At 72.0% G+C, this 56,372-nt stretch carries 54 protein-coding genes (2 of these 54 only partly in view); 25 read left to right on the plus strand and 29 right to left on the minus strand.

All coding sequences use genetic code 11. From position 1 onward, the window contains the following. From QRN23_RS13625 to QRN23_RS13670, 10 genes are all read right to left on the minus strand, one after another. Positions 1-1,316, minus strand: the 5' portion of a protein-coding gene (locus tag QRN23_RS13625; protein WP_267658995.1) for a bifunctional copper resistance protein CopD/cytochrome c oxidase assembly protein. Its footprint begins 670 nt before the window's first position; 1,316 of the gene's 1,986 nt are visible here — the first part of the coding sequence; the start codon lies at positions 1,314-1,316; the stop codon falls past the left edge of the window. Positions 1,317-1,517: 201 nt separating this feature from the next. Continuing rightward, on the minus strand, positions 1,518-1,805 hold the full coding sequence (locus QRN23_RS13630; RefSeq protein ID WP_043595940.1) for an HU family DNA-binding protein: 288 nt from the start codon (positions 1,803-1,805) through the stop codon (positions 1,518-1,520). A 105-nt stretch (positions 1,806-1,910) separates the two neighbouring features. Then, on the minus strand, positions 1,911-2,216 hold the full coding sequence (gene rpsN / locus QRN23_RS13635; RefSeq protein ID WP_043595941.1) for a 30S ribosomal protein S14: 306 nt from the start codon (positions 2,214-2,216) through the stop codon (positions 1,911-1,913). Between the two features lie 2 nt (positions 2,217-2,218). Continuing rightward, the gene (gene rpmG / locus QRN23_RS13640) at positions 2,219-2,386 is read right to left on the minus strand and encodes a 50S ribosomal protein L33 (RefSeq protein WP_043595944.1); all 168 of its coding nucleotides are present in this window, start codon (positions 2,384-2,386) and stop codon (positions 2,219-2,221) included. Further along, the gene (rpmB, locus tag QRN23_RS13645; RefSeq protein WP_043595945.1) at positions 2,386-2,622 is read right to left on the minus strand and encodes a 50S ribosomal protein L28; all 237 of its coding nucleotides are present in this window, start codon (positions 2,620-2,622) and stop codon (positions 2,386-2,388) included. Before rpmB ends, rpmG begins: the two co-directional genes overlap by 1 nt. Positions 2,623-2,929: 307 nt before the next feature. After that, positions 2,930-3,343 carry a Fur family transcriptional regulator gene (locus tag QRN23_RS13650; protein WP_054145907.1) on the minus strand — a complete coding sequence of 138 codons (414 nt, stop codon included), beginning with the start codon at positions 3,341-3,343 and terminating at the stop codon, positions 2,930-2,932. Between the two features lie 99 nt (positions 3,344-3,442). Then, positions 3,443-4,333, minus strand: a complete 891-nt coding sequence (locus QRN23_RS13655) for a metal ABC transporter permease (RefSeq protein WP_056049779.1) — start codon at positions 4,331-4,333, stop codon at positions 3,443-3,445. After that, positions 4,330-5,211: a metal ABC transporter ATP-binding protein gene (locus QRN23_RS13660; RefSeq protein WP_369794407.1), complete on the minus strand. Its 882-nt coding sequence runs from the start codon at positions 5,209-5,211 to the stop codon at positions 4,330-4,332. The genes QRN23_RS13655 and QRN23_RS13660 overlap by 4 nt, the downstream gene beginning before the upstream one ends. Beyond that, positions 5,208-6,209: a metal ABC transporter solute-binding protein, Zn/Mn family gene (locus QRN23_RS13665; protein WP_285063832.1), complete on the minus strand. Its 1,002-nt coding sequence runs from the start codon at positions 6,207-6,209 to the stop codon at positions 5,208-5,210. Before QRN23_RS13665 ends, QRN23_RS13660 begins: the two co-directional genes overlap by 4 nt. Before the next feature lie 159 nt (positions 6,210-6,368). After that, positions 6,369-7,628: a PTS transporter subunit EIIC gene (locus tag QRN23_RS13670; protein ID WP_056049777.1), complete on the minus strand. Its 1,260-nt coding sequence runs from the start codon at positions 7,626-7,628 to the stop codon at positions 6,369-6,371. 217 nt (positions 7,629-7,845) lie between these two features. Here QRN23_RS13670 and QRN23_RS13675 point away from each other — a divergent pair, with 217 nt between their 5' ends. Both QRN23_RS13675 and QRN23_RS13680 read left to right on the plus strand, forming a co-directional pair. Continuing rightward, a complete protein-coding gene (locus QRN23_RS13675; protein WP_054145886.1) occupies positions 7,846-8,079 on the plus strand; it encodes a PTS sugar transporter subunit IIB in 234 nt (77 codons plus the stop codon). Next, positions 8,076-8,534: a PTS sugar transporter subunit IIA gene (locus tag QRN23_RS13680; protein WP_285063833.1), complete on the plus strand. Its 459-nt coding sequence runs from the start codon at positions 8,076-8,078 to the stop codon at positions 8,532-8,534. The genes QRN23_RS13675 and QRN23_RS13680 overlap by 4 nt, the downstream gene beginning before the upstream one ends. A gap of 23 nt (positions 8,535-8,557) precedes the next feature. On the opposite strand, the gene QRN23_RS13685 is transcribed toward QRN23_RS13680, so the two are convergent. The 5 genes from QRN23_RS13685 to QRN23_RS13705 all read right to left on the minus strand — a co-directional run bounded on the left by QRN23_RS13685 (position 8,558) and on the right by QRN23_RS13705 (position 14,247). Next, on the minus strand, positions 8,558-9,289 hold the full coding sequence (locus QRN23_RS13685; RefSeq protein WP_285063834.1) for a GntR family transcriptional regulator: 732 nt from the start codon (positions 9,287-9,289) through the stop codon (positions 8,558-8,560). Between the two features lie 149 nt (positions 9,290-9,438). Then, the gene (locus QRN23_RS13690; protein ID WP_285063835.1) at positions 9,439-10,950 is read right to left on the minus strand and encodes a dihydrolipoamide acetyltransferase family protein; all 1,512 of its coding nucleotides are present in this window, start codon (positions 10,948-10,950) and stop codon (positions 9,439-9,441) included. A gap of 10 nt (positions 10,951-10,960) precedes the next feature. Further along, a complete protein-coding gene (locus tag QRN23_RS13695) occupies positions 10,961-11,926 on the minus strand; it encodes an alpha-ketoacid dehydrogenase subunit beta (protein WP_370274458.1) in 966 nt (321 codons plus the stop codon). Positions 11,927-11,985: 59 nt separating this feature from the next. Next, entirely contained in the window at positions 11,986-13,146 is a 1,161-nt protein-coding gene (locus tag QRN23_RS13700; protein ID WP_285063837.1) for a thiamine pyrophosphate-dependent dehydrogenase E1 component subunit alpha, read from the minus strand. A 30-nt stretch (positions 13,147-13,176) separates the two neighbouring features. Further along, positions 13,177-14,247 (minus strand): histidinol-phosphate transaminase, encoded by a 1,071-nt coding sequence (locus QRN23_RS13705; RefSeq protein ID WP_123570916.1) that lies wholly within the window; start codon positions 14,245-14,247, stop codon positions 13,177-13,179. 108 nt (positions 14,248-14,355) lie between these two features. On the opposite strand from QRN23_RS13705, the gene QRN23_RS13710 reads away from it, so the two are divergent. The 3 genes from QRN23_RS13710 to purB are packed head-to-tail and all read left to right on the plus strand — an operon-like array spanning position 14,356 to position 16,645. Continuing rightward, a complete protein-coding gene (locus QRN23_RS13710; protein ID WP_056049758.1) occupies positions 14,356-14,763 on the plus strand; it encodes a phage holin family protein in 408 nt (135 codons plus the stop codon). Positions 14,764-14,813: 50 nt separating this feature from the next. Next, positions 14,814-15,266 (plus strand): low molecular weight protein-tyrosine-phosphatase, encoded by a 453-nt coding sequence (locus QRN23_RS13715; RefSeq protein WP_199736314.1) that lies wholly within the window; start codon positions 14,814-14,816, stop codon positions 15,264-15,266. Further along, positions 15,263-16,645 carry an adenylosuccinate lyase gene (gene purB / locus QRN23_RS13720; RefSeq protein WP_285063840.1) on the plus strand — a complete coding sequence of 461 codons (1,383 nt, stop codon included), beginning with the start codon at positions 15,263-15,265 and terminating at the stop codon, positions 16,643-16,645. Before QRN23_RS13715 ends, purB begins: the two co-directional genes overlap by 4 nt. Positions 16,646-16,814: 169 nt before the next feature. Here purB and QRN23_RS13725 read toward each other — a convergent pair whose 3' ends face one another. Genes QRN23_RS13725 through QRN23_RS13735 form a run of 3 tightly spaced genes read right to left on the minus strand, consistent with a single transcriptional unit; the run spans position 16,815 to position 18,473 of the window. Next, entirely contained in the window at positions 16,815-17,060 is a 246-nt protein-coding gene (locus QRN23_RS13725; protein ID WP_043594098.1) for a hypothetical protein, read from the minus strand. After that, positions 17,057-17,755, minus strand: a complete 699-nt coding sequence (locus QRN23_RS13730) for a DUF308 domain-containing protein (protein ID WP_236556892.1) — start codon at positions 17,753-17,755, stop codon at positions 17,057-17,059. The genes QRN23_RS13725 and QRN23_RS13730 overlap by 4 nt, the downstream gene beginning before the upstream one ends. Positions 17,756-17,789: 34 nt before the next feature. After that, on the minus strand, positions 17,790-18,473 hold the full coding sequence (locus QRN23_RS13735; protein WP_285063842.1) for a hypothetical protein: 684 nt from the start codon (positions 18,471-18,473) through the stop codon (positions 17,790-17,792). A gap of 155 nt (positions 18,474-18,628) precedes the next feature. Between QRN23_RS13735 and QRN23_RS13740 the strand changes: the two genes are divergently transcribed. Further along, entirely contained in the window at positions 18,629-19,771 is a 1,143-nt protein-coding gene (locus QRN23_RS13740; protein ID WP_159825601.1) for a fatty acid desaturase family protein, read from the plus strand. Positions 19,772-19,870: 99 nt separating this feature from the next. Here QRN23_RS13740 and idi read toward each other — a convergent pair whose 3' ends face one another. Then, the gene (gene idi, locus QRN23_RS13745) at positions 19,871-20,440 is read right to left on the minus strand and encodes an isopentenyl-diphosphate Delta-isomerase (protein WP_123570911.1); all 570 of its coding nucleotides are present in this window, start codon (positions 20,438-20,440) and stop codon (positions 19,871-19,873) included. An 18-nt stretch (positions 20,441-20,458) separates the two neighbouring features. On the opposite strand from idi, the gene QRN23_RS13750 reads away from it, so the two are divergent. Genes QRN23_RS13750 through QRN23_RS13775 form a run of 6 tightly spaced genes read left to right on the plus strand, consistent with a single transcriptional unit; the run spans position 20,459 to position 25,874 of the window. After that, positions 20,459-21,529, plus strand: coding sequence for a polyprenyl synthetase family protein (locus QRN23_RS13750; protein WP_233568416.1), 1,071 nt, complete (start codon positions 20,459-20,461; stop codon positions 21,527-21,529). Continuing rightward, the gene (locus tag QRN23_RS13755; protein WP_285063844.1) at positions 21,526-22,407 is read left to right on the plus strand and encodes a phytoene/squalene synthase family protein; all 882 of its coding nucleotides are present in this window, start codon (positions 21,526-21,528) and stop codon (positions 22,405-22,407) included. Before QRN23_RS13750 ends, QRN23_RS13755 begins: the two co-directional genes overlap by 4 nt. Continuing rightward, positions 22,404-24,107 carry a phytoene desaturase family protein gene (crtI, locus tag QRN23_RS13760; RefSeq protein WP_285063845.1) on the plus strand — a complete coding sequence of 568 codons (1,704 nt, stop codon included), beginning with the start codon at positions 22,404-22,406 and terminating at the stop codon, positions 24,105-24,107. Before QRN23_RS13755 ends, crtI begins: the two co-directional genes overlap by 4 nt. Beyond that, complete coding sequence (locus QRN23_RS13765; RefSeq protein WP_200412632.1) at positions 24,107-24,481, plus strand: lycopene cyclase domain-containing protein; 375 nt, start codon at positions 24,107-24,109, stop codon at positions 24,479-24,481. The genes crtI and QRN23_RS13765 overlap by 1 nt, the downstream gene beginning before the upstream one ends. Next, positions 24,478-24,894, plus strand: a complete 417-nt coding sequence (locus tag QRN23_RS13770) for a lycopene cyclase domain-containing protein (RefSeq protein WP_285063846.1) — start codon at positions 24,478-24,480, stop codon at positions 24,892-24,894. Before QRN23_RS13765 ends, QRN23_RS13770 begins: the two co-directional genes overlap by 4 nt. Beyond that, the gene (locus tag QRN23_RS13775) at positions 24,891-25,874 is read left to right on the plus strand and encodes a prenyltransferase (protein ID WP_285063847.1); all 984 of its coding nucleotides are present in this window, start codon (positions 24,891-24,893) and stop codon (positions 25,872-25,874) included. Before QRN23_RS13770 ends, QRN23_RS13775 begins: the two co-directional genes overlap by 4 nt. Before the next feature lie 93 nt (positions 25,875-25,967). On the opposite strand, the gene QRN23_RS13780 is transcribed toward QRN23_RS13775, so the two are convergent. Further along, positions 25,968-26,501, minus strand: coding sequence for a MarR family winged helix-turn-helix transcriptional regulator (locus QRN23_RS13780; RefSeq protein ID WP_123570910.1), 534 nt, complete (start codon positions 26,499-26,501; stop codon positions 25,968-25,970). A 103-nt stretch (positions 26,502-26,604) separates the two neighbouring features. Between QRN23_RS13780 and QRN23_RS13785 the strand changes: the two genes are divergently transcribed. The 5 genes from QRN23_RS13785 to QRN23_RS13805 all read left to right on the plus strand — a co-directional run bounded on the left by QRN23_RS13785 (position 26,605) and on the right by QRN23_RS13805 (position 30,550). Beyond that, positions 26,605-27,993 (plus strand): glycosyltransferase 87 family protein, encoded by a 1,389-nt coding sequence (locus QRN23_RS13785; protein WP_285063848.1) that lies wholly within the window; start codon positions 26,605-26,607, stop codon positions 27,991-27,993. A gap of 137 nt (positions 27,994-28,130) precedes the next feature. Then, entirely contained in the window at positions 28,131-28,541 is a 411-nt protein-coding gene (locus tag QRN23_RS13790) for a YtxH domain-containing protein (RefSeq protein WP_123570908.1), read from the plus strand. After that, positions 28,534-28,962 (plus strand): phage holin family protein, encoded by a 429-nt coding sequence (locus tag QRN23_RS13795; RefSeq protein WP_056049738.1) that lies wholly within the window; start codon positions 28,534-28,536, stop codon positions 28,960-28,962. Before QRN23_RS13790 ends, QRN23_RS13795 begins: the two co-directional genes overlap by 8 nt. Beyond that, positions 28,943-29,359 (plus strand): DUF3618 domain-containing protein, encoded by a 417-nt coding sequence (locus QRN23_RS13800; protein WP_159825593.1) that lies wholly within the window; start codon positions 28,943-28,945, stop codon positions 29,357-29,359. The genes QRN23_RS13795 and QRN23_RS13800 overlap by 20 nt, the downstream gene beginning before the upstream one ends. 3 nt (positions 29,360-29,362) lie before the next feature. Next, positions 29,363-30,550: a YihY/virulence factor BrkB family protein gene (locus QRN23_RS13805; RefSeq protein ID WP_199859768.1), complete on the plus strand. Its 1,188-nt coding sequence runs from the start codon at positions 29,363-29,365 to the stop codon at positions 30,548-30,550. A 112-nt stretch (positions 30,551-30,662) separates the two neighbouring features. On the opposite strand, the gene QRN23_RS13810 is transcribed toward QRN23_RS13805, so the two are convergent. The 3 genes from QRN23_RS13810 to acs all read right to left on the minus strand — a co-directional run bounded on the left by QRN23_RS13810 (position 30,663) and on the right by acs (position 34,279). Continuing rightward, complete coding sequence (locus tag QRN23_RS13810; RefSeq protein WP_056049731.1) at positions 30,663-31,460, minus strand: isocitrate lyase/PEP mutase family protein; 798 nt, start codon at positions 31,458-31,460, stop codon at positions 30,663-30,665. 59 nt (positions 31,461-31,519) lie between these two features. Continuing rightward, entirely contained in the window at positions 31,520-32,125 is a 606-nt protein-coding gene (locus QRN23_RS13815) for a nitroreductase family protein (RefSeq protein ID WP_123571164.1), read from the minus strand. A gap of 96 nt (positions 32,126-32,221) precedes the next feature. Beyond that, complete coding sequence (gene acs / locus QRN23_RS13820) at positions 32,222-34,279, minus strand: acetate--CoA ligase (RefSeq protein WP_285063851.1); 2,058 nt, start codon at positions 34,277-34,279, stop codon at positions 32,222-32,224. A 162-nt stretch (positions 34,280-34,441) separates the two neighbouring features. On the opposite strand from acs, the gene QRN23_RS13825 reads away from it, so the two are divergent. Then, positions 34,442-36,712 (plus strand): acyltransferase family protein, encoded by a 2,271-nt coding sequence (locus QRN23_RS13825; protein WP_285063852.1) that lies wholly within the window; start codon positions 34,442-34,444, stop codon positions 36,710-36,712. 192 nt (positions 36,713-36,904) lie between these two features. Then, complete coding sequence (locus QRN23_RS13830; protein ID WP_285063853.1) at positions 36,905-39,421, plus strand: S8 family serine peptidase; 2,517 nt, start codon at positions 36,905-36,907, stop codon at positions 39,419-39,421. Between the two features lie 18 nt (positions 39,422-39,439). On the opposite strand, the gene QRN23_RS13835 is transcribed toward QRN23_RS13830, so the two are convergent. Genes QRN23_RS13835 through QRN23_RS13845 form a run of 3 tightly spaced genes read right to left on the minus strand, consistent with a single transcriptional unit; the run spans position 39,440 to position 43,706 of the window. Next, positions 39,440-42,244, minus strand: a complete 2,805-nt coding sequence (locus QRN23_RS13835; protein ID WP_159825585.1) for an FtsX-like permease family protein — start codon at positions 42,242-42,244, stop codon at positions 39,440-39,442. Next, positions 42,241-42,969, minus strand: a complete 729-nt coding sequence (locus QRN23_RS13840) for an ABC transporter ATP-binding protein (RefSeq protein WP_056049874.1) — start codon at positions 42,967-42,969, stop codon at positions 42,241-42,243. The genes QRN23_RS13835 and QRN23_RS13840 overlap by 4 nt, the downstream gene beginning before the upstream one ends. Next, positions 42,966-43,706: a PadR family transcriptional regulator gene (locus tag QRN23_RS13845; protein WP_159825583.1), complete on the minus strand. Its 741-nt coding sequence runs from the start codon at positions 43,704-43,706 to the stop codon at positions 42,966-42,968. The genes QRN23_RS13840 and QRN23_RS13845 overlap by 4 nt, the downstream gene beginning before the upstream one ends. 289 nt (positions 43,707-43,995) lie before the next feature. On the opposite strand from QRN23_RS13845, the gene QRN23_RS13850 reads away from it, so the two are divergent. Further along, complete coding sequence (locus QRN23_RS13850; protein WP_200413473.1) at positions 43,996-45,165, plus strand: LacI family DNA-binding transcriptional regulator; 1,170 nt, start codon at positions 43,996-43,998, stop codon at positions 45,163-45,165. A gap of 101 nt (positions 45,166-45,266) precedes the next feature. On the opposite strand, the gene QRN23_RS13855 is transcribed toward QRN23_RS13850, so the two are convergent. Continuing rightward, positions 45,267-46,643, minus strand: a complete 1,377-nt coding sequence (locus QRN23_RS13855; RefSeq protein WP_056049708.1) for a globin domain-containing protein — start codon at positions 46,641-46,643, stop codon at positions 45,267-45,269. Between the two features lie 210 nt (positions 46,644-46,853). Between QRN23_RS13855 and QRN23_RS13860 the strand changes: the two genes are divergently transcribed. From QRN23_RS13860 to QRN23_RS13880, 5 genes are read left to right on the plus strand one after another with little or no spacing between them, the layout of a single operon-like run. After that, positions 46,854-48,542, plus strand: coding sequence for an ABC transporter substrate-binding protein (locus tag QRN23_RS13860; protein WP_285063855.1), 1,689 nt, complete (start codon positions 46,854-46,856; stop codon positions 48,540-48,542). Further along, positions 48,539-49,519, plus strand: coding sequence for an ABC transporter permease (locus tag QRN23_RS13865; RefSeq protein ID WP_056049705.1), 981 nt, complete (start codon positions 48,539-48,541; stop codon positions 49,517-49,519). Before QRN23_RS13860 ends, QRN23_RS13865 begins: the two co-directional genes overlap by 4 nt. Then, positions 49,516-50,469 (plus strand): ABC transporter permease, encoded by a 954-nt coding sequence (locus QRN23_RS13870; protein ID WP_123570899.1) that lies wholly within the window; start codon positions 49,516-49,518, stop codon positions 50,467-50,469. The genes QRN23_RS13865 and QRN23_RS13870 overlap by 4 nt, the downstream gene beginning before the upstream one ends. Next, complete coding sequence (locus tag QRN23_RS13875; RefSeq protein ID WP_200412428.1) at positions 50,466-52,214, plus strand: ABC transporter ATP-binding protein; 1,749 nt, start codon at positions 50,466-50,468, stop codon at positions 52,212-52,214. The genes QRN23_RS13870 and QRN23_RS13875 overlap by 4 nt, the downstream gene beginning before the upstream one ends. Positions 52,215-52,243: 29 nt before the next feature. Next, positions 52,244-53,425 carry a glycoside hydrolase family 1 protein gene (locus QRN23_RS13880; RefSeq protein ID WP_056049700.1) on the plus strand — a complete coding sequence of 394 codons (1,182 nt, stop codon included), beginning with the start codon at positions 52,244-52,246 and terminating at the stop codon, positions 53,423-53,425. Positions 53,426-53,535: 110 nt separating this feature from the next. On the opposite strand, the gene QRN23_RS13885 is transcribed toward QRN23_RS13880, so the two are convergent. After that, positions 53,536-54,864: a GNAT family N-acetyltransferase gene (locus QRN23_RS13885; protein WP_056049696.1), complete on the minus strand. Its 1,329-nt coding sequence runs from the start codon at positions 54,862-54,864 to the stop codon at positions 53,536-53,538. 163 nt (positions 54,865-55,027) lie between these two features. After that, a protein-coding gene (locus QRN23_RS13890) for a hypothetical protein (protein ID WP_285063856.1) crosses the window boundary here: on the minus strand, positions 55,028-56,372 show its 3' portion. 1,388 nt of this gene lie beyond the right edge of the window; only the last 1,345 of its 2,733 coding nucleotides appear in the window; the start codon falls outside the window, past its right edge; the stop codon is at positions 55,028-55,030.

The raw sequence follows: 56,372 nt of genomic DNA on the forward strand, positions 1-56,372 counted from the left end.
AGCATTCCCAGTGCCATGTGCGCGAGCATGTGGGTGCTGAAGAGGTACTCCTCGTACACGTTCGGGGCGCCGCACGTGATGTAGAACAACACGACCAGGCCCGCCACCCACGACACGGTGCGGCCGACCGGCCAGCGGTCGCCGCGGCGGTGCAGGCGGACGACGCCGGCCAGGTAGAAGAAGACGCCGAAGGCGCAGAGCAGCCCCCAGAGCAGGTCGACGTTCCATTCGGTGAGGTAGCGCAGCGGCGTCAACTCGGGTGGCAGCGCCTCTTCGGTGAGGATGACCGCGGGGGTCGGGTCGGCCAGGTCGGCCGCGGCGACCTGCTCGACCGGGGTGGCCGTCCGGGCGAGTGCGGCGGCGACGCCGGAGGCGAGCCCCATGAACGCGAGCTCGGCGGTGACGAACCACCAGAAGGCCTTCGTCGTCGCCTTGGGGTGGGTCGTGAGGCGGCCGACGAGCCAGCGGCGTTGCACGACGCCGAACAACCCCAGCGCGACGAGGGCGAACGTCTTGACGAGCACGAGCACGCCGTAGCCCGACGTCAGGGCCGACCAGTCGCCGATGCGGATGGCGGCGCTGCCGATGCCCGACACCGCGACGACCACGAAGCAGACGATCGCCACGCTCGAGTAGCGCGCGAGCACGATCGCCAGCCGCCCGCTCGAGAGGTGCCCGCGCAGCAGCACGATGGCGAGCAGGCCGCCCAGCCAGACCGACGCCCCGACCAGGTGCAGGGCGAGGTCGGTGACGGCGGCGTCGTGGCCACTCGTGCCGGCCGCGTGGCCCTGCTCGGCGATGGGGATGAGCCCGCCGGCGGCGAGCACCGTGACGGCGACGATCAACCAGATGTTGCGGACGATGAAGCAGAGCACCGTGACGGTCGCCGCGATCAGCGTCGTGATCAGCCAGGCGATGCCGAGCTCGGTGTTCGTCAGGAAGAACGCGAGCGTCCGCCCGAACTGGTCGTCGAAGGTGACCGGCACGTTGGCGACGCTGAGGAAGGTGAAGAAGGTGGTGATCGCCGAGGCGACGGCCCAGAACCCCGCCGCGGCGGCGGCGACGTCCATGGCGCGGTCGTACTCCGCTTCGCGTCGGGTGAGTGCGAAGCAGGTCAGGAAGAGCGTGCCGATGGTGAGGGCCGCGCCGACGTTGCCCAGCATCTTGGACATGGGCAACCCGTAGCGGACGACCTCGCCGGGGTCGACGACGAGGGGCGCGTCGGCCGCCCCGCCGAACTTCAGAGCGGCGAGGAGGGACGCGAACGCCACCAGCACGAGCAGTGCGGGCGCCGTGGTGCGGGCGAGTCTGGGCATCGTCTACCAGGGTAAGTCGGATCGCCTGGTGAACGGGTGCGGGTGGGGGGCGTCGCTCGACGTCGAGTGATCCGTCCGGGCGACCGGCGCACGGACGACCGAGCCTGTCGGCGGGGCGGGACGAGACGAGGGGGAACGAGAGAAGGGGCGTGACGACCGATGGTCGTCACGCCCCTTCTCGGGTGCTCGTGAGAGCGAGGACTACTTGACCGCAGCCTTGAGCTTGCTGCCGGCGCTGACCTTGACGCTGTCGCTGGCGGCGATCTCGAGGGCCTCACCCGTCTGCGGGTTGCGGCCGGTACGAGCGGCGCGGTGCGTCTTCTCGAAAGCGATCCACCCGGGGATGGTGACCTTCGTGCCGTCCGCGACCGACTTCGAGACGACGGAGAAGAACGCGTCGACGACGCCGCTGACGGCGGCCTGGCTCTGGCCGGACTCGGATGCGACAGCTGCGACGAGCTCGGTACGGTTCAGTGACTTGTCAGCCATGTAAATGTCCTCCTCGGACTTCATTCGGTGTGACGAGACACGGCGTTCACCATGCCTGTGCGGTCGAGACCAGAGAGCCGAGGGCCCTGTGGAACCGGTTGAAACCTACCAGGAAGACTTCGTGATGCCCGGCAACTCGCCACGGTGGGCCATGTCGCGGAAACGCACGCGGCTGATGCCGTAGGCCTTGAGGTGACCGCGGGGGCGGCCGTCGACCGAGTCGCGGTTGCGGAGGCGGACCGGCGACGCGTTGCGCGGCAGCTTCTGCAGACCGAGGCGAGCGGCCTCGCGGCTCTCGTCGGAACCGTTCGGGTCGATCAGGGCCTTCTTCAGCTCGAGACGCTTCTCGGCGTAGCGGGCCACGATCTCGGCGCGCTGGTTGTTCTTGGCGATCATGCTCTTCTTGGCCATTTTTAGCGCTCCTCGCGGAATTCGACGTGCTTGCGAATCACCGGGTCGTACTTCTTCAGCACGAGACGGTCGGGGTTGTTACGACGGTTCTTCTTGGTCACGTACGTGAAACCGGTGCCCGCCGTCGAGCGGAGCTTGATGATGGGACGGACGTCCTGCTGACGAGCCATTAGATCTTCTCCCCACGAGCGAGCAGGTCCTTGACGACCGACTCGATGCCACGAGCGTCGATGACCTTGATGCCCTTGGCGCTGAGCTGAAGGGTCACGTTACGACGAAGCGACGGCACGTAGTACGTCTTCTTCTGGATGTTCGGGTCGAAACGACGCTTGGTGCGTCGGTGCGAGTGCGAGATGTTGTGTCCGAAGCCGGGAACGGCTCCGGTCACCTGGCAGGTTGCTGCCATGGTTTTCCTCCGTAGATACCGTGAGGGCCGGAGCCCTCACCCAAGGTCACTTGTCGGCGCGCCGGTCCCCCTGCCCGATCGAGGGATCGGGCGGTGTAGCCGGGAGGCGGTGCACATGGGCGCAGAGAGCGCCCAACCAAAGGGAGAGCTTACGCGACACGCCCGGACCCACGCAACCCGCGCCTCCCCGACTCGGGGTCGGGGCTCGGGGCTCGGCGCTCGGAACCCGGGGCTGCGGCCACGCGATCGCCTCGGCGCGCGCCGACGGGACGAGGAGGCGCGGCTCAGCTGATCGAGGAGGCGCGGCTCAGCGGATCGCGGAGGCGTCGGCGGCCGCGCGGGCCTCGGCCGTGCACGCGGGGCACAGGCCGAACACGTCGACCACGTGCTGCGCCTCGGTGAACCCGTGCGTCGCGGCGACGTGCTGGGCCCAGGTCTCGACCTCGTCGGCCTCGATCTCGACGGTGGTGCCGCAGTTGCGGCAGATCAGGTGGTGGTGGTGCGTGCCCGGGGTGCAGGCGCGGTAGAGGCTCTCGCCTTCTTGCTGCAGCGAATCGGCCGAGCCGTCGGCCGCGAGGTCGGCGAGTGCCCGGTAGACCGTGGCCAGGCCGATGCCGGTCTCGCGCAGGTGGGCGTGCAGCGCCTGCGCGCTGACGAACCCCTCGCTCGTGCCGAGTGCTTCTCGCACGGCCTCGCGTTGCCACGTGTTGCGTCGGACCACCACGGCGTCCTGCCTCTCTGTGTCTCGGACCTGTGCGTCGGACCTCGGTGCGTCGGGTCCCGGTGCACCGGGACCAGGTGCGTCGGACCCCGGTCTGCCTCAGACGCCGGTCGGTGCCAAGGGTACCCGCGGGCCCCTGCGCGGCTTCACGGCGGCGGCCGTGCGACGCCAGCCGACCAGGCGGCAGACGAGCCAGATCGTGAACGAGATCGTGGTGACGTAGGGGCTGATCGGCAGGCCCCCGCCCAGGGCGAGCAGGATGCCGCCGACGACCGAGACGACGGCGAAGGTCACGCTCAGCACGGGCACGAGTCGCGGGTTCACGGTCAGCCTCAGCGCGGCCGCGGCGGGTGTGACGAGCAGCGAGAGGACGAGCAGCGCCCCGATGATCTGCACCGACACCGCGACCGACAGACCCAGCACGAGCATGAAGACGATGCCGAGCGTGCGCACGGGGACGCCGGCCGCCGCGGCGACGTCGGGGTCGACGCTGGCGAAGGTCAACGGACGCCAGATGACGATCAGCGTGACGATCACCACGGCCGAGATGGCGACGAGCCAGCCCAGCTGCGGATTGTCGACCGACACGATCTGGCCGGTCAGCAGCCCGAACTTGTTGGCCGACCGCCCTCGGTAGAGCGCCAGGAAGAGGATGCCGAGGCCCAGGCCGAACGGCATGAGCACCGCGATGATCGAGTTGCGCTCCCGCGCCCGGGTGCCCAGCAGCCCGATCAGCAGGGCGGCGATCAGGCTGCCGACGAGCGAGCCGCTGACGACGTTCACGCCGAGCAGCAGGGCGGCGGCGGCACCGGCGAACGAGAGCTCACTGATGCCGTGCACCGCGAAGGGCATGTTGCGCGTGATCACGAAGGGCCCGATCAGGCCGCCCACCAGGCCGAGCACGGCGCCCGCGACGACGCTGTTGCGCACCAGCACGAGCAGCTCGCCGAAGTCCTGGAAGCTGAACAGCTGCGACCACAGGTCGGTCATCGGACGAGTCCTTCGTCGTCGAGGTGTTCGTCGACGTGGTGGTCGTGCCCGTCGTGGCTGCCGACGATCACGATGCGCCCCATGGTGCGGATCACGTCGACCGGAGTGCCGTAGAGGTCGCTCAGCACGTCGGCGCGCAGCACCTCGTCGGGTGTTCCGATGCGGAACCGGCCTCCGGCGAGGTAGAGCACCCGGTCGACGACGTCGAGGATGGGGTTGACGTCGTGCGTGACGAACACGACCGCGGCGTTGCGGGCCCGCCGCTGCTCGTCGATCAGGCGGGTGACCTCGCGCTGGTGCCGCAGGTCGAGCGAGATGAGGGGCTCGTCGCAGAGCAGCAGGGCCGGTTCGGCGGCCAGCGCCTGGCCGACCCGGGTGCGCTGCTGCTCGCCGCCGCTGAGGCTCGCGACCGGAGAGGTCGCGAACGAGGTGGCGCCGACCTCGTCGACCAGGGCGTCGATGCGGGCCCGTTCGGTGGGGGTCTCGCGGCGCGGCCCCCAGCGGTGGCCCGTGACGCCGAGCGCGATCATGTCGCGGGCACGCAGCGGGGTGCCGGACTCCATCAGTCGTTGCTGCGGCACGTAGCCGATGCGGCGGTGGCCGCGCCCGACCGGCCGGCCGAGGAACTCGATGCTGCCCTCGGTCAGGTGCTGCTGCCCGAGGATCGTGCGCAGCATCGTCGTCTTGCCCGCACCGTTCGGCCCGAGCACCGCGATGAACTCGCCCGGCCGCACGTCGAGGTCGAGACCCGACCAGAGCGTGCGGGCGCCGAACGAGACCCCGGCGTCGCGGAGGCGCAGCACGGCGTCGCCGCCGCCACCGGCCGAGGAGGCGCGGGTGGCGGCGGCGACGGAGGTCGCGCCGGACGGGTCGGTCACTCGCCGAGGGCCGCCGAGATCGCGTCGATGTTGCTCTGTTGCCATGCCACGTAGTCTTCCCCCTCGGGCAGCAGCTCGGTGACCGGCACGATGGCGACGCCGGCGTCGGTCGCGGCCTTCTCGACCTGCTCGGTCTCGGGACTCGAGGTCTGCTCGTTGTAGGCGAGCAGGTCGACCTTCCCGTCGGTGAACAGCTTCAGGGTGTCGTTGAGCACGGCGGGCGACACGTCGTCGCCCTCCTCGATCGCCTCGGAGAAGGGCTCGGGCGTCACGTTGACCAGGCCCATCGCGTCGAAGAGGTAGCCGGGCACGGGTTCGGTGTAGGCGACCGGGTCGCCGTCGTGGGCCGTCTTGACCGACGCGGCCTGCGCCTCCAGGTCGGCGATCTTCGTGCCGAAGGCCTCGGCGTTCGCGGTGAAGGTGTCGGCGTTCGCCGTGTCGACCCGGCCGAACTCGTCGGCCAGGGCCGTGGCGAGCTTCGCCATGCTCGGCAGGCTGTAGAACACGTGCTCGTTGAACGCGGCGTGGTCGTGGTCGTCGTGCTCGTCGGCCTCTGCGGTGGCGTCGTCGCTCGCGGCGTCGGTGGCCTCGTCGGCGTGGTCGTCGTGCCCGGCCTCGGGGTCGAGGCCCGAGACGTCGACGGCGTTGACCACGGTGGCGTCGGTTCCGCTCGCGTCGACCATCGTGTCGACGAACGAGTCGTAGCCGCCGCCGTTCTCGACGACCACGTCGGCCTTCGAGACGGCCAGCTGCGTGCGGGCGTCGGCCTCGTACGAGTGCGGGTCCTGCGAGGGGTCGCTGATGATGCTGGTGACGTCGACGAGGTCCCCGCCGACGGTCTCGGCGATGTCGCCGTAGACGTTGGTCGACGTGACCACCGAGATCGCGCCTCCGTCGGTGGAGTCGGTCGAGCCCGAGGCGCCCGTGGCGCAACCGCTCAGCACGAGGGCCGCGGCGGCGGGCAGGACGAGCAGGGTCGGCAGCGAGCGCATCTTCATGGCCGTCACGCTATTGCTACTGATAATGATTGTCAAAACGAGGAGGCGCGGGTCGGCCGAGCGCGCCTCCCGCGTCCCGAGACAGCGCGACACCCCCTCCTCGGCACGACACCCCCTGTTCCGAGGGTGTGAGGCCGGACAGGGGGTGTCGCAGCGCGCCTAGGCCTTCGTGGCGGCCTCGACGGACTCGGCGCCGGCGGCGTCGTCGTCCTCGCGCCCGGGCGTCTTGAGGTTCCACTTCTTGATGACGAAGCTGAAGAGGACGTAGTAGACGACCGCGTAGCCGAGCCCGATCGGGATGAGCCAGATCGAGTTCTGCGAGATGTTGAAGTTCAGCACGTAGTCGATCAACCCCGCCGAGAAGGTGAACCCGGTGTGGATGTCGAGTGCGTTGACCAGCATCATCGACGTGCCGGTCAGCACCGCGTGGATCACGTACAGCGGCCAGGCGACGAACATGAACGAGAACTCGAGCGGCTCGGTGATGCCCGTGATGAACGCCGTCAGCGCGGTCGACAGCATGATGCCGCCGATCAGCTTCTTCTTCTCGGGGCGGGCGTGACGCCAGATCGCCAGGGCCGCGGCGGGCAGGGCGAACATGAAGATCGGGAAGAACCCGGTCATGAACACGCCGGCGCTCGGGTCGCCGGCGAAGAAGCGGTTCAGGTCGCCCCGGACGATCTCGCCGCTGGCGTTGGTGTAGTCGCCGACCAGGAACCAGACGACCGAGTTGAGGATGTGGTGCAGGCCGGTGGGGATCAGCAGGCGGTTGGCGACGCCGTAGATGCCGCTGCCGACCACGTCGTTCGACGCGACCGCCTGGCCGATGCCGGTGAGGGCGTTGTTGAACAGGGGGTAGATGAACGACATGACGACGCCGACGACCAGGCCCGTGACGGCGGTGAGGATCGGCACCATGCGACGGCCCGAGAAGAACCCGAGGAAGTCGGGCAGCTTCGTGCGGTAGAAGCGCTGCCAGATCATCGCCGAGAGGATGCCCATCACGATGCCGGCCAGCACGCCGTAGTTGATGACCTCGGGGTCGCCCGTCGGGGTCTCGCGGCCCGCGAGCACGACCGGCGACATGGCCTTGAAGACGCCGTCGATCACCATGTAGCCGACGACCGCGGCGAGGGCCGTCGAACCGTCCGACTTCTTCGCCCAGCCGATCGCGATGCCGACCGCGAAGATCAGCGGCAGCCAGGTGAAGACCGCCTGCCCGGCGGCGCCGATCACCGAGGCGCCCGTCTCGAAGCCGGGGATCGCGCCGAGCAGGTCGGCCTGCCCGAGTCGCAGCAGGATGCCCGCCGCCGGGAGCACCGCGATCGGCAGCATGAGGCTGCGCCCGAGGCGCTGCAGCACCGCGAAGGCGGCCGAGCCCCTCTTCTTGGTCGGGGCCGACTCGGTCGTCGTCGTCATCAGGTGGTCCTCTCGTCGGTGAGCAGCCGTGGTGCGGGGTGGGTCGGGTGTCGTGCGGGTGGGGCGGTTCCGGAGGCGCGGGTCGCGTCGAGCGCGGAGCCTCCGGTCCTGTCCGGTCATGACCAGTGAGTGGTAGTTTCCTCAGACCGACGGGTGGTGTCAACTAGGACGACACCCTCGTCGCCGCGAGCGACCGACCCACGGAGGAGAACAGCTCATGTCGAAAGCACAGGCCATGATCGACGGACTCGGCGGCGCCGACAACATCGAGGAGATCGAGGGCTGCATCACGCGCCTCCGCACCGACGTGCGGGACATCTCGCTCGTCGACGACGCCGCCCTCAAGGCGGCGGGAGCCACCGCCGTCGTCCACGCGGGGGGCAGCGTCCAGGTGATCGTCGGCACGATCGCCGACTCGCTCGCCGAAGACATCAACGACCTGCTGCCGTGACCACGGTCGTCTCGCCCGTCGCCGGCCGGGTGACGGCGCTCGCCGAGGTGCCCGACGCCGTCTTCGCCGGGCAGCTCGTGGGCGCGGGCGTCGCGGTCGAGCCGAGCGCGCCTCCTGGAGGGGGTGTGGTCTCCGTCGTCTCGCCGGTCGCCGGCGAGATCGTCAAGCTGCACCCGCACGCGTTCGTCGTCGTGGGCGGGTCGGGCACCGGCCTGCTCGTGCACGTCGGCATCGACACGGTCAAGCTCGGCGGCGAGGGCTTCGAGCTCGTCGTGGCCGAGGGGGCGACCGTCGCGGCGGGCGACGTCGTCGTCCGCTTCGACCCGGCCGTCGTGGCCGAGGCGGGCTACTCGGCCGTCATCCCGGTCGTCGTGCTCGACAGCGCCCCGGACAGCGTCCCGCAGCAGGCCGTCGGCACGACCGTCGCCTCGGGGGAGCCCCTCTTCGACCTCTGAGGCCGACACGGCGCGGCCAGGAGTCAGTCGGGCGTCGTGCCCGACTCGACCTGCATCTGCAGGCGGTAGCGGTCGGAGCGGTACCAGCTCTTGGCGTGTTCGAGCGGGACGTCGCCGGCGAACGAGATCCGGTCGAAGTACATCACCGGGGCGCCCTCGCTCGTGCCGAGCAGCGTGGCGACGTCGGCGTCGGCCCCCTCGGCGCTGACCGTCTGGGTCGCGCGGGTGATCGGCGTCGCGTAGTCGCCGTCGAGGGTCCGGTAGAGCGAACGGCTCAGGTCGTGGTCGAGCAGCCCGGGCAGCCGGTCCGCGGGGTACCAGCCGTCGTCGATGCTGACCGGCACGCCGTCGGCCAGGCGCAGGCGCTTGACGTGGAACGCCGAGGCGCCGTCCTCGAGTCCGAGGGCCGCGGCCGTCTCGGGCGGGGGAGCCGTCTCGGCCTTGACCAGCACGATCGTGCTCGGCACGTGGCCGAGCTTCGTCATCTCGTCGGTGAACGAGGCGAGGTGCAGCGTCGACTGGACCACGCGGTGGGCCACGAAGGTGCCCTTGCCCCGCACGCGGGTCAGCCAGCCCTCGTTCACGAGCTGCCCCACGGCCTCGCGGACCGTGATCCGGCTGACGCCGTACTCGAGCATCAGCTGGCGCTCGCTGGCGATCGCCGAGCCGGGCTGCTGACCGGCCGCGAGCCGCTGGACGATGGAGCGCAACTGCTCGTGCTTCGGCACGGCTCCGTCGGTGATGCGGTCGGTCATGGGCCCCCTCGTCCGTCGCGCCCGAGGGTGGTCCCATCTGGTCATGACCGGTCGTCCTGCCCTCGACGTTACTGCACGCCGTCCGTCCCCAGCCAGGTCGGGGCCCGGCCGCCCGCAGGGTTCCCAGGAACGGACGAGGAGGCGCGGGCTCAGTCGAGCAGGAGCGCGGGCTCCTCGAGGACGCTCGCCACGTCGGCCACGAACCGGCTGGCGACGTCGCCGTCGACCACGCGGTGGTCGAAGCTCGCCCCGATCGTCGTCACCATGCGCGAGCGGACCTCGCCGTCGACCACCCAGGCCTTGGGCTTGATCGTGCCGAGGGCCACGATCGCGACCTCGCCCGGGTTGAGGATCGGCGTGCCGGTGTCCATGCCGAAGACGCCGATGTTGGTGATCGTGATCGTGCCGTCCCGCATGTCGGCCGGCGTCGTCTTGCCGTCTCGGGCGGTCAGCGTCAGCTGTTCGAGGGCCTGGGCCAGCTCGAGCAGGCTCATCGACTGGGCCTCCTTGACGTTCGGCACGATGAGGCCACGCGGGGTGGCCGCGGCGATGCCGAGGTTGACGAAGTGCCGGACGAGGATCTCGCGGTCGGTCCAGGCCGAGTTGACCATCGGGTTGCGTCGCACGGCCCAGATGATCGCCTTGGCCATGATCAGCAACGGCGAGACCTTGACGCCGGCGAACTGCGGCGACGCCTTCAACCGCTTGACGAACTCCATCGTGCGGGTGGCGTCGACGTCGACGAACAGGCTGACGTGCGGGGCGGTGAACGCCGACGACGTCATGGCCGCGGCGATGGCCTTGCGGACGCCCTTGACGGGGATGCGCTCGACGCGTTCCTCGCCCCACTCGGGCGTCTCGATGTTGCGGAACACGCTGGCCTGCTGGGCGTGACGGATGACGTCGTCGCGGGTGACCTCTCCGGCCAGGCCGGTCGGCTGGACGACGGCGAGGTCGACCTCGAGGTCTTTGGCGAGCTTGCGGATGGGCGGCTTCGCGATGATCGGCAGGGCCTGGGCGGCGGGCACCGACGTGGTCGGGCGCCGCCGGGCCTGCTCGGCGACGCGCAGCTGCCGGGCGTCGACCTCGGTCTGCGACGGTCGGCGGCGACGGGTCGCTCCGTGACCCCCCGCGGCGCCGTAGCCCACGAGCACGGCACCCGACCCCGAGTCGGCCGGGGCCTCGGGGGCGTGCGCCACCGAGCCGGTGTCGCCGTCGGCGCTGACCGCGTCGGCCGAGCGGGCCGGAGCGGCGGGGGAGGATCTCTGCACCGGGGTGGCGGACGCCGCGGGCTCGGCCTGGCGGGCACGCTGCGCGGAGAGTGCTTGTTCGTTCTGCGACACGACCTGCGCCGTGCGGGCGAGTCCGCCCGACTCGAGGGACTCGGACTCGGCGGCCCGACCCGACGGGGTCGCGGGTGCCGTCGAGTCGCCGACCCGGATGATCGGGGTGCCGACGTCGACCGTGGTACCCGGTTCGACGAGGATGCTCTCGACCACGCCGGCGTAGGGCGAGGGGAGCTCGACGAGCGACTTCGCGGTCTCGATCTCGACGAGCACCTGGTTGATCTCGACGCTGTCGCCGGGGGCGACCTTCCATTCGACGATCTCGGCCTCGGTCAGGCCCTCGCCGACGTCGGGCAGGGTGAATTCGCTGGTCATGTCGTGACTCCTAGTAGGCCAGGGCCCGGTCGACCGCCTCGAGCACGCGGTCGGCGTCGGGCAGGTACTGCGTCTCGAGCTTGGCGGGAGGGAAGGGCGTGTCGAAGCCGCTGACGCGCAGGACGGGTGCCTCGAGCGAGTAGAAGGCCTTCTCGGCGACGGTGGCGGCGATCTCGGAGCCGACCGACACGAAACCGGGGGCCTCCTGCGCCACGACGAGGCGCCCGGTCTTCCGGACCGACTCGAGGATGGGCCCGTAGTCGACGGGGGAGAGCGACCGCAGGTCCACCACCTCGGCCGAGACGCCCTCGGCCGCCGCGATCTCGGCCGCCTGCAGCAGAACGCTGACCATCGCGCCGTGCCCCAGCAGGGTGACCTCGGTGCCCGTCCGGACGACGCGGCTCGCGTGCAGCGGTGCCTGCGGGTCGCTCAGGTCGACGTCGCCCTTGGGCCAGTAACGGCTCTTGGGCTCGAAGAACATGACGGGGTCGTTCGACGCGATCGCCTCCTGGATCATCCAGTAGGCGTCGTGCGGCGTGCTCGGGCTGACGACGCGCAGGCCCGCGGTGTGGGCGAAGTACGCCTCGGGGCTCTCCTGGTGGTGCTCGACCGCGCCGATGTGCCCGCCGTAGGGCACGCGGATCACGACGGGCATCGTCAGGGTGCCCTCGTGCCGGTTGGTCAGCTTGGCGAGCTGCGACGTGATCTGGTCGAAGCCGGGGTAGATGAAGCCGTCGAACTGGATCTCGCAGACCGGGCGGAAGCCACCCATCGCGAGTCCGATGGCGGTGCCGACGATGCCGGACTCGGCGAGGGGGGTGTCGATGACGCGTTTGTCGCCGAACTCGGCCTGCAGCCCCTCGGTCACGCGGAAGACGCCGCCGAGCGTGCCGATGTCTTCGCCCATCAGCAGGACGCGGGGGTCGTCGGCCATGGCCTTGCGGAGGCCGGCGTTGATCGCCTTGCCGAGCGGCATGGACTGCACGGAGGCGCGGCTCGACTCGGTCGTGCCGGTCGGGTTCTCGACGGTGTCGGTCATGCTGCCCCCTCGTCGGTGGTCGCGGTCTCGCCCGCGCCGCCGAAGCTCTGCTCGTAGGTCGCCAGCCACTGCTTCTGCTCGGTCATGAGCGGGTGCGGCTCGGAGTACACGTGGTCGAAGATGAGGCCGCGGTCGGGGTTCGGCAGCGAGACCGTGCGCCGACGGACGTCGGCTCCGAGGTCGTCGCCCTCGGTCTCGAGGCCGGCGAAGAACGCGTCCCCCTCGCCTCGGTTCCGCAGGAAGGCCTCGAAGCGCGTGATCGGGTCGCGGGCGATCCAGGACTGCAGCTCGTCGTCGGTGCGGTACTTGGTGGGGTCGTCGGACGAGGTGTGCGCGCCGACGCGGTAGGTGAGCGCCTCGATGAAGCGGGGCCCGCCGCCGCCGCGGGCGGCCTCGAGGTCGCGGCGGCTGACGGCGTAGCTCGCGAGCACGTCGTTGCCGTCGACCTGCGTGCCGGGGATGCCGAAGCCGCCGGCCCGGGCGACGAGCGGCGTGCGCGACTGGCGCGCGACCGGCACGCTGATCGCCCACTGGTTGTTCTGGAGGAAGAACAGCTCGGGGGTCTGGAAGCTCGCGGCGAAGACCAGGGCCTCGCTGACGTCTCCCTGGCTGGTCGCCCCGTCGCCGAAGAACGTGACCACGGCCTGGTCGACCTCGGGATCGCCCGTGCCGCTCTTGCCGTCGAGGCCGAGCCCCATGGCGAAGCCGGTCGCGTGCAGCGTCTGCGAACCGATCACCAGCGTGTAGACGTGGAAGTTCTGGTGCTCGGCAGGGTTCCAGCCGCCGTGCGTGTGACCGCGCAGCAGACGCAGGATGTCGACCGGGTCGATGCCGCGCGACAGCGCGACGGCGTGCTCGCGGTAGGACGGGAAGAGGTGGTCCTGCGGGCGGGTCGCGTGGGCCAGGCCGACCTGGGCCCCCTCTTGGCCGTGGCTCGGCACCCAGAGGGCGAGCTGCCCCTGGCGCGCGAGTGCCGCGGCCTCGCGGTCGAATCGACGCGTCAGCACCATGTCGCGGTGCAGGGCGCGGAGTCCGTCGTCGCCGAGGGCGTCGACGTAGGGGCGGAACTCGTCGGCCGCAGCCGACTCGACCACCTCGCCCGACGGCGACAGGAGCTGGACGGGCGGCGGCGCGTCGGTCGCTTCGGAGGAAGACATGGCGTCCAATCTATTCCGCGGCATATGCCGTCACCGGGATGTAAGGTCGACGATCTGCTGGGCGGCGTGCAGCAGCTTGTCGACCGACGACGGCTCGCCGATCGTGACGCGCACGCCCTCGCCCGCGAACGGCCGGACGACGACCCCGTGGTCGGCGAACACCTGGGCGGCGGCCGCCGTGTGCTCGCCCGTGGCGAGCCAGACGAAGTTGCCCTGCGCCTCGGGCACCGTCCACCCCTGGTCGATCAGGGCGCGTCGCACCTGGTCGCGCAGCAGGACGATGCGGTCGACCCGCCCGAGCAGCTCGTCGGCGTGGTCGAGCGAGGCGAGGGCCGCGGCCGCGCCCTGCTCGGTGACGGCGAGGGGGATGGCCGTGGCCCGCGCGGCGTCGAGCAGGTAGGAGGCGCCGATCGCGTACCCGACGCGGAGTGCGGCCAGCCCGTACGCCTTCGAGAAGGTGCGCAGCAGGACGAGGTTCGGGTGCAGCTCGGTGAGCGTCTCGCCGTCGACGGCCGTGCTGTCGGTGACGAACTCGGCGTACGCCTCGTCGAGCAGCACGAGCACGTCGTCGGGCACCGCGGCCATGAACGACTCGAACTCGCCCGTCGACACCGTGGTGCCCGTCGGGTTGTTGGGGGAGCAGACGATGACGACGCGGGTGCGGTCGGTGACGGCCGCGGCCATGGCCTCGAGGTCGTGGCCCCCGTCGGCCCGCAGCGGCACCTGGACGCTCGTCGCACCGGCCACCGTGACGAGCCCCGGGTAGGCCTCGAACGAACGCCAGGCGTAGACGACCTCGTCGCCGACCGAGGCCGCGGCGAGCACGAACTGGGCCAGCAACGAGACCGACCCCGCGCCGACGTGCACCTCGTCGACGGTGACGCCGAACCGGGTGGCGAGGGCGGTCCGCAGGGCCGTCGCCGAGGCGTCGGGGTAGCGGTTCAGCGAGACGGCGCCACGGACGGCCTCGACGACCGAGGGGAGGGGCTCGAACGGGTTCTCGTTCGACGACAGTTTGAAGGCGTCGGGGGACGCCTGCTTGCCCTGGCGGTAGGGCGGGAGGGCGGCGATCTCGGGACGGAGTCGGACGGGAGTGGTCACGCGGCCAGCCTATGGGGCGGGGGCCGCGTCGCGGCAGGGCACCGCGCCTCCTCGGGGGATCCGGTCGGGCACTACCGCCCGTGGAGGAGAGGTCGGCATGATGGGGGGATGACCCGATTCGTCGTGAGGCTGCTCATCAACGCGGTGGCCCTGTGGCTCACCACGCTGCTCGTGTCGGGGGTGACGGTGACGCCCTACGGAGCAGGGGGCACCCTCGAGACGATCGTGACCTTCCTGCTGCTCGCCCTGGTCTTCGGCATCGTCAACGGCGTGGTCGGCACGGCGATCCGGGTGGTGGCCTTCCCCCTCTACATCCTGACGCTCGGCCTGATCGCGTTGATCGTGAACGGGCTGCTGCTGCTGATCGTGGCGTGGATCTCGGATCTCTTCGGCTTCGGGTTGACGATCGACGGTTTCTGGTGGGGCGTGATCGGTGCCGTCGTGCTCGCGGTCTTCGCCTGGGCCATCGGCGTCGTCGTCCGCCCCGTGGTCGGGCGGGGTGACCGGAAGCGGTGAACCGGTTCCGCATCTGCTTCGTCTGCACGGGCAACATCTGTCGCTCGCCCATGGCCGAGACCGTGCTGCGCTCGCTCGCCGACGACGCGGGCCTCGGCGACCGGGTCGAGGTCACGAGCGCGGGCACCGGCGACTGGCACGTCGGCGAGGGGGCCGATCCCCGCACCGTCGAGGCCCTGGAGCGCCGCGGCTACGATGGTTCCCGGCACCGGGCGAAGCAGTTCGAGGCCGACGACTTCGCACGCTACGACCTCGTGGTGGCGTTCGATCGCGGCCAAGAACGCATCCTCCGGGCCTGGGCAGGCGACGACGCCGACCGCTCGAAGGTGCAGCTGCTGCTCACCTTCGCTCCCGACGCGGCGCCGGCGGGTGGCGGTCTCGACGTCCCCGACCCGTACTACTCCGACGCAGCACTCTTCGACGAGGTGCTCGACATGGTCGAGCGCGCCTGCTCGGCCCTCTTCCGCCAGATCGAACCCGCACTCCGCAAGGGACAGTCATGACGTTGCCTCCTCAGCCCCTCAGCCCGCTCGACGGCCGCTACCGCTCGTCGGTCGGCACGTTGGGGGACCACCTCAGCGAGGCGGGGCTGAACCGGGCCCGCGTGCACGTCGAGGTCGAATGGCTGATCGCCCAGACCGACCGCCGTGCGTTCGGCTCGACGCCGCTCGACGACGAGCAGAAGCGGGCGCTGCGGGCCGTCGTCACCGACTTCGGCCAGGCGGCGATCGACGAACTCGCCGGCCTCGAGGCGACGACCCGTCACGACGTCAAGGCCGTCGAGTACTTCGTGCGGGCACGGCTGGCCGAGCTCGGGCTGGACGGGATCGCCGAACTCACCCACTTCGCCTGCACCAGTGAGGACATCAACAACCTGTCGTACGCGGTCACCGTCAAGGGGGCCCTGTTCGACGTCTGGCTCCCGGCCTTCGACGCCGTGCTCGCCGCCCTCACCACCTGGGCCACCGACGCCCGCGACGTGCCGATGCTCGCGCACACCCACGGGCAGCCGGCGACGCCGACCACGGTCGGGAAGGAGTTCGCCGTGTTCGCGCACCGCCTGCAGCGTCTGCGCTCGCAGATCGTCGGCACCGAGTTCCTCGGCAAGTTCAGCGGAGCGACCGGCACGTTCTCGGCCCACGTCGTCGCCGACCCCGGGCTGGACTGGCCCGAGACGGCCCGCTCCTTCGTCGAGGACGCCCTGGGGCTGACCTTCAACCCGCTGACGACGCAGATCGAGTCGCACGACTGGCAGGCCGAGCTCTACTCGCGCGTCGCCCACGCCAACCGGGTGCTGCACAACCTCGCCACCGACGTGTGGTCGTATATCTCGATGGGCTACTTCACGCAGATCCCGCAGGCGGGGGCGACCGGCTCGTCGACCATGCCCCACAAGATCAACCCGATCCGCTTCGAGAACGCCGAGGCCAACCTCGAGATCTCGTCGGCGCTCTTCGACTCGCTGGCCTCGACCCTGGTCACCAGCCGCCAGCAGCGCGACCTCACCGACTCGTCGGCGCAGCGCAACATCGGGGTCGCGTTCGGCCACTCGATGCTCGCGCTCGACAACCTGCGTCGCGGCCTCGGCGAGATCGCCGTCGGCACCGTGACCCTCGAGTCCGACCTCGACTCCAACTGGGAGGTCCTCGCCGAGGCCATCCAGACCGTCATCCGCGCCGAGGTCGTCGCCGGACGATCCTCGATCGACGACCCCTACGCCATGCTCAAGGAGCTGACCCGCGGCAAGCGCGTCGGCCAGGCCGAACTGGTCGCGTTCGTCGAGGGCCTGGACGTGTCCGACGAGGCCAAGCAGCGCCTCGTGGCCCTGACCCCGGCGACCTACACGGGCATCGCGGCGCAGCTCGTCGACCGCCTGGCCTGACCCCAGGAGGCGCGGGTCGGCCCGTCAGGACGGCCCGCGCGCCCGAGGGCGCCGCGCGACGGATCAGCGGCCGACGGGCAGCGACGGAGCAGCGGCCGACGGGCAGCGACGGAGCGGCGGCCGACGGGCAGCGACCGAGAGGCCGGGAGGCCGCGGCGGTCGACCAGCGTCAGTGGCCCCGCGGCTTGTCGGCGTCGTCGATCTCGTGTCGCTCGTCGTCGTTGGGCTTGGCCGCGAGCGCGAGCATGGCGATGGTGACGAGCGCGACGATGAAGCCGATGCAGAGGAAGATCAGCGCCAGCTGGAGGTCGCGCGTCGTCATGAGGACGACGAGGCCGACGAAGGCGGCGAAGACGCCCGACAGTCCGAGGAACTCGGCGGGGCGGAACCGGTCGCGCCAGGTGGGGTGGGTCATGACGTTCGTCCCTTGTCGTCAGGGGTGTCGGCAGGGGCCGGGTGCCCGGTCTGCCACTTGAGCGAGAGGCCGGCGATCACGAGGAACACGCCGACCAGGGCGCCGTAGGCGCCCAGGATGCCGACGAGCACGGTCGAGGAGGTCAGTTCGCCCTCGATCTGCTCGATGCCGCCGAGCTGCTGGCTGTAGTCCGGCGGGACGACCAGGAAAACCAGGGCCAGCACCAGGGTGAGCACGCCGACGGTCGTCCAGTCACGGGCGAGCGGCGAGCGACGACGACGTCGCAGGCCGGTGAGCAGTTCGAGGCCGCCGGTCAGCACGGCCCAGGCCGTGACGAAGGCGACCAGCACGGGCAGTTGGCCGTGCGAGAAGACGAGGCAGAGGGCGCCGATCACGGCACCGACGACGCCCTGCAGGACGGCGATGGTGCGGCTCGAGCGGTCGTGGAGGCGCAGGGCCGATCCGACGGCGAGCACGACACCGCCGGCGACCGCCGCCGCCCCGAAGGTCAGCAGGCCGACCTGGGGCGAGTGGTCGGGGTTGAAGGTGATGGCCGCCGCGGCCGCGAGGGCCGGGACGGCACGCAGCACGGGGACGGGCCAGTACGCGGAGAGCGACGGGTCGACGCCCCTGCCCGAGGGGTCGGGCGACGCCACGGGGGCGGTCGCGCCGGAGTCGTGGTGCGCAGGCGTCACGAGACCTCTTTCACGGGTGGGGGACCCGCCGAGTTTACCGCGCGCTCCTGAACGCCAAGCGGCGGACGGTGCCGAGCGTCAACGGCCAGCCGCGGCCCCTGAGCGTCCCGAGCTGACGTGCCATGTGGGCAGGCGTCACCCGCAGCACCCCCTCGGCCTCGAGCGACAACCCCGCGAGCACACCGTCCAGCGAACGTCGGGTGGAGGCCAGCCCCTCGGCCGTGTCCAGCCCCACCGCGATCCGCACGCCGGTCGGCAACCGGCTGACCCGGGTGTAGGCGGTGGTCGTGTCGGCCCACGTGGACCGCCAGCCGGGCCGGACCTCCTTCACGCACTCGAGGAGGCGCACCGTCGCGACGTCGGGGTCGGGGTGGTCGGCGGTGAGCAGTCGGTAGTAGGTGCGTCGGGCGCCCTCGGTGCTCACGAAGAGCAGGTCGGCGTAGCCCGCCACGACCGTGGCGGGCCGTGGCCCGATGCCCACCACGGTGCCGCCTCCGAGCCATGAACCGTGGCCGTCCTTCGCGTCGGGCCAGAGCCCGACGAGGACCTCGAGCCCGGAGATCTCGATCTCGTGCGCCGGTGCGTCCGACGCCGCCGCCCCGAGGGCGGAGTCCCGCAGGCCGTGGCCCTGATGGGCGTCGCGTTCGCCCGTTCTGTAGGGCGCCTGCTCGAGGTCGTGCACCACCCCGCGGAGCCGCTCGACGAAACTCGCTGTCATCGACGATAGGTTACGTGTGAAATACGAGAAGCCGCAACCCTCCTGCACGGCGACCTCCCGACACCTTCCCAGCCCACGCCGTTACGTTCGCACCATCTTCGGGCCGCCTCCGGCCCATCCACCCGGCTGAGAAGTCGACCAGCCGCGGGAGCCCGATGACCGCCACCGTCCCCACGACCCCCCGAACCGCGTACCCGCGCATCGTCCACGCACCGGCAGGTGCGGCACCCGCCGGGTTCCGCCCCACCGTCGCCGGACAGGTCGGCAAGCCGACCAGCACGTACTCGAGCCTGCTCAAGTCCGTGCGCGAGGCGGGCCTGCTGCAACGCCGCACCGGCTTCTACGTGACGGTCTTCGTCGTCCTCGTCGCGTGCCTCGGCGGCGCGGCCACCGGGTTCGTCCTGTTGGGCTCGAGCTGGTTCCAGCTGTTGATCGCCGCGGCCCTCGGCGTCATCCTCACGCAGTTCGCGTTCCTCACGCACGAGGCCGCGCACCGCCAGGTGTTCGAGTCGGGCACGCGCAACGACAAGGTCGGTCGCGTCCTCGCGGCCGGCGTCGTGGGCATCAGCTACGCGTGGTGGATGACCAAGCACAGCCGCCACCACGCCAACCCGAACACCAAGGGCAAAGACCCCGACATCGCGTTCGACACGATCTCGTTCCTCGAAGAGGACGCGGCGAAGCAGCGCGGCGTGCTCGGCTTCATCACCCGCCGTCAGGGCTACTTCTTCTTCCCCCTGCTGCTCGGCGAGGGCGTCAACCTGCACGTGACCTCGTTCCGCACGCTGCTCGGCCGTGACAAGGTCGAGGGCCGCGCGCTCGAGATCACGCTCATCGCCGTGCGCCTCGTCGCCTACTTCGGCGTCGTCTTCTGGTTCCTGCCGCTCGGCATGGCCTTCGCCTTCATCGGCGTGCAGATGGCCGTCTTCGGCCTCTACATGGGGTCGTCCTTCGCCCCGAACCACAAGGGCATGCCGATCATCCCCGAGGGTGCGAAGGTCGACTTCCTGAGCAAGCAGGTGCTCACCTCGCGCAACATCACGGGTCGGCACTCGACCGCCTTCATGGGCGGGCTGAACTACCAGATCGAGCACCACCTCTTCCCGAGCATGGCGCGTCCGAACCTGCGCGCGGCCAGCGCCCTGGTGAAGGCGCACTGCGCCGAGCACGGCATCCCCTACACCGAGACGACGATCGGCAAGTCGTACGCGATCGTCATCCGGTACCTCAACCGCGTCGGCCTCTCGGCCCGCGACCCGTTCGACTGCCCCGCGGCGTACGCGATGCGTCCGCGCTAGGCGGCGTCGAACAACAGGACCGCAGGAGGCGCGGGCCGGGTCAGGCGATCCGGCTCGCGCCTTCGTCGTCCCCGGAGGAGCCTTCGTCCTGCGCCCCGCTCAGGTGGGCCAGGCGGCCAGCTGCCAGCCCAACCAGGGCGAGAAGGCGAAGGGTGCCGCCGCGACCGCGTCGCGCAGCTCTCCGGGCTCGACCCACGCCCACTCGGCGACCTCGTCGGGCGAGGGATCGGGCAGGCCGACGGCGCGGGCCGTGAAGACCGGGCAGATCTCGTTCTCGACCACGCCCGAGGCGTCCGTGGCGAGGTACCGGAACTCGGGCAGGATCACCTCGACGTCGCGGACCTCCATGCCGAGCTCTTGGTGGGCGCGCCGCATCAACGCCTCGGCGGGCGTCTCGCCGGGGGCGGGGTGGCCGCAGAACGAGTTGGTCCAGACGCCGGGCCAGGTCTTCTTCGACAGGGCTCGACGGGTGACCAGGACGCGGCCGAGGTCGTCGGTGACGTGACAGCTGAACGCCAGGTGCAATGGCGTCGTGGCGGTGTGCACGGTCGCCTTCGCGGTCGTGCCGATGGGCGTGCCCTCGTCGTCGAGGAGCACCACGAGCTCGTCGTGCGCGCCCGGGCGGTCACCGGACGTCGGCTGGGGATGCGTCGAGATCTCACGGGTCATGAGAGGTAGTCTGCCCTGGTGGACGGTGATCACCTGCACGCAGGCACGCGGGCGAGACACGATCGTGTCGACGCCGTCCTCGACGACTTCTTCGCGTTGGCCAAGCGCCGCGCCGAGTCCGTGGGCTGGCGTTACGTCGATCTCTGGTCGGTGCTCGAGCGCAACAGCGCCGGGGGCAAGCGCTTCCGGCCCCGCATGGTCTTCACGGCCTACGACGCCCTCGGGGGCACCGACGACGAGGCCGTGGCCCGGGTCGGCGCGGCCTTCGAGCTGCTGCACACGGCCCTGATCGTCCACGACGACGTCATCGACCGCGACTTCTCGCGACGCGGCATCCCCAACGTCTCGGGCAGCTACCGCGACACCGCGACGACGGCGGGCATCCCGACCCCCGCGGCCGAACACCGGGGCATGTCGGCCGCCGTCATCGCCGGCGACCTCGCCCTGACCGGGGCCAGTCGCATGCTGCTCGGCATCGGCTGCCAGGACCACGTCCGCACGCGCTTGCTCGACCTGCTCGACGAGGCGATCTTCGTCAGCGCGGGCGGAGAGATGGTCGACGTCGAGTTCTCCCTGGCCGCCGAACTGCCGACCGTCGACGAGATCCTCGACATGGAGCGCGCCAAGACGGCCGTCTACTCGTTCGAGGCACCGCTGCAGGCGGGTGCCGTGCTGGCGGGCGCGGGCGAGGCCGTCGTCACGGCGGTCGGCGACTTCGGCCGCGAGGTCGGGGTCGCGTACCAGGTGGTCGACGATCTGCTCGGGGTCTTCGGCACCGAAGAGGCCACCGGCAAGACCACCCGCGGCGACCTCCGCGAGGGCAAGCGCACGGTGCTCGTCGCCCACGCCGCGACGACCGACGAGTGGTTCACGATCCAGCCGTTCATCGGCAAGGCCGACCTCAGCGAGGCCGAGGCCGAGCACGTCCGGGGTCGCCTCGAGGTCTGCGGCGCCCGCTCCTTCGCCGAGGGACTCGTCGAGCAGCACGCCCGCCGTGCGCTCGACGTGCTCGACCGGGCCGAGGTGCCCGAGTCGTTGCGCGAGGCGTTGACGCCGGTCGTCCAGGACGTCCTCGAGAGGGTGCGATGACGGGCTTGTCGTTGTACGACTCCGTGGCCGACGCGACCGCGGGAGGCGTGATCCGCCGCTACTCGACGTCGTTCGGACTGGCCTCGCGCTTGCTGGGCGGCGAGGTGCGGCAGCACGTCGAGAACGTGTACGCGCTCGTGCGCGTGGCGGACGAGATCGTCGACGGCCCCGCGACCGAGGCCGGTCTGGGCACCGACGCGGCGGGCCGGTTGCTCGACGGCTTCGAGGCCGAGACCGAGCGGGCCCTGGTCGAGGGCTTCAGCCCCAACCTGGTCGTGCACGCCTTCGCCCGCACCGCCCGCGCCACCGGGTTCGGTGCCGAGCTCACCGCACCGTTCTTCGCGTCGATGCGGGCCGACCTCAGTGCCCGCGAGCACGACCAGGCCTCGTTCGACGCCTACGTGTACGGGTCGGCCGAGGTCGTCGGCCTGATGTGCCTCAAGGCGTTCCTCCACGGGCACCCCTTCCCCCCGAGCACGGTCGCCGAACTCGAAGAGGGCGCCCGGCGCCTCGGTGCGGCCTTCCAGAAGGTCAACTTCCTGCGTGACCTCGCGGCCGACTTCGAGCAGCTCGGCCGCAGCTACTTCCCCGGAGTCGACGTGACCACGTTCGACGAGCAGACCAAGACGAGACTGGTGCGAGACATCGACGACGACCTCCGCGTGAGCGGCGAGATCATCCCCGTGCTGCCGACGTCCTCGCGTCGGGCGGTGGCACTGGCCCACGGCCTGTTCGCCGAGCTGAACCGGCGTCTCGAGGCGACCCCCGCCTCCTCGCTGGTCCGGGCGCGCGTGCGCGTTCCGAACCCGGTCAAGGTGCGCATCGCCGCGGGCGCCGCCGCCGGTCGCGTCACCCGGCTGCCCGAGGCCCGCGCATGAGCCGCGACACGGTCGACCGCGGGGCGACGGGTGCGGGCACCGGGGCGTCCGACGAGTCGCACGGCCTGAGCGTCACCCGCCACGGCCGCCGCGTCGTCGTGATCGGCGGCGGCATCAGCGGCCTGGCCTCGGCTGCGCTGCTCGCCCGCGAGGGCCACGAGGTCACCCTGCTCGAGAAGAACGACGAGGTCGGTGGCCGTGCCGGGTCGTGGAGCCACGAGGGCTTCTGCTTCGACCTCGGCCCGAGCTGGTACCTCATGCCCGAGGTCTTCGACCACTTCTTCCGCCTGATGGGCACGTCGGCCGCCGAGCGCCTCGACCTCGTCGAACTCGACCCGGGCTACCGCGTGCTGTTCGAGCCCACGCCCGACGACCCCGCGGCGAGTGCGCCGATCGACGTCCCGCGCGGCCTGGAAGAGAACGTCGAGCTGTTCGAGCGCGTCGAACCGGGCAGCGGTGAGCGCATGCGCCGGTACCTCCGGTCCGCCCGCGACACCTACGAGATCGCCAAACGGCGGTTCCTCTACACGAGCTTCGGCAGCCTCACGCCCCTGCTGCGCGGAGACGTGCTGGTCCGCCTGCCGAAGCTGGCCCGGCTGCTGCTGACGAGCCTCGACTCGTACGCGTCCCGCACGGTGACCGACCCGCGCCTCCGTCAGATCCTGGGGTACCCCGCGGTCTTCCTCGGCTCGTCGCCGTTCGACACGCCGAGCATGTACCACCTCATGAGCACGCTCGACCTCGACGACGGCGTGCTGTACCCGCAGGGCGGCCTCATCTCGGTGATCGAGGCGATCCGCGACGTGGCCGTCGAGGCCGGGGTGACCGTCGTGACCGGCGCGACCGTGACCCGGATCGTGACGCAGCCCCTCGGGGCCGAGGGCGCAGCGCTGCCGCGCGGTTCGAAGGCGACCGCCGAGGCGACCGGGGTCGACTGGACCGACGCCGAGGGAGCGACGCACCGCGTCGACGCCGACCTCGTCGTGAGCGCGGCCGATCTGCACCACACCGAGACGCAGCTCCTGCCCCACGAGCTGCGCACCTACGACTCGTCGTACTGGGCGAAGAAGAACCCCGGGCCGAGCGCCCTGCTGCTCTACCTGGGCGTCGAGGGCGAGATCCCCGAGCTCGAGCACCACACGCTGCTCTTCGCCCGCGACTGGCACGAGAACTTCGAGCGCATCTTCGGCGCCGACAAGCGCATCCCCGACCCGCCGTCGCTGTACGTCTGCAAGCCGAGCACCGTCGACCCCTCGACCGCGCCCGCCGGGCACACGAACCTCTTCGTCCTGGTGCCGCTGCCCGCCGACCCGGCCCTCGGTTCGGGCGACGTCGACGGTGACGGCGATCCGATGATCGAGCGTCTCGCGGACGGCGTCATCGCCCAGATCGCCGAGTGGGCGCACGTGCCCGACCTCGCCGAGCGGATCGTGGTGCGGCGCACCCGTGGTCCGCGCGACTTCGTCGACGACGTCAACGCCTGGAGCGGCAGCATGCTCGGCCCCGCGCACACGCTCGCCCAGAGCGCCCTGTTCCGCACCGGCAACGTCTCGACGCACGTCGACTCGCTGTTCTACGCCGGCGGGTCGGTCCGTCCGGGCATCGGCCTGCCGATGTGCCTGATCAGCGCCGAGGTGCTGCTCAAGAACCTGCGCGGCGACACCAGCACCGAGCCGCTCCCCGAGCCCGCCGTCGGCTGATGGGGTTCGTCTACCTCGCGGCGTTGCTCGTCTCGTTGTTCGGCATGGTGATGCTCGACCGCAGGTTCCGCCTGTTCTTCTGGCGCGACGTGCCCCGGGCGGCGGTGACGCTGCTGGTCGGCGTCGTGTTCTTCCTGGTCTGGGACGTCGTCGGCATCGACCTCGGCATCTTCTTCCGCGGCGAGACCTCGTTCATGACCGGCGTGCTGGTGGCGACCGAGCTGCCGCTCGAAGAGGTCTTCTTCCTGACGCTGCTCTGCTACCTGACGATGAACCTGCTGGCCGCGGCCCGGATGGCTGCGGCGGTCGTGCTCGACCGACGTGACGCGAGCTCCACGCAGGCCGGTCGATCGGTGGACGGCGTGGCGTCGTGACCTACTGGGCCGTCAACGCGGTGTTCCTGTCGATCGTCGCGGTGCTCGGGGTGCTGGCGCTGGTGACCGCAGGCGTGCGTGGCCGGGCCGCGCGCGCCTCCTCGTCCCCGGCCGAGAGGTCGCGGCGGCGGCGCGAGCAGCTGCTGGGGGCGGGCCTGGCGACAGGCGTGCTGCTCGTGATGACCGCCGTGTTCGACAACGTCATGATCGGGATCGGGCTGGTCGGCTACGACGCCGCCCGGATCAGCGGGGTCTTCGTCGGCATCGCCCCGCTCGAGGACTTCGCCTACGCGGTCGCGGCCCTCGTCCTGCTGCCGTCGGTGTGGGTGCTGCTCGGCGGCCCGAAGACGCCCCGCACCCCCGCGGCGCCGGCGGCCGGCGGGTCGACGACCGTCGAGGAGGCGCGCTCGTGAACACGATCAAGGCCCTGTTCGTCTCGTCCCGGCCCCTGAGCTGGATCAACACGGCGTTCCCGTTCGCCGCGGCCTACGTGCTGACCTCGTTGCTCGCACCGGTGACGACCGGCTACCTGGGGTCGTACCAGCCGTTGTCCCAGGTCGACGTGACGCCGACCGGCACGGAGGCCGTCCTCTTCTTCGCGGACGAGAACGCCCTCGGCCCGGTGAACTGGCTCGTGCTGATCGTCGGCGCCCTGTACTTCCTGATCCCCTACAACCTCGCGATGTACGGCATCAACGACGTCTTCGACTACGAGAGCGACCTGCACAACCCGCGCAAGGGCGGCGTCGAGGGTGCACTGCTCGACCGCAGCCTGCACCGCACGACGTTGCGCGCCGCAGTGGTCACGAACGTCCCCTTCCTGGTGTTCCTCGTGGCGATCGGCGACCCGCTCAGCTGGCTCGTGCTCGCCGTCAGCGTCTTCGCCGTGATCGCCTACTCGGCTCCCGGCCTGCGCTTCAAGGAGCGCCCCTTCGTCGACTCGGTCACCTCGAGCACGCACTTCGTCAGCCCGGCCGTCTACGGTCTCGTGCTGGCCGGGGCGACGTTCACGCCCCAGCTGTGGGCGTTGCTCGGCGCGTTCTTCCTCTGGGGCGTCGCGAGCCACGCGTTCGGAGCCGTGCAGGACGTTCTCGCCGACCGCGAGGGCGGCATCTCGTCGATCGCGACCGAGATCGGCGCCCGGGCGACCGTCCGCCTCTCGGTGGTGGCCTACCTGCTGGCCGGCGTGCTGCTGACCTTCACCGAGTGGCCCGGCCCGCTGGCGGCCCTGCTCACCCTGCCCTACGCGATCAGCTGCGCCCCCTGGTGGAACGTGACCGACGACCGGGCCGAAGAGGTCAACCGCGGGTGGCGACGCTTCCTGGCGCTCAACTTCGTGAGCGGGTTCGTCGTGACGATGCTCATGATCTGGTGGGTGTTCCTGCGGGGCTGACGCCGCGCCTCCTGCGGTCGTCGGCCCTCGCCCCTAGCCCCTAGCCCCTAGCCCCTCGGCCCTCGGCCCTCGGCCCGCGGGCAGGCCGGGCGCTCAGGGGCGCCAGCCGAGGTTGAGTGCAGCCCTGCGCAGGAAGCGCACCGTGGTCGCGTGGGCTCCCGGCTCGGCCCCCCGGACCGTCTCGTCGCGGATGCCCTCGACCACGTCGACGAGCTTGCGGTGCGCGAGGCTCCCGCGCTCGGTGAGGGCGTAGCGATCGTCACCGACCCCGTCGGTCGCGAGGCTCACCCAGCCGCTCTCGACCAGCTCGGCGAGGTGGTCCGAGCTGGACTCGCCCGTGGCCGGGTCGAGGAAGGGCGCGACGGCTCCGTCGAGTGCTGCGCGGGTCGTTGGGCCGCGCTCCAGCAGGTTGAGCAGCTGCCACTGCCGGCGGGTGACCCCGTGTTCGTCGAGGACCTCCTCGAAGCGCCGGTCGATCAGCCCGTCGACGAGCCTCAACCAGAAGCCGATCGGGCGCCCCCGGTCGACGGCCAGGTCGTCGTCGACGCTTCCGAGCTCGTCGGGTGCGTGCGTGTCGTCGGTCGGCGGGGTGACCTCGCCTGCGTCTGCGGAACGTCGTCGGTCCATGGTCGGCACCGTACACCGGTCGGACCTCCGTCTCGAGAGTGATCTTCCGATGGATTCACCTGCCGGAAAGACAACGGCAAGGACGCGGCCGTACATTCGAGGCGTGACCACCTCGAGCGCCGTCGCGCCTGCGCCCCTCCCCACGCGCCTCCGCCGGACCTGGTCGCGCGTGCAGGCGCATCCGCGCGGGCTGCTCTACGGCTTCGTCGCCGTGCACGCCGCCGTGTTCCTGGCGCTGACGCCGCTGATGATCGGCGGCGGGGTCAGCGGCGACCTGCCGCTCTACCGCCTGTGGGCGACGGGGGCCCTGAGCGAGGGCGTCTGGCCGGTCCTCGACTTCTCGTGGGTCTACCCGGCCGGGGCGATCGTCCCGATCGTGTTGCCGAACGTCTTCGGCGAACAGCACTACCAGTTCGTCTGGCTGGCCCTGCTGACCGCCCTCAACGCCGTCGCGCTCTGGCTGCTGACCGACCGCGGTCGTCGCACGGTCGACAACCGGGCAGCCTGGTGGTGGCTGCTCGTGACGCTCGTGCTCAGCCCCGTGGCCTTCCTCCGGCTCGAGGGGTTCAGCGCGCCGCTGGTCGTCGCCGCCCTCATGCTGCTGTCCACGCGTCCGCGGGTGGCCGGGCTGCTGCTCGCCGCGGCGACCTGGATCAAGGTCTGGCCCGCCGCCGTCATCGCGGCGGTCGTCGTCGGGTCGCGTCACCGGGCGGTCGTGCTGCGCGGGGGCGTGCTCGTCACCATGGTCGTCGTGTCGTGCGTGTTGCTCGGCCGCGGGGCCGACGACATCACGAGCTTCGTGACGATGCAGTCGGGACGGGCGATGCAGCTCGAGGCGACCCTCTCGACGCCCTGGCTCTGGATGGCCATGCTGCGCGTCCCCGGCGCCTCGGTCTACCAGAACGTCGCCCTCGCGACGCGCGAGGTCATGGGCCCGGGCGACACCTGGATGATCAACGACAGCACGCAGGTCATGCTCGCCGTCCTCGTGCTGCTGGCCGGCGTGCTGGCCGTGGCGACCTTCGGGCTGCCCCGGTGGGCCGAGCCCGGGAGGCGCGGGGCGGCGGGCTCGGCGCCCACCGCGGCCGTCGTCCCGGCTCGCGATCGCGGCGACGAGTTCGGCACCGTGCTGCTCGGCGCCCTCACCCTCACGCTCGCGTTCGTGGTCTTCAACAAGGTGGGGTCGCCGCAGTACCTGCTCTGGATCGTGCCGATCGTGGCCGTGGGCTACGCCTCGCGTCCCGAGGCGTTCCGGACGCCCGCCGTGTTGACCGCCTGGGCCTCGGGGCTCACGACGCTCGTGTTCCCGATCCTCTACCGGCCGCTGATCGAGCTCAACCCGGTCGCCGTGCTCGTCCTGGGTGCCCGCAACGGCCTTCTCGTGGTGCTGTTCTGCTGGTGCGCGGTGCGCCTCGTGCGACTGGCGGTCGCCACGGTGCGCAGCGACGCGCTCGAGGTGGGCGTCCCGCTCGTGGCGGCCCGCGCCTCCTGACCGCGGTGTCGGGGGCGGCTCGTCCCCAGGCCGGCGCCGGGCGGCGTCGTCCCCGGTCGCCCGGTCAATCTGAGCCGTCCACGCCGGGTCGTGCCAGCGTGGAAGGCCTACCTGCCACCACGAGCCAAGGAGCACTCATGAAAGGCAAGATCCTCTTCGTCGCAGGAGCGGCCGTCGGATACGTCCTCGGAGCCCGCGCGGGTCGCGGCGCGTACGTCAAGATCAAGGACCAGGCCGAGAGCCTGTGGGAGAACCCGACCGTCCAGAAGGGCGTCCAGCAGGCCGAGGGCTTCGTGAAGGAGAACGCTCCGGTCGTCGCCAAGAAGGCGCAGGACGTCGCGAACGACGCCGCCCACGCGGTCGGCTCCAAGGCCAAGTCCGTCTCGGGCAAGGGCTCGGGCGCCACCGACAAGGTCGCCGCCAAGGCCACCGAGGCAGCCCACAAGGCCGCCGACAAGGTGGACGAGAAGGCCGACGACGTCAAGAAGCAGACCTCGGGCACCAGCCCCGACGACGACAAGCTGCCGGGGGTGACGGTCGGTGAGTGACCTGAAGGCACCCGAACAGAGCACCAAACGTTCGCTCGGCTCGTTGATCGGCAGCCTGCCCGAGTTGATCTCGCGCCTCATCCGCGGCGAGATCGCGCTGGCCAAGACCGAGCTCGCCACGAAGGCCAAAGAGGCCGGGGTGGGTGTCGGCTTGTTGGTCGGAGCCGCACTGTTCGGCTTCTTCCTGCTCGCCGTGCTCATCACGGCCGGCGTCCTGGGGCTGGCGACGGTCGTCGCCCCCTGGCTCGCGGCGCTCATCGTCGCCGCCGTCCTGCTCGTGATCACGGCCGTCCTGGCCCTGCTCGGCATCAAGGCCCTCAAGAAGGGCGTGCCGCCGACCCCCGAGAAGGCCGTCGCCAGCGTGAAGGCCGACGTCAGCGCGTTGAAGGGGCAGGGCAGCTATGACTCCGAGAAGCACTGACGCAGGAGACCACGAGAAGCACGGCGGGTCGAAGCACGGGAAGGGCGACCAGCCCGACCCCCGTGCCGAGCTCGCCGAGGCGCGTGCGGCCGAAGAGCGCGACGACGCCCACGGCAGCACGTCTCCCGACAAGGACGCCGAGAACGCGGCCGGGCCACGCGCCGGCGCGAGCATCCCCGAGATCGAGCTCGACCTCGCCCGTACCCGTGAAGAGTTCGCGGCGACGCTCGACGCCATCGAGGACAAGCTGAGCGTCCCTGCCCACGCCCGTCGGCTGAAGGCGAGCGTCTCACGGCGCCTCGACCGCGACCCGAAGCCCGTCGTGGCGGCCGCAGCGGCCGGCACCGTCGGCGTCGTCGCGCTCGTCGCCGGCATCGTCAAGACGATCAGGCGCTGACCGATGGCGCAGAAGAGCACCGAGCGCGAGCAGCAGTCACCCGACGCCGACGACTCGCGCAAGCCGCAAGACCTGTCGGACGTCTCCAAGCCCTCCTGGGGGTACGTGCTGGGCAAGACCCTGCGCGAGTTCACCCGTGACCAGTGCACCGACCTCGCCGCCGCACTCACGTACTACGCGGTTCTGGCGATCTTCCCGGCGCTGCTGGCGATCGTGTCGCTGCTCGGCGTCGTGGGGCAGGCGGACTCGACGGCCAAAACGCTGCTCGACCTGGTCTCACAGTTCGGGTCGGAGGACGTCGCTGCTCTCCTGCGGGGTCCCGTCGAGCAGCTGACCGAGTCGTCGGCCGCCGGTGTCGCCCTGATCGTCGGTGTGCTCGGTGCCCTCTGGTCGGCCTCCGGCTATGTGGGCGCCTTCGGGCGGGCCATGAACCGCGTCTACGGCATCGACGAGGGGCGTCCGATCTGGAAGCTCCGCCCGACCATGCTCGGCGTCACGGCGTTCACGGTGGTGCTCATCGTGGTCGCCGCCCTCATCCTGGTGATCAGCGGTCCCGTGGCCGAGACGGTCGGCGACCTCGTCGGACTGGGCAGCACCGCGGTGTTCGTCTGGGACATCGCGAAGCTGCCGATCCTCGCGATCATCGCCGTCGTGATCGTGGCGGTGCTCTACTACTGGGCCCCGAACGTCAAGCAGCCCAAGTTCAAGTGGATGAGCCTCGGGTCGCTCGTGGCCCTGGTCATCTGGTTGGTCGCGTCCGTGGGGTTCGCGTTCTACATCGCGAACTTCTCGAACTACAACAAGACGTACGGCTCGCTCGGTGCGGTCATCGTGTTCCTGCTGTGGCTCTGGATCACGAACAACGCCCTGCTCTTCGGGGCCGAGTTCGACGCCGAGCTCGAACGTGGTCGCGAGTTGCAGGCCGGCCTCCGGGCCGAGCGCGACATCCTGCTGCCACCCCGTGACACGGCCCAGAGCGAGAAGAAGGCCGCGGCCCTCGCCAAGGACGAGCTCGCCGGCATGCGACTGCGTCAGGCCGCCGCCGCGACCATCGAGCGGAACGGCGACGAGGTGCCCGAGCCGGACGGCGAGGGCGGCTCCGAGGCGTCCGAGTCCGACCGGAAGAAAGACGAGCGCGCCGGGGACGGGCACTCGAAGGGCGATCGTTCGAAAGGCGACCGCGACGACTAGGTGACGTCCCTTGACGACGCGACCCGCGCCTCCTCGGCTCTCACGAGCTCGGGAGGCGCGGGTCGCGTCGTTCGTCAGCCGGTGGGCGAGCCCCGCCCGCACCGGCCGTCGGTCAGAACGAGAAGCCGAGCTCGGCGGGGTAGTCGCCCCGCGCGGTGAGGGTGGTGGCGGCGTCGCGCAGGTGCGAGAGCGTCAGGCCCATCGTGGTGGGCCCGAAGCTGACGCGCGAGACGCCGAGCTCGGCCAGGCGGGCGAGCGGCACGGACGACGGGTTCGAGATGACGCTGACCTTGCCGTCGATCCGGTCGAGGGCGGCCTTCACGAGGTCTTCGGTGCCCAGGCCGAGGACGAAGGCGCAGTCGGCGCCGGCGTCGAGGTAGGCGTTGGCGCGGGTGACGGCGTCGTCGAACGAATCCGGGTCGCCGGCCAGGGCGTCGACCCGGGCGTTGATCACGATGGGCACCCCGGCGCGGTCGCCGGCGCGGCGGGCGGCGGCGATCTTCGAGACCTGGGTGTCGATGTCGTAGAGGGGCGCCTTGGCCTGGCCGATGCTGTCCTCGATGTTGAGGCCTGCGGCGCCCTCCTCGATCAGGCGGAAGACGTTGTCGAGCGTGCCGGCGGCGTCGGTCGCGTACGCCTTCTCGAAGTCGACGGAGACGGGCAGGTCGACCGAGCGGATCACGATGCGGGCGGCGGCCAGCATGTCGTCGACGTCGAGGCCCTCGCCGTCCTCGACGCCGTGCGCCTCGCTGATCGAGTGGGAGGCGGTGGCCAGGGCCTTCACGCCCGGTGCGCCCGCGACGATGCGCGCGGTGATGCTGTCCCAGACGTTCGTCACGATCAGCGGGTCGCCGGGGACGTGGAGGGAGCGGAGGAGTTCGGCCTTCTCGGCCGTGCTGGAGATCGACATGCGCCCAGCCAACCAGCCCGGGCTGGCAGGCACCAGCCCGGGCTCGCCTCGCCGAGCTGCTAGTCGCGCCGCAGGACGAGCTCGCTGAGCGGCAGGCGCTCGCGAGGGGCGGTCTCGCGCTCGGCGAGGGCCTCGATCAGCTTGTCGGCCTCGTCGACGACGCCGACGGCCGTGACCGTCACGGGCTTGAGGTTGTCGGTCAGGCCGAACGCGGCGACGATCTCGTCCCACTCGACGCCGGCCATCTGGTGCGTGTGGAAGCCCTCGGCGTGTGCCTGCACCGTGAGGTGGGCGACGGCCTGGCCGAGGTCGTACTCGGCCCACTGGCGCACCTCGCCCTCGACGGTCGAGGTCTCGGCGACGGCGACGACGAGTGCGGACGCGTTGCCCGCCCAGGCGGCGTTGAAGCCCATGAGCGCCTTCACGATCGTGTCGAACGTGGCCGTGCCGCGACGGCCGACGACGAAGCGACGCGGCTGCGTGTTCGCGGCCGACGGTGCCCAGCGGGCGGCCTCGAGCAGGGCGTCCAGCTGACGGTCCGAGATCTCGGCGGTCGGGTCGAACGAGCGGGGGCTCCAGCGCTCGTCGAGCAGCGGCACGAGCGGCACGCTCGTCTCGGCGGTGCGGAGGGTGGACGGGGCGGCGGTGGTCTCGGAGATCGACATGACGACGCTTTCTTCTCGGAACGGGACGGGGGAGGCGAGGCGCGTCATCGGGCCCCGACCACGGTAACCCTCGGTGTGGGCCGGTGATTCCCGACCTCAGGAGGCGCGGCTCGCCTCCGCGAGGATCGCCGCCACCCGGCCGGGCACGGTCTCGTCCTGCAGGCTCGTCGTGTCGCCGAGCGGGCGGCCGTCGACGATGTCGGCCAGTAGCCGCCGCATGATCTTGCCCGAGCGCGTCTTGGGCAGGTCGGGCACGACGAACACGGTCGCGGGCTTGGCGATCGGCCCGATCTGGTCGGCCACGTGGGCGCGCAGCACGGGGGACAGCGACCCCGCGAGCGGAGCCCACACCGACGGCTCGGCGACGTCGCCGGCGTCCCGCACCGCGCCTCCTTCCGGCCGTGTCGACGGCACCACGAACGCCGCGATCGCCTGGCCGGTGCGGTCGTCGGCCACGCCGACGACGGCGGCCTCGGCGACGGCCGGGTGCGACACGAGCGACGACTCGATCTCGATGGTCGACAGGCGGTGCCCCGACACGTTGATCACGTCGTCGACCCGGCCGAGCACCCAGATGTCGCCGTCCGCGTCGTACTTCGCGCCGTCGCCCGAGAAGAACCAGCCCTGCCGCCAGTAGGTCGCCCAGTAGCTGTCGCGGTATCGCTCGGGGTCGCCCCAGACCGTGCGGGCGAGCGCCGGTCCGGTCCGCTGCACGACGAGGTAGCCGCCGCTGCCGTTCGGCACGCGCTCGCCGGCGTCGTCGACCACGGCGGTCGAGAGCCCGGGCAGCGCCCGCAGCGACGAGCCGGGCTTGAGGGTGTCGGCACCGGGCAGCGGGGCCATGACGGCGGCCCCCGTCTCGGACTGCCACCACGTGTCGACGATCGGGCACCGGCCCCGGCCGAACTGCTCGTGGAACCAGACCCACGCCTCGGGGTTGATGGCCTCGCCGACCGTGCCGAGCAGGCGCAGCGACGACAAGTCGTAGGTGTCGGGCAGTCCCTCGGGGAACCACGACGACAGGGTCCGCACCAGCGTCGGCGCCGTGTAGTAGGTGGTGACGCCGTAGCGCTCGATGATCTCGAGGTGGCGGGCGGGGTGCGGGGTGTCGGGCGTGCCCTCGTAGATCACCTGCGTCAGGCCGTTCGACAGCGGGCCGTAGATCTCGTAGGTGTGCGCCGTCACCCAGGCGAGGTCGGCCGTGCACCAGTGCACGTCGTCGGGCTTCGCGTCGAAGACGGCCCAGTGGGTCCAGTTCGCCTGCGTCAGGTAGCCGCCGCTCGTGTGCACGAGTCCCTTGGGCTTGCCGGTGGTGCCGCTCGTGTACATGATGAACAGCGGCGTCTCGGCGCCGAAGTACTCGGGTTCGTCGGTGTCGGGTTGCGCGTCGACGACGTCGTGCCACCAGAGGTCGCGGCCGTCCGTCCACGGCACGTCGGGCGTCTGCTCGCCGGTGCGCCGCACGACGAGGACGTGCTCGATCTCGTTGTCGCCGCTGACGGCGTGGTCGGCGTTCGCCTTGACCGGCACCGCGGACCCTCGTCGGAACTGCCCGTCGGTCGTGATCAGCAGCTTGGCCCGTGTGTCCTCGACGCGGAACTTCAACGCCTCGCCCGAGAAGCCGCCGAAGACGAGCGAGTGGATCGCGCCGAGTCGGGCGATGGCGAGCGTCACGACGATCGTCTCGGCGATGACCGGCAGGTAGACGACCACCCGGTCGCCCTTCTCGACGCCGAGCGATCGCAGGCCGTTGGCGGCCTTCACGACCTCGCGCTGCAGTTGTGCGTAGGTGATGTCACGACGGTCGCCGGGCTCGCCCTCGACGTGCAGGGCGACCTTGTCGCCGAGGCCGGCGTCGACGTGCCGGTCGACGCAGTTGACGGCGACGTTGAGCGTTCCGTCGGCGAACCAGGTCGCCTCGGGCACGGTGAGCGTCCCGTCGGGCCCCTCGGTCACGGGCTTCCAGGTGTGCGCGACCGTCCACGGCGTGTGCCAGTCGAGCCGCTGCGACGCCTCGGCCCAGAACGCGACGGGGTCGGCGGCCGCGCGGGCGTGCTCGGCCGAGGTGACGTTGGCCCCCTCGACGAGCGCAGGAGGCGCGGAGAAGGTCCGTCGCTCGTCGAGCAGGTTCGAGATGGTGTCGCTGGTGGCCATGCGTCCCACGCTACGGGCGGCACGTCGGTGGTGGGCGTCGCGGGGCAACGCTGCGTAACGCGCGGGGACCGTGGCGGCGACGGCTGAGACCGTCGGCTCTTGTCGTTCAGGATGCGACGTGAGATATTTGTATGTCACGTGATTCCGACCCGAGAGAGAAGCATGTCCGACTCGACCCCCCACCGTCCTCCGTCCGCTCCCTCGTCGTCGCGTCGGGGCGGTGCTTCCTCGACGGGCGGCGGGTCGGCAGGATTCCGTCGCGACGTCCAGGGGTTGCGCGCCGTCGCCGTCGTCGCGGTCGTGCTCGAGCACGTCTCGGGCTGGCCGCACGGCGGCTTCGTGGGCGTCGACGTCTTCTTCGTGATCTCGGGCTTCCTGATCACCGGGTTGTTGCTCCGTGAGCACGCCCGGACGGGCCGCATCTCGCTGGCCGACTTCTACCGTCGCCGGGTCCGACGCCTCCTGCCGGCGGCGCTCGTCGTCGTCGTCGCGACCCTGCTCGCCGCGACGGTCCTCCTGCCCGACCGCCGCGTGGTCGGGCTCGGGGTCGACGCCCTCTACTCCCTCGCCTTCGTGGCCAACTGGCACTTCGCCGCCGTGGGCACCGACTACTTCACCGCCGACGGGCCCGTCTCGGCGTTCCAGCACCTCTGGTCCCTCTCGGTCGAAGAGCAGTTCTACGCGTTCTGGCCGCTCCTCGTGATCGTCGTCCTGGGCGCCGGGCTCCGGCGTCCCGGGCGGCCCGCACCCGTCTCACGCGAGGCGGACACGGGGCCTGGCCGGCGGCTCGTGCTCGCGGCGGTGATCACCGCCCTCTGCGCGGCGTCGTTCGTCTGGGCCGTGGTCGACACGGCGGGCGACCCGACGGGAGCCTACTTCTCGACGCTGACCCGGGTCTGGGAACTCGGGCTCGGTGCCCTGGCGGCGCTGGCCGTTCCGCTGACCCGGCGGTTGCCGCGGGCGATCGGCACGACGCTCGGCTGGCTCGGTCTCGTCGGCATCCTGGCGAGCGTCGTGGTCGTCGACGGGCAGACCGCGTTCCCGGGCCCGTGGGCAGCGCTTCCCGTGGTCGCCACCCTGGCGGTCGTCGTGGGCGGCGGCGTGCCCGGGGCCGTCGCACCGGCGCCCCTGGCGAACCGGGTCACCGACTACCTGGGTGCGATCAGCTACTCGCTCTACCTCTGGCACTTCCCGATCGTCGTCATGATCCGCGCGGTCGTGCCCGAGGGCGAGCTGCTGGCCTACCCCCTGTCGCTCGGCTTCGCCGTGGTGGGTCACCACCTCGTCGAGAAGCCCTTCATCTCGTCGCCCCTGCTCGCCCCGCGACGCGGCGAGGGCCGTCGTCGGCTGTGGCGTCGCTGGGCCGACGACCAGGCGCCGTCCGCCGGTCGAGCCGCCCTCGGGGGCCTCGGCATGCTGGCCGTCGTGATGGTGGTGGCCGCGGTGGTCTCGGTCCGGCCCGTGGCGGCGCCGCCCGTGCTCCCGCCCGTCGCAGGGGGCACCGGCCTCGGGGCCTCCGTCGAGGCCGGGGCGTCCGACGGCGGTGCCGACGGCGACGGCTCCTCCGGTCCGGTCGGTCCGGCCGAGGGGGCGATGGCCGAGTCGGTCCGGGCCGCGCTGGCGGCGACCTCGTGGCCGACGTTGACCCCCGACCCGGGCGACACCATGCCGTTCGGGGCGAACAACGACTGCGGTCGCGTCGATCTGCCCCTGCCGCGCGCCGAGTGCACCTTCGGCACCGGCGACAAGACGGTCGTCCTCGTGGGCGACTCGACGGCCGCCGCCGAGCTGGACGCCGTGGTCGAGATCGTCGAACCGGACGACAGCGGGTGGCGCCTGGTCGCGCTGCCCCTGTTCGGCTGCCCGTTCGTCGATCTTGCCGTCGCCCAGAATTCCGACCCCGAGAGCTGTACCACCCACCAGGCCGACGCCGTCCGGACGATCGTCGAGACGGCACCCGACCTGCTCGTCGTCACGAACTCCTTCGTCCCGTTCGAACACGCCGACACCGGCGCACCCGTCACGCCGCGCGAGTACGCCGAGGCACTGCAGCGCCAGCTCGAGTCGGTGGGCGGCGCGGCGACGCGCACCGTGTTCGTCACGCCCCCGCCGGCACACCGGTCGCTCGACGACTGCTACCGCCCGGGCGGTTCGCCGGTCGACTGCATCTCGTCCGTGTCGGCGGATCACGCCGCCAACCTCGCCGAGACGCAGAAGACGATGAGCGCCCTGGGCGGTTCCCTCGTCGACACGTCGCGGTTCCTCTGCGTCGACGGGCTCTGCCCCGCCTTCGTCGACGACGTGCCCGTCAAGCGGGACTTCACCCACTACACGGGGGCGTTCGACGCCAAGCTCGCCCCCGTGCTGCGCGAACTCGTCTTCGAGGCCGAGGCCGAGGTCGAGGCCGAGGGCGAGGGCGACCCGGCCGCCTGACGCCCGGACGAGCACGGGCCGCCGGGCCGCCGGTCCGCCGGTCCGCCGGTCCGCCGGTCCGCCGGTCCGCCGGGCCGCTGGTCCGCCGGGCCGCCGGGCCGCCGGGTCGACGCGCGGCCGGGTCGGCGAGTCCCTCGAACGGGAGGCGGGATCGTGACCCCGTCGTGACCGGTCGCCGCCTATCGTTGCCAGGTGACCCACAGCCCTCGACGCCGTCCCGCTCGTCGATCGACCCGTGCCGTGGGTGGGGCAGCGCTCGCCGCGGTCCTCGTGTTCGCACCGGTCACGGCCGTCGCCGCGGACGCCCCGGCGACCGCCGCCTCGTCACCGGCCCCGACCGCCTCCGCGTCACCGGCCCCGACCGTCTCTTCGTCACCGGCCCTCGCGGCCGACGTGCCCGAGCTCTCCGCGCCCGCCTCGAGCGCGACGCCTGCCGCAGCCCCCGCCGCGGCTGCCGTCGATGCGATGAACTACGTCGTCAACGCGGTGCCGGGCGCCGTCACGACCGAGGCGGCCTCGGCCGCGGTGGTCGCCGCGGGCGGTACCGTCCTCGCCCGGTGGGACGAGATCGGGGTGGTGACCGCTCGGTCGACCGCCGCCGGTTTCGTCGACCGGGTCCGCGCCTCCTCGTCCGTCGAGTCGGCCGGTCCGACCCGGACGGCCGCCGTCCGTGCGACGCCCGACGCCGACACGGGGGGCGACGCCGAGTCCTCTGCCGTCCCGTCGACGGGAGTGCAGGCGACCGGTCTGGCCGAGCGGGTCGCCGACGTCGCCGATCCCGGCGAGGAGCGGCGGTGGAACGACCAGGCCGTCCACGCCGCCGAGGCGCGTGCGGTGCAGCCCGGGAGCCCCGACGTGCTGGTCGGCGTGCTCGACAGCGGCATCGACGCGACGCACCCCGACCTCGTCTCGCAGGTCGACCCGGCCGCCTCCGTGGGTTGCAGCGTGGACGGCGTCGCCGACCCCGACCCCGCCGCCTGGGCGCCGTCGTCCGACGCCGCGACGAGCACCCGCGAGCACGGCACGCACGTGGCGGGCATCATCGCCGCGGCCGACGACGGCCGGGGTGTCGTCGGGGTCGCCCCGGGCGTGCGGTTGGCCAGCGTCAAGGTCGTCGACGCGGACGGCTTCATCTACCCCGAGTACGCGATCTGCGGCTACATGTGGGCGGCGCAGCAGCAGATGGACGTGACGAACGCGAGCTTCTTCGTCGACCCGTGGGCCGCCTGGTGCTCGGCCGACCCCGACCAGGCCCCGGCCCTCGACGCGGTCGCGCGGGCGGTCGCCTGGTCCCAGCACGAAGGCGTCCTCGACGTGGCGGCCGCCGGCAACGCCACGGTCGGTGCCGTCGCCGTCGACCTCGCCCACAAGACCGCCGACTCGCTCAGCCCGAACGACTCGACCCCGCAGCCGGGGCGCGACGTCTCGCAGGGGTGCTCGCAGCTTCCCGCCGAGGTCGACGGCGTCGTCACCGTCTCGTCGGCCCAGCAGGGCGGAGGCGGTTCGATCGAGAAGTCCCGGTTCTCGAACTACGGTGCGGGCGTCGTGGACCTGACGGCCCCCGGGGCCGCCGTGCTCAGCACGGTCCCCGGTGGCGGGTTCGCCGCCCTCAGCGGGACCTCGATGGCGGCTCCGCACGTCGCCGGGGTCGCGGCCCTGCTGGCGAGCGTGCACCCGGGCGCGACCCCGGCCGAACTGCGGGACCTGCTCGCCCGGCAGGCCGGCGGCGAGACCCCCTCCGAGTACTTCGGGGCCGGCATGGTGGACGCCTTCGCGGCCGTGACCGAAGACCTGGGACGCGGGGCGGTCGCCGTCGCCCCCGACGGCGTGCTGCAGGCGGGCGCTGCGGCCATCCTGCGGGGCGCCGGCTTCGTGCCCGGTGAGACGGTCCGGGCCGAGGGCGAGGCGTTCGACGACTCGACGTCGACCGTCGCCGATCAGCGCGGCCGGGTCCAGCTGCCCGTCCGGCTCTCGCCCGGCACCCCGACCGGTCCCCTGTCGTTCTCCGTGGTCGGGTCGTCGGGCTCGGGCGCGGTCGTCGACGTCGAGATGCAGGAGGCGCTGGCCGGCCCGGTCGTCACCTCACCGGCCGACGGCGACCGTCTGCCCTCGGGGCAGGCCGTGGTCGTCGAGGGCACCTCGGTCGACTCCGCCCGCGTCACCGTCACCGTCGAGCCCGCCGGGAGCCCGCTCGCCGGGGACCTGCCCGCCGGGGACCTGCCCGCGACGGCCCGGGCCTCCGCGGCCGCTCCCGCCGCTGCCGAGTCGTCGACGGTCCGTGCCGAGCAGGACGGCACGTTCCGCGCGACGTTCGCCGGCCTCGCCGCGGGTGCCTGGCAGGTCTCGGCCGTCACCTGGACCGTGGACGACGTCGTCTCGGCGACCGGTCCCGTCGTCCTCTTCGCCGTCGACCCGGTCCCGGCTCCCGTGCCGGGTGACGAGGCCGGCGTCCCGGCCGAGCCCGGGGCCGCACCGGCCGGTCCGGGGTCGGCGTCGCCCACGCCGGGCGCCTCGCCGGGCGAGACCGTCGTCCCGGCGGGTGCCCCGGGGCACCCGCTCGCCGCCGACCCGGCCCGCGCCTCCTCGGCCGCTCTCGCGTGGACCGGTTCGGAGCCGGGGCCGGTGGCCCTCGCCGCCCTGTTGATCGTCGCGGTCGGCGTGGTCGGCGTCGGCGTCGGGCGGCGTCGTCGCGTCGACGAGACCCGCTAGCGGCGGCCCGCCTGCTCGTCAGTCCAGCACGGGTCGTCGCACGAGGGAGGCCGGTCGACGGCTCGTGAGTGCACTGCCGGCGGCGACGACGAGGGGAAGCCCGACGGCCACGACGGCGAGCACCCACCACGGTGGGGCGAACGGCAGGTCCGAGGCCCAGACCATGGCCCCCGTCGGCACCAGCCCCAGGATCGTGCCCAGCACGGCACCCGTGCCGACGACCACCACGCCCTGCCAGAACGACATGGCGCGTCGCTGGGCGTCCGTGCCTCCGACGGCCTGCATGGTCACCTGGTCGCTCAGCCCCTCGGCGCGGGCCAGCCCCAGGGCGACCGCTGCCGCCGCGGCGCAGACGAGGGTCGTCGCGAGGAGTGCCAGGACGAGGGCCAGGTCGAGGCCCCGATCGACGGGACTCGTCTCGACCGTCGCCCGGCCGTCGGTGGCGGTGGTGACCTCGGCCCGGAGGCCGGCGGCCTCGTCCTCGGTCGGTTGCCGGTCGGTGGCCATCACCACGGCACGCTGGGTCAGCTCGAAGCCCAGCCGCTCGGCGGTCCCGGGGCTCATCAGGACGGCCCCGGTGCTGAGCGTCGTCGGACGCTGGACGACGGCCGGGAGCGACACGGACGTCGAGGGGGTGGCCGAGGCGTCGAAGCCGTCCTCGACCTCGGCCGGGGTGGCGAGACCGATGGTGGCCTCGCCCTCGACGACGAGCGACGGGTCGAAGGCGATGACGCCGCCCGACTCGAACGCGGCTCGGGCGGCCGTGGACGGAGCGGCCCCCAGGGTCACGGCGAGGCCGTCCTCGTCGGTCACGATGATGTTGTCCTGTGACGTGAACGAGCCGAGCGGGTAGTCGCAGGCCGGGTCGGCATCGGTGATCCGCTGCGCCTCACGGGACGACAGGCCCTCGAGGCGCCCCGTCGACGAGTCGCAACGGTCGGGGACGGTCAGCACGGCCCACGGCGTGACCGCGTCGACGGCGACCGGGGCGCCGTTCGAGTCGTAACCGCTGGGGACCGGGGTCTGCCACACGGCACGGTCGCTCACCGGGAGGCCGCGCGCGACGGCGGCGACGGCCGCGGAGTCGAGCGAGGCCGCCTCGGGGGAGCCGCCCGGCACGCGGAGGTCGGACGCCTGGTCGTACGAGATCGCCACGGTGCCCGCCGGGTAGGGGCGGTAGAAGGAGTCCTCGGACTGTCGTGCGGCCGCGGTCGACATCGAGACGCCGAACACCGCGACGAACACCGCCGTGGTGACGGCCGCCACGGCGGGAGCCGTGCGGGCGACGCCGTGGGAGGCGTCGCGCAGGGCGAGCCGCAACGGCACGGGTGCGAGCGTGGACGCGCGCCCGAGCCGACGGACGAGCGCCGGCACGAGCAGCAGGACGCCGACGAGGGCGGCCACGGCGGAGACCGCGAGGCCGACGAACGCCGCCCACCACCAGCGTGAGCCGACCGGGACCGAGGTGGCGTACGAGACCCATCCCGCCCCGAAGCAGGCGAGGACGCCGCCGACGACGAGGACGCCGGCGAGCACGGCGGATCGTCGGCCGCGGCCGCGGTCCGACGCGGCGTCCACCGCCCCCGAGGCCGTCCCGCCGCGCAGCGAGTCCATCACGTCGACCCGGGCGGCACGGCGCGCGGGCACCACGGCCGCGATCCACGACACGGCGACGGCGAAGAGTCCGATGCCCGCGACCACGACGCCGGGGACGTGGACGCCCCAGAAGGCGAACGGGCCCACGTCGACGCCGGCTCGACGGGCGAGGGCCACGACGCCGATGCCGAGGTCGACTCCCACGGCGAGACCGGTGACCGCGGCGACGACGCCGACCCACACCCCCTGCCGCGTCACGATCCGGGTCAGCGTGCGCTGGTCGGCCCCGACCGCGGCCAGCACGGCCAGCGTGCGGCGTTGCCGACGGGCCCCGACCCCGAAGGCCGCCCCCGCGAGCAGGGCGACCTCGGCGCCGGCGAAGACGGCGAAGACCACGCCGAGGGCGGCGTAGGTGCCCGTGCTGCCGTAACCCGCCTCGCTCTCGAGCCCGGGGGTGCCCTCGGGCGGGGGGTCGGCGACGACCGCCGCCGACCAGACGACGAATCCCGCGCGTCCCAACTCGCGCACCTCGCCCCAGTCGACGGCGTCCCCCACGAGGTACTGCTCGGACGACGTCGACGACGCCGAGGCCGTCGACGACGGATCGGGCAGGCCCGCCGCCAGGTCGTCGCGGGCGAACACCTGCCGGTCGTCCGTGCCGCCGCCGACCTCGGACATGATGCCGACGACCGTGACCTCGAGGTCGCGCGGGCCGTCGGCGCCGGGGACGCGGTGCACGGTCGTGGTCGATCCCGTCCCGAGCCCGTCGTCGCGGGCGAGGGCGGGCGTGACGAGCACCTCATCGCCCCGCTCGGCGGCGCGCCCCCGCTCGAGCACGTAGCGGCCCTCGAAGGCCGGGTCGGTCACCGGTCCGATCACGACGCCGGCAGGGGACGTGCCGACCCGGGTCCAGAGGGTGCGCAGGGTGAGCGTCCGCTCGACCCCGGGCACGACGTCGGCCGGCGCGCGGTAGGTCACCTCGTCGCCCGACCACTGGTTCAGCCCCCGGACGGACTGCCGGGTGTCGTAGCCGGTCCAGTGCACCCGGGCGGCCGTCTGGCCCAGCGTCGAGGTGATCTCCTGCCGGGTCGTGGGCATCGCGCTCGCGACGAGCACCGCCGCCCCCGAGGCGCCGGCCACGGGCAGCGCGATCAGCAGCATGACCATCACGTACTCGCGCAGGCGCCTGAGCACCTGTCGACGCGCGACGAGGCCGCCGGCCGTCACCGCGCCTCCGGGGTCAGCAGCGACTCGGGCCCCCGCGGCGCGGACTCGTCGACGAGGCGGCCGTCGCGGAGGAACACGATCCGGTCGGCCCAGGCGGCGTGGCGGGCGTCGTGCGTGACGAGCAGGCCCGCGGCACCCGCGTCGACCCGTTCGCGCAACAGGCCCATGACCTCGTCGCCCGTGCTGCTGTCGAGCGCGCCGGTCGGCTCGTCGGCGAGCACCAGGCGACGGCTGCCGACCAGGGCGCGGGCGATCGCGACGCGCTGCTGCTCGCCGCCCGAGAGCTCGGCAGGGAAGGCCCGTCCTCGAGCGGCCAGGCCCAGGGTGGCCAGCGCGTCGTCGGCGGCACGCCGGGCGGCACGGGTGCCGATGCCGTCGAGTTCGAGCGGCAGGGCGACGTTCTCGGCCGCGGTCAACGTCGAGACGAGGTTGAACTGCTGGAACACGAAGCCGACCGACCGTCGTCGCACCCGCGCGACCTCGGCCGCGCTCAGGTCGGCGAGCCAGGTGCCGTCGACCTGCACGTGCCCTGCGGTCGGCGTCGTCAGGCCGCCCGCGATCGCCAGCAAGGTCGACTTGCCCGAGCCGGACGCGCCCATGACGGCGACCAGCTCGCCCTCGAGGACGGTCAGGCTCACGCCGTCGAGGGCAGTGCGGGCGAGGTCGCCGGTTCCGTGTTCGTGCCCCACCGCGAGCAGGGTCAGCACCTCGGCGCGCTCGGTCACGACCGACCTCGTGCGGCCCGCGCCGGCCCCGGCGTCCGGGCAGGGGACCCGGGCCCGCTCGTCGTCGGGGCCACGGCCTCGACCGCCCACTGCCGTTCGGCGAGCGACGCCCGGCGCAGGCTCGACTCGACGTGGTCGAGCCAGCGCACCTCGGCCTCGGCCGCGAAGATCATCGAGTCGACGACGAGGCGCCAGGCGAACTCGCCGGGCGCCTCCGGGTCGCCCCCGGCGTGCTTGGTCCGGGTGAGTCGCTGCAGCTTCGCCAAGGAGGCGCGGCGCTGCGTCTGCACGAGCGTCGCCACGTCCACCCCCGGCAGGGTCGCGGCGAGGGCGAACTTGAGCGGCAGCTCGTCACGGGTGGCGTCGGGGGTGTCGACGGCCGTTCCGAGCCAGTGGGCGACCTCGGCCCGTCCGGCGGCCGTGATGCGCCAGAGTCGCTGGTGTTCTCCGGCGGCCTGCCCGGTGCCCGCCACCGAGGCCTCGGCGGCGGGCGACCCGTCGGACCCGGGCGATCCGTCGGACCCCGGCGACCCGTCGGCCTCGGGCGACGTGTCGCGGGGCGAGGGCTCGTCACGCTCGACGAGGCCGTCGCGGTCGAGCCGGTCGAGGGTGGAGTACACCTGGCCGACGTTGAGCGGCCAGGTGGACCCGGTGCGTCGGTCGAACTCGCTGCGCAACTGGTAGCCGTACCCCGGGCCCTGGTCGAGGATCGCCAGCAGGCCCAGTCGCACGGTCACGGGGCCGCCTCGCCGTCCGGTCGTGCCGTCACGTGGCCTCCTGTGGTCGAGTCGCGGCGTCGCCTCGTGGCGCCCGTGCATACCGAGTATGCCCCGCATCGTCGACTCCGACAAACGGCACCCGCGACGTCCGTCGACGGCGCCCTCGACGGCGCCCGCGTCGACGTCCGCGCCGGCGGCACCCGACGGCCGTCCCGCACCGGCCGGGGCAGGAGGCGCGGGTCGGCCCCGGGCACCGACCGACCTAGGATGGTCCGCGACCCGCCGCCGCCCTCCTGGAGGACCTCTCGTGACCAAGGCCCCGACCGTCTACGACGTGGCCGCCCACGCCGACGTGTCGATCGCGACGGTGTCGAGGGTGCTGCGCCGTCCCGACGACGTGCGCCCCGAGACCCGGAGCCGGGTGCTCGAGTCGGTGCGTGCCCTCGGCTACGTGCCGAGCGGCGCGGCCCGCGGCCTCGCCGGCCGACGCACGGGCGTGCTCGGCCTCTTCCTGCCGGGCCACGACGGCATCGACGGCCCCGAACCCGACTGGGCCCGGGTGTCGGACGCCTCGCGCATCCCGCTGATCGACGATCGCGAGCGGGCGGACCCGCCGACCGTCGTCGACCCGGGCCGCGGTGCGACGACCCTCACCGCGCCTCCCGAGGTCGACCCCGGGTCGAACCCGGCGAACCTGTACTTCGACGAGGTGCTGCGCGGCGCCGAGGTCGAGGCCTGGCGACGGGGCTTCGCCCTCATGGTCGCCGCCGGGCGGGGGTCGAGCCGCGAGGTGATGGTCAACGACATCGCGGGTCGGGTCGACGGGCTCGCGGTGCTGGCCCAGACGGTGCCGGGCGACCTGCTGGCGCACGTGGCGCGACGCATCCCGGTCGTCGTGCTCGCCGACTCGCGACCGGGCGACGACCTCGACCACGTCGGCGTCGACAACGTCGCCGGCATGCACGCCCTGACCGACTTCGTGCTGGGGTCGCGGGGGGTTCGCGACGTCGCCTACGTCGCCGGACCGTCCGACTCGCCCGACGAGCTCGACCGTCACGCCGGTTTCGACCGGGCCGTCGAGGCGCACCGCGCGGCCGGCGCGCGCGTCACGGTCCGGGTCGAGCCGGGCGAGTTCTCCCGTGCCGGCGGTCGTCGCGCGGCGGCGGCCCTGCTCGAGGCCGGCGACCTGCCCGGAGCCGTCCTCTGCGCGAACGACCAGTCGGCCCTCGGCGTCCTCGACGTCTTCGGCGAGCAGGGCGTCGACGTGCCCGGTCGCGTGCTCGTGACGGGGTTCGACGGCATCGACGCCGGCCGGTTCTCCCGGCCCCGGCTCACCACGGTGCGTCAGCCGATGGGCGAGCTCGGCCGCATCGCCGTCCGGACGGTCGTCCGGCGACTGACCGACCCGGGAGCACCGGCGCAGCGGGTCACCCTGCCGGTCGAGGTGCTGCTCCGCGAGAGCTGCCCCGCGCTCTGAGCGTGGCCCGCCCGCGAACCCGCCGGCGCCTCCGCCCGCGAGCTCGCCCGCGCCTCCGCCCGCGAGCCCGTCGGCGAGCCCGGCAGCGCCTCCGCCCGCGCCTACCCGAGTCCGCGCTGCCCGGTGTCGGCACCCGTGACGCTGCCGTCGTCCGGCCCGAAGACGAAGTAGTGCACGCGGTCGGCGTCGACGCCGTGACCGATCAGGGCCGCCCGGGCGATCGCCATGAACGGCACCGGCCCGCACAGGAACACCCGGTGCGACGCGGTGAGGTCGACCCGGGCCAGGTCGATCGGGTCGAGGTAGACCCCGGGCCCGTCGATGGACGCCTCGGCCAGCGCGCTGAGCGCCGACAGCGACCCCTGCGTGTAGCTGACCCGCAGCGTCGCGTTCGGCATCGACGCGACCAGCGCCTCGAGCTCGACGCGGTGGGCGTGCCGCTCGGGGGTGCGCTCGAAGTGCAGGACCGTCACGACGCGGTCGGGCTCGGTGCGGGCCAGGTGGTCGAGCATGCCGAGCACGGGCGTGCAGCCGATGCCCGCCGAGACGAACAGCAGCGGGGCGTCGTCGAGGTCGTCGATCGTCAGCGACCCGATCGGGGGCGAGACGCTCACCACGTCGCCCACCCGCAGCTCGCGCATCAGGTGCGACGAGACCTCGCCGTCGGGGGCGGGCGGTTCGCCGACCAGCAGCCGTGCGCTGATGCGCCACTGCTCGTCGTGCCCGCCGCGCAGGCTGTACTGCCGGATCTGCCGGGCTCCGTCGGGCAGCCGCACCTGCACCGACGCGAACTGGCCGGCACGGTACCGCGGCAGCGTCTCGCTGTCGGCCGAGACGAGGGTGAGTGCGACGACGTCCTCGGCCTCGACGCGGTGTTCGGTGACGAGGGCCTCGCGCCACTCCTCGCCCGGCTCGAGGTCGGCCTGCCGGTAGATCGCCTCGACCGTCGTCACCATCTCGTCGCGGGCCTGCCGGTAGACGGCCGACCACGCGTCGGCGACCTCGGCCGTGAGCCGGGGGCCGAGGGCGGCCGCGAACGCGTCGCCGAGGTGCCGCTCGAACAGGTCGTACTCGTCGCGGGTGACGCCGAGCGCCGCGTGCCGCTGGGCCAACCGGGAGACGATCTCGCCGGGCGTCGCCGGTGCGAGGGTCGGCGCCCCGGCCTGGCCGACGGCGTCGGCGTCGCCGTCGACGCCGGACGGTCCGCCCCCCGAGGAGGCGCGATGCCGGTCGCCACCGGCGGCACGCGTCGACCCCGGGGCCGCGTCGAGGACGGCCTGGGCGAGCGCCACGATCGTGCGGGCGAGCTCGCGCTGCTGCCGCCCCTGGGCGAGGTCGCCCCGGTTGAACTGGTCCCGCAGCAGATCGGGTCGCGTCGCGAACAGGCGGCGGTAGAAGTCGTCGGCGATGTCGTGCGCCCGCTCGGCGACCACGGGCAGCGAGGCGCGGAGCGCTCGCAGCTGCGTCGTGCTGGCCATGCGGGTCCCTCCGGTCGGCCGGGGTGCCGTGACCGGCACCCGACGCCGATTCTGGCGTGCGGGCCCTGGCGTCCCCTGACGGTTGGCTCGGCGTCGAACGACCTCGCGCCTCCTCGGGGCCCCTCGACGGGGCCGACCACTTGCGCCCCTGCGATGTATGCGCTTACAGTGGGCCCAGCTCACCTCGACGACGAATGAGAGAACGTGGCGATGACGCACGCGACACCCCCTCGGCGACACCCACGCCGACGCTTCCGCACGCTCGCGGCCCTGGCAGCGGCCACGGCCGCCGTGCTCGTGGCCACCGGCTGCAGCATCCAGATCCGCAGCCAGCCCGACCCCAGCATCGGGGCCGACACGATGCTGATCAACGCCGACAAGGGCAACCCGCAGTTCGAGCGCAACTTCAACCCGTTCCTCACGAACAAGCGCACGGCCTCGACCTGGATCTACGAGCCCCTGCTCGAGATCAATCCGCTCGACGGCGAGATCACGCCCTGGCTCGCGAGCGAGACCGTCCTGCCCGACGCGCGCACGATCGACATGACGATCCGCGACGGCGTCGAGTGGTCCGACGGCACGCCCATGACCCCGGCCGACGTGGTCTACACGTTCGACCTCATCAAGGCGAACCCCACGCTCGACCTCAAGGGTGCGTGGCAGCACATCGACACGATCGAGCAGCAGGGCGACCACGTGGTCTTCCACCTGCAGACCGACGACGTGCCGGCCATGGAGATCATCGGTCAGACGACGATCGTCCCCGAGCACCTGTGGAAGGACGTCGACGACCCCACGACCTTCCGCAACCCCGACCCGGTGGGCACCGGACCGTTCACGCTCGGCAACTACTCGCCGCAGCAGTACTCGATGGACAAGAACGAGACCTACTGGCAGGCGGACAAGATCGAGATCGGTCACCTGATCCTGCCCGCGACGAACAACCAGCTCGACACCGTCACGCGCGGTTATGACTGGTCGTACTCGTTCATCAGCGACGTCGAGGGCACCTGGGGTGCCGCCAGCCCCGACAACCAGTTCTGGTTCCCGCCGGGCGGCGTGATCGGGCTCGTGCCGAACCTCACCAAGGCGCCCTTCGACGACGTGAACGTGCGTCGTGGCATCGCCCTGGCGCTCGACCGCGGCCCCATCGCCGAGTCGGCCACCGAGGGCTACCTCGAGCCGGCCGGTCAGACCGGGCTCATCCTGCCCAACCAGCAGGACGACCTCGACCCGTCGATCCCGAACGCCGGCATCCTCGAGCAGGACGTCGACGGCGCCCTCGCGGCGTTCGCCCAGTCGGGCTACACGCAGCAGGGTGACGAGCTGGTCGGCCCCGACGGCCAGCAGCTCAAGATCACGATCCTGACGGCCAACGGCTACACCGACTGGCTGCGGGCCGTGCAGGAGGTGCGGAGCCAGTTGGGCGCGATCGGCATCGACGTGCAGATCCAGGCTCCCCAGCCGGCCGGCTACCAGTCGGCCATCGCGAACGGCGAATTCGACATGGCGATGGGCGGCATGGGCAACGGCAACGTCTACCAGGCCTACAACAACCTGCTCAACAGCCAGTTCGCCACCCCGGTCGGCGAGACCACGGCGGCCAACTTCGAGCGGTTCAGCGACCCGGCGGTCGACCAGCTGCTCGACGACTGGAAGGCCACGACCGACCCCGAGCAGCAGAAGCAGTACGCCTACCGGTTGCAGAACGTCGTCTACGACCAGCTGCCCGTGATCGGCCTCTACTACGGCGGGCTCTGGGGTCTGTTCAACGACTCGAAGTTCACCGGCTGGCCCACCGCCGAGAACCCGTACATGGCACCGCAGAACTACGACCAGGCACCGCTGCTGATCTTCACGAAGCTCAAGCGCGTCGACCAGGAAGAGGGCGACCAGTGAAGTACGCAGCCCAGAAACTCGGCCTGTTCGTGCTCACCCTGTGGGCGGCGGTCACGCTGAACTTCATCCTGCCGCGGTTGATGCCCGGCAGCCCGACCGACGCCGCGATCGCCAAGCTGTCGCAGAACGGCCCGGTCAGCGCGGCGACGCGCGCCGCCATCGAGGCCCAGCTCGGCGTGCCGAGCGGCAACGTGCTCCAGCAGTACGTCAGCTACCTCGGTCAGGTCGTGCGCCTGGACTTCGGCACGAGCTACACGTTCTTCCCCGAGACGGTCGGCCACCTGGTCGGCCAGGCCCTGCCGTTCACGCTGATCCTCGTCGGGGTCTGCACGATCATCGCCTTCGTGCTCGGCACCCTGATCGGGGTCGCCGCGGCCTGGAAGCGCGGCACCTGGCTCGACTCGCTGCCCACCCTGTCGGGCAGCTTCATGAGCACGTTCCCGTACTTCTGGACCGCTCTGCTGCTGCTGTTCTTCCTGGGCTACGTGCTGCACTGGTTCCCCACCACGGGGGCCTACGGCGCGACGACGACGCCCGGGTTCACGCCGGCCTTCGTCGGCGACGCCCTGCAGCACGCCGTGCTCCCGGCGATCACGATCCTGCTGACGAGCCTCGGCGGCTGGATACTCGGCATGCGCAACGCGATGATCTCGACGCTGGGCGACGACTACGTCACCTTCGCCGAGGCCAACGGGCTCAAGGGCCGCACGGTCGCCGTGCGCTACGCCGCCCGCAACGCGATCCTGCCCAACCTGACCGGCTTCGGCCTCGCCCTGGGCGGCGTGGTCGGCGGCTCGATCCTCGTCGAGCAGGTGTTCGGCTACCCCGGCATCGGCTACCTGCTGTTCAACGCCGTCATCGGCCAGGACTACCCGCTGATGCAGGCCCTCTTCCTGATGATCACGGTCAGCGTGCTCGTCGCCAACTTCCTCGTCGACATCTTGTACGGCGTGCTCGACCCAAGGACCCGCCGATGACCTCCACCGTGTCCGTCCACCTGCCCGAAGGCGCGCCCCCCACCGGGCCCGCCGAGCAGAAGGCGCCCAGTCGCTGGCTCACCATCGGCCGCATGGCCGCGACCATCTGGTCGAACCCCAAGGCGAAGATCGGCGTCGTCATCTTCGGCGTCTTCGTGCTCGTCGCGATCTTCGCCCCGCTGCTCGCCCCCTACGGCGCCAGCGAGAACGGCTTCGAGCGCAACGCCGACGCCAGCTGGGCCCACTGGATGGGCACGACGGCGGCCGGCGAGGACGTCCTCAGCCAGCTGATCTACGGTGCCCGCATCAGCGTCTTCGTCGGTGTCGTGGCGGGCGTGCTGTCGACGTTGGTCGCCGTGGCGATCGGGCTCAGCTGGGGTTACATGAAGGGCTTCGGCGGCGACGTCGTCGGCTTCGTCGTGAACCTGTTCCTCGTGATCCCCGGTCTGCCCCTGATGATCGTCATCGCGGCCTACCTGCAGAACGGCGGCATCACCGTGATCCTCGCGGTGATCGTCATCACGGGCTGGGCGTGGGGAGCCCGCGTGCTGCGCAGCCAGACGCAGTCCCTGCGCTCGCGCGACTTCGTCACGGCGGCACGGTTCTCGGGCGAGAGCGCGGGACGCATCGTGTTCCGCGAGATCCTGCCCAACATGACCTCGCTGATCACCGGCTCCTTCTTCGGCGCCGCGACCAGTGCGATCCTCGCCGAAGCCGGCCTCGAGTTCCTGGGGCTCGGCGACTCGTCGATCGTCAGCTGGGGCACGATCCTCTACTGGGCCCAGAACTCGAACGCCCTGCTCACCGGCCAGTGGATCCTGCTCTTCGCGCCCGGCCTCTGCATCGCCCTGCTGGCGATGAGCCTGACCCTGATCAACTTCGGCGTCGACGCCGTCGGCAACCCTCGACTTCGCGAAGGCGCGAAGCAGAAGAAGGAGGCGCGCAAGTGACCGCCACGGACCTCACCACCGCCGACCGCGCCTCCTCGTCGTCCGACGACGTGCTGCTCGACGTCCGCGACCTCAGCGTCGTCTACGAGAGCGCCGGCGCCGAGCCCGTGCAGGCCGTCGACCACGTGTCGTTCCGGCTCAAGCGGGGCGAGTTCGTCGGCCTGGTCGGCGAGTCCGGCTCGGGCAAGTCGACGCTCGGCTACGCGCTGACCCGGCTGCAGAAGCCGCCGGCGCGCACCAACGGCGGCAGCATCTGGTTCGACGGTGCCGACGTCCGCGACCTCGACACCGAGGCCCTGCGTCAGCAGCGTCAGGGCGGCTTCGCGATGGTGCTGCAGTCGGGCATGAACGCGTTGAACCCGGTGCGCACGATCCGCAACCACTTCGTCGACGTGTTCAAGGCCCACGGCCACGTGCCGCGCGACCGGTGGCACAGCCGCGCCGCCGAGCTGGTCGCGAAGGTCGAGCTCGACGCGGGCGTGCTCGCCCGGTTCCCCGGCGAGCTGTCGGGCGGCATGCGCCAGCGCGTCTCGATCGCCCTCGCCCTGTCGCTCGAGCCGCAGCTGATGGTCTTCGACGAGCCGACCACGGCGCTCGACGTGCTCGTGCAGCACGCCGTGATGGACACGATCATCTCGCTGCAGCAGAGCGAGGGCTTCACCGCCGTCCTGATCAGCCACGACCTCGGGATCGTGCTCGAGTCGGCCCAGCGCGTGCTCGTGATGCACGAGGGTCGCATCGTCGAGGACGGTCGCTCGGCCGACGTGCTCGCCGACCCGCAGGACGACTACACGAAGATGCTGCTGTCGCACTACGCCGACCCTCGTGCCGAGGTCGTGTCGCTGCCCGGGTTCGAGGACCGCTCGGTCCGCCGGGCCCGGGGCGACCGCCGCGTCGACACGACGACCTCGGTGCCGACCGTCGCCACGCGCGGCCAGCGCACGGCGCAGCACGCGATCACCGTGAGCGGCGTGACCAAGACCTACGCGCCTCCCCGTCGGGGCGACGACCCCGTGCGGGCCGTCCGCGACGTGTCGTTCACGCTCGAACCGGGCCAGTCGCTCGCCCTCGTCGGGCAGAGCGGCTCGGGCAAGAGCACGATCGCCAAGCTCGTCACGGGCGTCGAGAAGCCGACGAGCGGCAGCGTCACGTTCGGCGACACCGACGTCACGGCGCTCCGCGGCCGCGCCCTGCGCAGCTTCCGCAGCGACGTGCAGATGGTCTTCCAGGACCCGTACGCGGCGCTGAACCCGCTGCACACGGTCGAGTACACGCTCACGCGTCCCGTCGTGAACTACACCGGCCTGACCGGTCAGGAGGCGCGGCGCCGGGTGCTCGAGCTGCTCGAGACGGTCGGTCTGACGCCGGTCGAGCAGTTCGCGGCCAAGCTGCCGCACCAGCTGTCGGGTGGCCAGCGGCAACGCGTCGTGATCGCCCGGGCCCTCGCGAGCGACCCGCAGGTGATCATCGCCGACGAGCCCGTCTCGATGCTCGACGTCTCGCTGCGGGCCGGGGTGCTCGCCCTGCTCGAGGACCTCCGCGAGCAGTGGGGCGTCTCGATGCTCTACATCACCCACGACCTGCTCAGTGCCCGCCTGATCACCGACGACATCATGGTGCTCAACCAGGGAGCCGTGGTCGAGCGGGGGCACACGGCCGAGGTGCTGCAGCGACCGACCGACCCGTACACGGTGAAGCTGCTCGACGCGGTGCCGAACCCGCGCCGCACGCACCGCGCCTCCTGAACTCCTCGACCTCCTCCGAAAGGACCCCTGTGCTCACCTTCCCCGACGGCTTCCTGTGGGGTGCCGCGACCGCGGCGCACCAGATCGAGGGCAACAACGTGAACAGCAACTGGTGGGTGCACGAGCACGCGCCGGGCACGACCATCGTCGAACCGAGCGGTGACGCGGCCGACAGCTACAACCGGTTCCGCGACGACATCCGCCTGCTCGCCGAGCTGGGGCTCAACAGCTACCGGTTCAGCATCGAGTGGGCCCGCATCGAGCCCGAGCGCGGCGTCGTCAGCAAGGCGCAGATCGCTCACTACCGCCGCATGGTCGAGACCTGCCACGAGTTCGGCATCGAGCCGATCGTCACGCTGATGCACTTCACCGTGCCGCGCTGGTTCGAGCGCGACGGCTTCTGGCGCGCACCCGACGCCGCCGACCTGTTCGCCCGGTACACCGAGCTCGCCCTGCCCGTCGTCGCCGAGGGCGTCGAGTACGTCTGCACCATCAACGAACCGAACATCGCCGCGATGCTCGCCGGGGGAGAGGACGCCTCGAACCTCGTCGCGTACGGGCTGCCGAACCCCGACCTCGAGGTCGCCGACGCCCTGCTCGCCTCGCACAAGCGCAGCCGCGAGGTGCTGTCACAGCTGCCTCGGATCAAGTCGGGCTGGACCGTCGCCACCCAGGCGTTCAAGGCCGTCGACGAGCCGGGTGCCGCCGAGGCGACGCGCGAGTACGGCTACGTGCGTGACGACTGGTACAGCGAGATGGCGGCGGGTGACGACTTCGTCGGCGTGCAGGCCTACACGCAGACCTTCGTCGGGCCCGAGGGGCCGCGGCCGGTCGCCGAGGGGCTCGAGACGACGCTGACCGGGTGGGAGTTCTACCCGCCGGCCGCCGCCGAGGGCATCCGCAGCGCGTGGGAGCTGTCCGGCCACGTGCCGGTCATGGTCACCGAGAACGGCATCGCGACCGCCGACGACACCCGGCGCATCGCCTACACGCAGGGCGCGCTCGAGCACGTCCACGACACCATCGACGAGGGCATCGAGGTGCTCGGCTACCAGCACTGGAGCGCCCTCGACAACTACGAGTGGGCCAGCGGGTTCCGCCCGACCTTCGGCCTGATCGGGTGGGACCGCGACACCTTCGAGCGGACGCCGAAGCCGAGCGCCCGCTGGTACGGCGAGGTCGCGCGCGCGAACGGGCTGGCGCGGGCGTAGCGCCCTCCGGCCCTGCCGGACCGGTACGGCGCGGGGCGCACGAGGACGCAGGAGGCGCGGGTCACCCGACCCGCGCCTCCTGCGTCTCGGCCCCGGGGCCGATGCCGTGCCTAGAAGTAGGTGATGCCGTGCAGGGGTCGCTCGGGCAGCAGCATCGCGCGGAACTTCTGGACGGCGCCCTTGCGTCGCTCGCGGACCAGGCCGGCCGCGGCCAGCGTGACCGGGTCGGAGCCGCCGAGCCAGAGCGAACCCAGCGTCGCGACGTCGAGTTCGAGGTCGGCCCGGCGGACGGCCGCCTTCTTCACCGTCGCCTCGCCTGCCTCGCTCGTGACCCGGTACGTGCCGGCCGCGTGGCCCAGCGCGTCACCGATGGCGATCGTGACGACGCCGTCGGCCGCCCACGGGCGAGCCTGCAGGGCCGCGACCGGGTCGAGGACGCGGAACCACACGTGGTCCTCGTCGTGGCTGATGGTCAGGGCGCGACCGTCGACGATCGCGTGCGCCAAGGGGTCGTGCTGCGGGGCGTTCGAGTACCGGACGACCCGGACCAGGTCGACCGCGAGCAGCAGCTGCCACAGGCCGAGGTAGGCGTCGTCGGTCGCGGCCACGAGGTCGACGACGACGAGGGTCTGCACGCCGGTGGAACCGGGGCCGCCCCCGGCTGACTCGACCCGGTACGTGACGTAGCCGTCGACGGTGCCGGTCGCGTCGCGGTGCACCGCGGCCCGGACCGCGGGGTCGGGCGTGCCGTCGGCGCGCTCGCGGCCGAGGGCGTGGTTCCAGGCGCCTTCGTGCCGGTCGACGGAACCGGGACTGCGGACGTGGAAGCGGGCGAAGACGTCGGGGGCGACCTCGGCGAGCGAGGCCGTGGTGACGAGCTCGGTGCTGCCCTCGGGCTCGCTGAGCAGGCCGCCCGCGCGACGGACGTCGACCTCGATGGTGCGCTCGCGGACGCCCACGCCGAAGCCGAAGCGCCGGTAGATCGACGCCTCGCTGGCCGTGAGTGCGGCGACCGGGGTGCCGGCCGCCTTGGCGCGGGCGAGGTCGTCGGTCATCATCCGACGCAGGATGCCCTTGCGGCGGTGGGTCGGTTGCACGGTGACGCCGGCGACCAGGTCGGCGTCGATCAGACGGCCGCCGCCGACGTGCAGGGTCTTGTCGAACGACGCGAAGGTGGCGACGGGGCGACCCTCGGCGTCGAGCGAGCCGGGGGTGGCCTCGCGGCGGTAGACGCCCGTGAGACGTCGCCCGTCGGCGACGAGGCGACGCGCGGCACGGCCGAGGGAGTCGTCGTCGCCGGCCGGTTCGTGGAAGCCCATCGACTCGGCGTCGACCCAGGCGGCGGTCGCCACGTCGGCCCGCGGGGAGTCGTCACTCGCCTCGGGGTCGAGCGCGGCCGCGAAGGTGCGGAGGTCGTAGTCGTCGTCGAGGGTGCTCACCCGGTCAGCCTACGGAGGACGGCCGACGTTGTCGTCGGTCTCGAGGAGGAGCGGCGACCGCCGGGCGCGTCGGCGTCGGGGACGGGGGAGGGCCGGCCCCGCGGGTGCGGAGCCGGCCCTGGTGGTGCTGGTGCTGGTGCTGGTGTCGGTACTGGTGGTGGTGTCAGCGTCCGGTGACGAAGTCGATCCCTGTGGTGGTCTTCGTCGTGCCGTCGGTGGCCTTCTGCTCGAAGGTCAGCTGGTAGGTCGTGCCGGCGGGCCCGACGTAGCGGTCGAACGCGAACGCGCCGGTGGACGAGGCGGTGGTGCTGCCGAACGGCGTGCCCCACTGGTTCTTGCCGACGACCGTGGCGAAGGGCGTGGCGGTGCCCCGGAACGTCACGGTCCGGTGGGCCTCGCTGATGCCGCCGTCACGGATGACCGGGGACGAGATCTGCACGTCGACGAGGTCGTCCTTCTGGTGCGTCAACGTCAGGGTCGCCCGTTGCTCGTCCGTTCCGTGGGTCGCGACGAAGGTCAGGACGTAGCCGGGGTTCGTCGGTCCGAGGTTGCGCGAGAACGCCCAGGTGCCGTCGCTGCCGATGGTCGCCTTGCCCATCTGGGTGCCCCACTGGTTGGTGGAGACGAGCTGGGCGCCGACGGTGCCCGTGCCGGTGAAGCGGGCGATGCCCTCGCGGTAGGAGTCGCCGTCCACGTGGCTGGTGACGGTCAGCGGCCGCGAGGGAGCCTCGTAGTCGAGGTGCAGGGTCACCAGGGTGGGCGCACCGGTGGTGGGCGTCATCGTGAAGGTGATGTCGTAGCCGGCGCTGGTCGGGCCGAGGTTGCGGCTGAAGCTCCAGTCGCCGTCCTCGTCCACGCGGGTCGAACCCATGGGCGTGCCCCACTGGTTGGCGGCGGTCACGCGGGCGTCGGGCGTGCCGCGGCCGGCGAAGGTCGCGATGCCGGTGGTGTAGCGGCCACCGTCGGTGTGGCTGGTCACGGTGAGGTCGGTCAGGTCTTCGTCGTCGGAGTCGTCGGAGCCGTCGGAGCCGTCGGACACGGTGAACGAGCGCGTCGAGGTCAACGGCGCGAGGGTCCGCCAGTAGGGCGTCTCGGTGACCGTCATGGTCTGCGGGCCGGACGTCAGGGGCGCCTCCAGCTCGCAGGTCCAGGTCCCGTCGCTCCCGACGAACGCGGCGCAGGCCTCGCCGGCACGCGCCAGGTCGGTCGCGATCGCGATGCGGGACCCGGGGATGCCCTCGCCGGTGATCGAGGTCATGTCGGTCGAGATGGTCTCGCCCTCGGCGATTGAGGTCACCTCGAGGGGGAACGTCTCGGGAGCCGAGTTCTTCTCGGTCGCCTCGACCGTGATCGTGGTGGCCTCGGACAGCTCGCCGTTCCGGACGGTGTAGAGGTCGACGTCCTGCCCGGCGAACGAGGTCGGGATGCGCAGGATGTACGCGCCGTTCCAGGTGGACTCGGTCGCCACGACGAACTCACCGTCGATCTGGGCGATCACCGTCGGCACG

The organism is Frigoribacterium sp. ME-P-080 (assembly GCF_030209595.1).
Taxonomy (GTDB): domain Bacteria; phylum Actinomycetota; class Actinomycetes; order Actinomycetales; family Microbacteriaceae; genus Frigoribacterium.

Coding starts and splice junctions, on each gene's coding strand:
- QRN23_RS13630 (WP_043595940.1), bottom strand. CDS start 1,805: ATGGCTGACAAGTCACTGAACCGTACCGAGCTCGTCGCAGCTGTCGCA.
- rpsN (WP_043595941.1), bottom strand. CDS start 2,216: ATGGCCAAGAAGAGCATGATCGCCAAGAACAACCAGCGCGCCGAGATC.
- rpmG (WP_043595944.1), bottom strand. CDS start 2,386: ATGGCTCGTCAGCAGGACGTCCGTCCCATCATCAAGCTCCGCTCGACG.
- rpmB (WP_043595945.1), bottom strand. CDS start 2,622: ATGGCAGCAACCTGCCAGGTGACCGGAGCCGTTCCCGGCTTCGGACAC.
- QRN23_RS13655 (WP_056049779.1), bottom strand. CDS start 4,333: ATGACCGACCTGTGGTCGCAGCTGTTCAGCTTCCAGGACTTCGGCGAG.
- QRN23_RS13665 (WP_285063832.1), bottom strand. CDS start 6,209: ATGAAGATGCGCTCGCTGCCGACCCTGCTCGTCCTGCCCGCCGCCGCG.
- QRN23_RS13670 (WP_056049777.1), bottom strand. CDS start 7,628: ATGACGACGACGACCGAGTCGGCCCCGACCAAGAAGAGGGGCTCGGCC.
- QRN23_RS13675 (WP_054145886.1), top strand. CDS start 7,846: ATGTCGAAAGCACAGGCCATGATCGACGGACTCGGCGGCGCCGACAAC.
- QRN23_RS13685 (WP_285063834.1), bottom strand. CDS start 9,289: ATGACCGACCGCATCACCGACGGAGCCGTGCCGAAGCACGAGCAGTTG.
- QRN23_RS13690 (WP_285063835.1), bottom strand. CDS start 10,950: ATGACCAGCGAATTCACCCTGCCCGACGTCGGCGAGGGCCTGACCGAG.
- QRN23_RS13695 (WP_370274458.1), bottom strand. CDS start 11,926: ATGCCGCTCGGCAAGGCGATCAACGCCGGCCTCCGCAAGGCCATGGCC.
- QRN23_RS13700 (WP_285063837.1), bottom strand. CDS start 13,146: ATGTCTTCCTCCGAAGCGACCGACGCGCCGCCGCCCGTCCAGCTCCTG.
- QRN23_RS13710 (WP_056049758.1), top strand. CDS start 14,356: ATGACCCGATTCGTCGTGAGGCTGCTCATCAACGCGGTGGCCCTGTGG.
- QRN23_RS13715 (WP_199736314.1), top strand. CDS start 14,814: ATGGCCGAGACCGTGCTGCGCTCGCTCGCCGACGACGCGGGCCTCGGC.
- purB (WP_285063840.1), top strand. CDS start 15,263: ATGACGTTGCCTCCTCAGCCCCTCAGCCCGCTCGACGGCCGCTACCGC.
- QRN23_RS13725 (WP_043594098.1), bottom strand. CDS start 17,060: ATGACCCACCCCACCTGGCGCGACCGGTTCCGCCCCGCCGAGTTCCTC.
- QRN23_RS13735 (WP_285063842.1), bottom strand. CDS start 18,473: ATGACAGCGAGTTTCGTCGAGCGGCTCCGCGGGGTGGTGCACGACCTC.
- QRN23_RS13740 (WP_159825601.1), top strand. CDS start 18,629: ATGACCGCCACCGTCCCCACGACCCCCCGAACCGCGTACCCGCGCATC.
- idi (WP_123570911.1), bottom strand. CDS start 20,440: ATGACCCGTGAGATCTCGACGCATCCCCAGCCGACGTCCGGTGACCGC.
- QRN23_RS13755 (WP_285063844.1), top strand. CDS start 21,526: ATGACGGGCTTGTCGTTGTACGACTCCGTGGCCGACGCGACCGCGGGA.
- crtI (WP_285063845.1), top strand. CDS start 22,404: ATGAGCCGCGACACGGTCGACCGCGGGGCGACGGGTGCGGGCACCGGG.
- QRN23_RS13765 (WP_200412632.1), top strand. CDS start 24,107: ATGGGGTTCGTCTACCTCGCGGCGTTGCTCGTCTCGTTGTTCGGCATG.
- QRN23_RS13780 (WP_123570910.1), bottom strand. CDS start 26,501: ATGGACCGACGACGTTCCGCAGACGCAGGCGAGGTCACCCCGCCGACC.
- QRN23_RS13790 (WP_123570908.1), top strand. CDS start 28,131: ATGAAAGGCAAGATCCTCTTCGTCGCAGGAGCGGCCGTCGGATACGTC.
- QRN23_RS13800 (WP_159825593.1), top strand. CDS start 28,943: ATGACTCCGAGAAGCACTGACGCAGGAGACCACGAGAAGCACGGCGGG.
- QRN23_RS13805 (WP_199859768.1), top strand. CDS start 29,363: ATGGCGCAGAAGAGCACCGAGCGCGAGCAGCAGTCACCCGACGCCGAC.
- QRN23_RS13810 (WP_056049731.1), bottom strand. CDS start 31,460: ATGTCGATCTCCAGCACGGCCGAGAAGGCCGAACTCCTCCGCTCCCTC.
- QRN23_RS13815 (WP_123571164.1), bottom strand. CDS start 32,125: ATGTCGATCTCCGAGACCACCGCCGCCCCGTCCACCCTCCGCACCGCC.
- acs (WP_285063851.1), bottom strand. CDS start 34,279: ATGGCCACCAGCGACACCATCTCGAACCTGCTCGACGAGCGACGGACC.
- QRN23_RS13825 (WP_285063852.1), top strand. CDS start 34,442: ATGTCCGACTCGACCCCCCACCGTCCTCCGTCCGCTCCCTCGTCGTCG.
- QRN23_RS13855 (WP_056049708.1), bottom strand. CDS start 46,643: ATGGCCAGCACGACGCAGCTGCGAGCGCTCCGCGCCTCGCTGCCCGTG.
- QRN23_RS13860 (WP_285063855.1), top strand. CDS start 46,854: ATGACGCACGCGACACCCCCTCGGCGACACCCACGCCGACGCTTCCGC.
- QRN23_RS13870 (WP_123570899.1), top strand. CDS start 49,516: ATGACCTCCACCGTGTCCGTCCACCTGCCCGAAGGCGCGCCCCCCACC.